Below are 42,456 nucleotides of genomic sequence, written 5' to 3'. Positions count from 1 at the left end.
CATGATCCACCGGATGCTCCGAAGCCTTCACCCGAACCCGTAGGTTTCAAAACACTCTAACTCACTTTTTCCCTTCGGTCCCGTACTCCCACAACTGGCACTCGATCTTCCCGTTGAAGAACGGCGTGCGCTGCTTCACGGGGAGCTTCACCTTGCGGGCCAGCATGTCGTTGCTCGTGAACACGAACAGCCGCCAGCCGGGCCAGTGGTCGCGCATTACTTGCCCGAGCTTCGTGTAGAGCGGAACCCACTCCTTCTCCTCGCCGATGCGCTCGCCGTAGGGCGGGTTGCAGATCACCACGCCGGGGGCGACGCCGGCCGGCGGGCGCGCCTGGCCTGCGTCCTTGCGTTCGAGCTTCAGCAGGTGCGCGACGCCGGCGTTGCGGGCGTTTTGGTTCGCGAGGTCGATCGCGCCCGGGTGAACGTCGGTGCCGATGATCGGGGCGGGGAGATCCTTCTTCACCGCGTCGCGGGCGTCGTCGCGGATGGCGTTCCACAGTACGCGGTCGAACTCCCGCCAGCCCTGGAACCCGAACCACTTCCGCGTCAGGCCCGGGGCGCGGTTCAGCGCCATCCACGCTGCCTCAATGCAGAAGGTCGCCGACCCGCACATCGGGTCCACGAGCGGCGTCTCGGGCGTCCACCCCGCTTGCATCAGCAGGCCCGCGGCGAGCGCCTCGTTCAGCGGCGCGATCGTCTGGACCGGCCGGTACCCGCGCTTGTGGAGCGATCCCCACGAGCTGTCGAGGCTCAGGATCGCGTGGTTCTTGTGGACGTGGAGGTTGAACCCGACCATCGGCTGGTCCGGGTCCACGCTCGGGCGGCGGCCGACCCTCTCGCGGAACTGGTCGCAGATCGCGTCCTTCACCCGGCGTGCGGCGTACTGCGAGTGCGTGATCGCCGAGTCGCGGACGTTGCAGTCGACGGCGAGCGTGTGATCGGGCGTCATGAAGTCCGCCCAGTCGATGGTGCGGACGGCGTCGTAGAGCTCGTCTGTGCTGAACACGTCGGCTTCGAGCATCGGGCGCAGCACGCGAACGGCGGTGCGGAGCCACAGACCGGCGCGGTAGAGCAGGGCGCTGTCGCCGCGGAACTTCACGCCGCCGCGGCCGTGCTCGACGGAGTCGGCCCCCAGCGCCGCCAGCTCGCGGGCGAGGACCGGCTCCAGACCGCGGGCACAGGTGGCGAAGTATCCAGTCATACGAGTGCGGAGTTCGGAGTGTGGAGTGCGGAATCCGGGACACGGGCGGGTACCGGGACGGTCCTGAGTTCGTTCCGCATTCCGCACTCCGCGTTCCGCATTCGGCTCAGTTGAGCGCCACGAAGATGACGGCGGCGACGCTCCCGGCGACGGCGAACACCGACAGGTAGATCAGCATCATCACGAACCAGACCTCGACGCCCTTGCCGAACTTAATGTTCATGAGGCCGGCGTGCAGAGCGGCCGAGATGATGAGGTCGATGGGGAGGAAGAGCAGGGCGACGATAATGTTCGCCTCCCACCGCGGGACGCCGACCGCCTTGCACGACTCGATCACGACCACGTCCATCACCGCCTGCGACGCCGTCTTGCTCACCCAGATGAGGAGCATCACCCCAGCGGCGGTCGCGACCGACGGCCGCTGGAGCCCGCACAGGACACACGCCTGGCGGAACACCGACGTGAACACGAACAACGCCACGGGGACGAGCAGGACGACGAAGAAGCAGCACGCCAGGAGCAGGAGCGGGAACACTTCGCCCTCCGGGCAGTGGGCAGTGGACAGTGGGCAGTGCGAACCTGCCACTCCGGTCCTACCCGCGTCGGTGAGAGCAGTTCGTCACATCCGACCGCTCTGTCTCTTGCCTGGCCACGATCCACCGCCCACTGTCAACTCTCTGCAGGGGCCGGGAACTGCTGGCACAACTCGCGGACGCTGCCGCGGACGCGGTCGAGCAGCTCCTGGTCGCCGTGGCGGGTCAGCACCTGCGTGATCCACTGGGCGATCTGCCGCATCTCGGCCTCCTTCATCCCGCGGGTGGTCAGCGCCGGGGTGCCGATGCGGATGCCGGACGGGTCGAGCGGCTTCCGCGGGTCGAACGGAATCATGTTCTTGTTCACGGTGATCCCGGCCGCGTCGAGCGCGTGCTCGGCCTGCTTGCCGGTCACGCCCTTTGCGGTCACGTCCACGAGCATCAGGTGGTTGTCGGTCCCGCCCGAGACGATAGGGAACCCGGCCCGCTGGAGTTCCTCGGCGAGCACCTGCGCGTTCTTGAGCACCTGTGCGATGTACTGCTTGAACGCGGGCTCGGCGGCCTCGCGGAACGCCACGGCCTTCGCCGCGACGACGTGCATCAGCGGCCCCCCCTGGATGCCGGGGAACACGGCGGAGTTGACCTTATCGCCCCACTCCGGCTTCGAGATGATGAACCCGCTGCGGGGGCCGCGGAGCGTCTTGTGCGTCGTGCTGGTGACGAAGTCGGCGTGCGGCACCGGGTCGGGGTGGAGCTTGGCGGCGACCAGCCCGGCGATGTGGGCCATGTCCACCATCAGCAGCGCGCCGACCGACTTCGCGATCTCGGCGAACTTGCTGAAGTCGAGCGTGCGGGGGTAAGCACTCGCCCCGGCGATGACGAGCTTCGGCTTGTGCTCGCGGGCCTTGGCCGCGAGGTCGTCGAAGTCGATCAGGTGGTCCTCCTTGCGCACGCCGTAGCTGGCGACCTTGAAGTACTTCCCGGAGAAGTTCAGCCGCATCCCATGGGTGAGGTGCCCGCCGTGCGCGAGGTCGAGTCCGAGGATCGTGTCGCCGGGCTGGAGCGCCGCGAGGAACACCGCCATGTTCGCCTGCGCGCCGGAGTGCGGCTGGACGTTCACCGCGTCGGCCCCGAACAGTGACTTCGCGCGCTCGATGGCGAGCTTCTCGGCGACGTCCACGAACTCGCACCCGCCGTAGTACCGCTTGCCCGGGTACCCCTCGGCGTACTTGTTCGTGAGGCACGAGCCCTGCGCCTCCATCACGGCCGGGCTCGTGTAGTTCTCGCTGGCGATCATCTCCAGGCCGAACTGCTGGCGGGTGCGCTCGCCCTGGATCGCGGTGAACAGTTCGGGATCGGCCTTCTGAAGGATGCTCATTCGTGGTGCTCCGCGGCGGGAGAAGCGGCGACGCTCGCCAAACTCATTTTGTAGTGAGCGCGACGCCGTCCGCACCCAGTTTATCCGCCGGCGAAGCGTCCCGGGCACCGGCAAAGCCCCTCCAACCGAACCGTTCGGCCGGTTCGACGTTAACCGACGACCCGGCTGCGGCCGCGACGTACCCAGCGGCTCACGGGGTCAGCTTGCTGGCCGGATCGACTCAATCGACCGCGACCCAGGCGGGGTGGAGCTGGTCGAAGTCCTTGTCGGTGGTCAGCAGGGTGAGCCCGAACACCCGGGCCGTTGCGGCGATCCACAGGTCGTTCTTGCCCATGTTGTGCCCAACCGCGTGCGACGCCGCATCAATCTCGCCGTAGGCGTAGATGAACCGGTTATCGACGGCGTGAACGGTCATCATGCCGACGAGGTTCGACAGCGCATCGCACTTCGCGTGCCCCCAGCTACGCTGCATGGCGATTGAAAGAAGCTCGCCGACGGACACGATGGAGACTTGGAAAACGGGCGGCGGCGGGACCAGCCCGTAAACCACGCCGAGATACCGGCCGAGGTCGTTCTGCCTCAACAGAGAGAGCAAGACGTTGGTGTCAAGAAGGTACGGCGGGCCGGCCCTCAGCGATCATCCCTGAGCAGGGCGTCGAGTTGCTCGTCGCTCTCGTCGCCCGGCCACATGCCGATGGTGGACGCGAACCGTGCGGCTGATTCCGCCGCCTCGGATGTCGAGAGTGGAACGTCGCAAGCCCCGAGGATGAACGGGCCTTGAACGGGCAGGACACCATCGGCGTCGAGCGTCCCATCGGTCGCACCGGTGCCGAGAACGATGACACCGTGGCCGACGAACTTGCCGAGCCGTTGGAGTTGAGACCCCGAAGAGCGGCCGAATGCCTCTGCGCCGTCGGGTAACGCGAGGCTGAAGCGGCCGTCGGCGTGGACGGTCGTGACGGTTCCTTCGACCCGCACCCGGGGGGCGGGGGCCGTTCCAGTCAATGGCGGGTTCGCGGTCATGGTTCACCTCCGGTCCCACCAGTATACCCTACCGGTCACTTCCCCGGGAGCTTGATGACGAGCGCCTCGCCGTCGGGCTTGCCCTTCGCGGGGGCGCAGCCGAGGACGAGCCTGGTGCCGTCGGCGGTGACCGCCAGCGAGCGGATCGCGCCGAGGTCGCGCTCGGCCCCGAACACGCGCTGGCCGGTCGCCACGTTCCACACCGCGAGGTAGCTCCGGCCCCGCGGGGCCGCGCCCGCGGTGACGAGGAACTGGTCCCCCGGCACGAACCGCACCGCCTGCACCCACCCGGGGTGCGACGGGGCCGGCTCGCCGGGGAGCGTCGGCTTCAGGTCCGGGTTCGCGAACTCGCGTACCACCTTGCCGGTCGCCACGTCCCACAACTTCACCGTCCGGTCGCTCGACCCAGAGGCGAGGAACTTGCCGTCCTTCGTCAGCGCGATCGTGAACACCTGGTCGCGGTGGCCGGGCGGGCCGGTGTCCTTGGGTTCTTCCTTCTTCGGCTCGTCCTTCTTGGGCGGGTCTTTCTTCTCGTCCTTCTTCGCGTCCTTGGGTTCGTCCTTCTTCGGCTCAACGGGCTTCGGGTCCGGGGCGGCCTTGAACTCGCGCACGAGGTTCCCGCTCGCCACGTCCCAGAGCTTGATCGACTTGTCGTAGCTCGCGGTGAAGACCTGCTTGAAGTCCGGTGACCACAGCACCGCGTAGATCGGGTGCTGGACCTGTTGCGGCATCGTCACGACGTGCGCGCTGATCGTCTTCAGCGGGGTGTTCTTCGGCAGATCCCAGATGCGGAGGACACCGTCGTGGCAGCCCGTGGCGAGGAGGGTGCCCGTGTCGTCGAACGCGACCGCATCGACGAGCGTCGGGTGGCCGAGGGTCTTCACGGGCAGTTCCGACGCGATGCGGAACCGCCGCACCTGGCTGTCTTCTCCCGCGGTCAGGAGCGCACCATCGGCACTGAACAGCGGCGATGCGACGCCCTTCGGGTGCGGGAACGACTGGAGCGGCCGCCCGAACTCCGGCGGGAGCGGTTGACCCGGCTGGAACGCGACGGTCCACACGGTCGCGGCGTTCTTTTGCGTGCCGGCGAGTTGCGGGGCGGTCGGGTGGAAGGCCAACTCGCTCACGGGTCCGCCGGCCGGGAACGAGCCGACGAGCTTGCCGTCGCCGACCGCGAAGAGCCGCACCGTGCCGTCGGCCCCGGCGACCGCGAGCCGCTGGCCGTCTTTGCTGAACGCGGCCGCGGCCGCGTCGCCGCCGGCCTCGAACGCGCGCTCCTTCTGGCCGTTCCCGGTCTGCCAGCTCACGCACTCCTTGCCCGGCCCGACGGTCACGAGGCGCGTGTTGTCCGGCGACAGCGCGAGCCCCGCGATCGGTCCCGTTGCGGACCACTCGCGCGAAGGAACGACCGGCACCGGCTGCCCCTTCTTGAGCGCGACATCGAGCGCGGCGACGGCGCGGCCCGAGCCGAGGATCGCGACGTTCATCGGAACGACCGGTTGCGGCGGCACGGCCCACGCCTGCACCCGGCCGTCGGCGGTTGCGAGCCAGAGCGTGCCGCTGTTCGCGTTGGCGGCGAACCCGACCAGCTTTCCCGGCGCGAGTCGCACCGCGGTCTGCTTGCCGGCCGCATCCCAGAACCGCACGGTGGTGTCGGCCCCGGCCGTGACCCACGCGCCGCCCGCGAGCGCGAGGTGCGTGACCGCCCCGGTGTGGCCCTTCAACTCGATCGCGCCCTTCTCCTCGCCCGCGAGGAACACCTTCACGAGCCCGTCGGCGCTGGCGACCGCGAACGTCTTACCGTCGGCGGCGAGGACGATCCGCGTCGCCGGCCCCGACGTCGCGATGGTCTTCACGGGGACGCTCACCGGGACGTCCCACACGCGAGCGCTATTGTCGGCGCTACCGGTGGCGAGTTGGTCGCCGCGGGCGTTGAACGCGACCGCGAGTACCTGCCCCTTGTGCCCCTGCTCGCCGCCGTAGGTTCGGAGGGGAGCGCCCGTCGTCGCGTCGAACAGCCGCACCTCGCGGTCGAAGCACGCGGTCGCGATCCGGCTCCCGTCGGGACTGAGTGCCACGGATTCGACGGCGTCGGTGTGCCCCTTCAGCACGGCGAGTGCGGCCGGATCGCCCGGCGGCGCCTGCGTGCCCCCCGCGAGTGAAAAAAGCGCGAAAGTCAGACAGGGGAGAGTGAGAAGGGTGGAATATCTCATTGGGGCTGCGCGTCGTACTCGGGAAGGGGAGGCGGGCAGGATCGTAGTCTCCCGCGCGGGAAACCGTAAATCAACCGGCGATTGGTTCCGGCTCTCCCGCCGGGGGCGGCGAGCGCCCGGCCCCTCGCTGGTGCCACAACGGGCAGGTGACCGTGTTCGAGCTTCGCGACCCCGTCAGTTCCGCGTCCCACCTCGTCACAGCGGTCTGGGCGGTGTTCGCTGGCCTGCTGATGCTCCGGCTCACCCCCAGGGACCGCCGCGCGCCGGTCGCGTTGTTCGCGTTCTCGATGGTGTTCCTCTACACCGCCAGCGGCCTGTTCCACGGCATCCACTTCACGTCGGCCGAACAGCGGCAGTTCTTCCAGCGGCTCGACCACACCGGGATCTACATCCTGATCGCCGGGACGTACACGCCGGTCCTGGCGATCCTGTTGCAAGGGGCGTGGCGGCGGTGGCTGCTCCGTGGCATGTGGCTACTGGCCGGGGTCGGGGTCGCGACGATGTGGCTGCTGCCGAAGCCGCCGCACGCGCTGAACATTGGCATCTACCTCGGCATGGGCTGGATCGGGGTCATCGCCCTGCCGCTGTATTATAAGGCGGTCGGCTGGCGCGCGATGAACTGGGCGCTCCTCGGCGCGATCCTGTACACCGTCGGCACGGTCTGCGAGCTGTGCGAGTGGCCTGTCATCGTCCCCGGGCTGATCGGGCACCACGAGGTGTTCCACTTCTTCGACTCGGCCGCGACCCTCGCGTTCTTCGTGTTCGTGTTCAGGTACGTGATACCGTACCAGCCGCCCGCGGTCCCGACGCCCGGTCAGCACCACGCCGCCGAACGGCCGGCCGGGCGTTCGTCCGGGAACATCCCGACGCCGCGGAGCGGCATCCGGCTCTGATACGCTCCCTGCCGGAACTTCGGACACCACTTCTCGCCACGGGTCCCGGCCCGTGGGCCCGTGTTTCGCACGCCTTTTTGAGTTGACACCGATCCGAGCCGGTGGGAAGATCCGGGGTGTTGGGGCACTCCGACGGAATCCCACCCCGCGCCGGATCACCCGGCTCTCCGCCGGCACCCAACCGCCTACCTCCCACCTGCTCCTGCCCGGTCCCATCATCGAGGGCGAATCATGCTGCGGTTCCTCGGCTCACCTCACCGGTTCTGCGACGGCGCGACCCGCCGCGACTTCCTCCAGATCGGCGCGTTCGGCGCCGGCGTCACGCTCGCCGACATGCTCCACGCCCGCTCCGCCAGCGCCGCCGCCGGCAAGAGGCAGGCGTCGCGGTCGAACAAGGCCGCCATCATGATCTACCTGCCCGGCGGCCCGTCGCACATGGACATGTACGACCTCAAGCCCGAGGCCCCGGTCGAATTCCGCGGCGAGTTCAACCCGATCAAGACCAACGTGGCCGGCGTCGAGATCTGCGAGCACTTCCCGCTGCAAGCCAAGATGTGGGACAAGCTCGCGTGCGTCCGGTCCGTCGTCTCGGTGGACGAGCACAGCGATTCGCTCGTGATGACCGGCTACCCGGACCGGGTGAACCGCACCGCCGACCACCCGTGCTTCGGCTCGGTCGTGTCGAAGGTCCGGGCCGAGAGCAACGGGGCCGTGCCGCCGTTCGTCTCGCTCCGCGGCATGAGCCGCGGCACCGAGCCGGGCTACCTCGGCATCGCGCACCGCCCGTTCACCCCGGGCGGGCAGGGCAACGCGAACCTGCGGCTGGCACAGGGCGTGACCGCCGGCCGCCTCGACGACCGCAAGGGGCTCCTCACCGGCTTCGACGACACGCGCCGCGAGATCGACGCGAGCGGTACAATGGTGGGGATGGACTCGTACACCGAGAAGGCCATCGAGATGGTGACGGCCGGCGTCGTCCGCGACGCGCTCGACATCCGCAAGGAAGACCCGAAGACCCAGGAGCGGTACAAGGGCGTCGAGCAGTTCCTGACGGCCCGCCGGCTGGTCGAGGCCGGGGTCGGGTGCGTGACCCTGAGCATCGGCGGCTGGGACACTCACGGGCAGAACTTTCAGACGCTCAAGAAGCAGCTCCCGAAGGTGGACCAGGGGATCGCGAACTTGGTCCAGGACCTGCACGACCGCGGCATGGCCGACGACGTGGTGACGGTGATGTGGGGCGAGTTCGGCCGCACCCCGAAGATCAACATGAACGCCGGCCGCGACCACTGGAGCCCGGTCATGGGGGCGCTGGTCGCCGGCGGCGGGCTGAAGATGGGCCAGGCCATCGGCGCGAGCACCGCGAAGGGCGAGCGGCCCAAGGACCGGCCGATCACCGTCCCGCAACTGCTCGGCACGATCTACCGACAGCTCGGCATCGACCCGGGCATGACGTTCCCGAACGGCGGCGGCCGGCCGATGTATGTCCTCGACGACCGCGAGCCGGTCAAAGAACTCCTCGGCTGATCCCCTCCGTGCTAGTTTTGGCCGGCCCGGGGGGGTACAACTAACGCCCCGGGCGGCACCCTCGAACCTCCGCGGACCCGCCGGGCTCATCGTCACAGAGACGGAACCATGCTCCTGGCACCCCGCACCCTCGCCGCCGCCCTCTTCGCGTGCCTCGCCCTCGCCACCGCCGGTTGCGGCTCGAATAATTCGGGCAAGATCACTGGGAAATGGAAGCTCGTCTCGGCCCCGGGCCTCAAGGCCGAGGAACTCAAGATGATGGAAGCCCTCAAGGCGTTCCTCTTCTTTGAGTTCAAGGCGGACGGGAACATGGCCGTCGGCGTCGAGTTCGGCGACCCGGCGATGAAGGAAGCGATGGCGAAGGCCAACGACAAGGGCGAGAAGACGGTGATGACCGGCCAGTACAAGTTGCTGAGTGGAGACGATGTCGAGTTCTCGGGCATGAACGACCAGAAGAAGGCCGGCGGACTGTTCGGCACCGGCGACAAGAGCCGGTTGAAGATCAAGATCGACGGCGACAACATGACCATCACCGGATCGGACGGCGTCGGCCAACTGACCCGCGTCAAGTAATTGTGACGTCCCCGCGCGTGCGGTCCCACCCGGGCCGCACGCCACGCTGCACCCGCACGCTGCCCCGCCTGCACACACCTCCCGTCGGAGCTGCCATGACCCGCTTCCTCCTCGCCGCCGCCGTCGCGCTCGCCACGGCCGGCGGCGCGCTCGCCGAGTCCCCCAGGGCCGTGACCGCGATCACCGCGTACCCCACGGCGTTCAAGCTCAAGGGGATGGACGACGCGCCGCAACTGCTCGTCACCGGGAAGACGGCCGACGGCCGCGAGATCGACCTCTCGGCCGCCGCGGCTTACGCGGTGTCCGACCCGAAGGTCGCCCGCGTCGAGCCGACCGGCCGCGTGTTCCCGATCGCCAACGGATCGGCCGAGATCACCGTGACGTTCGAGGGGAAGACGGTCCGCGTGCCGCTGGTGGCCGAGAAGATGGAGGCCCCGCAGCCGCTCAACTTCCCGAACCACGTCGTGCCGATCTTCACCAAGCTCTCGTGCAGCTCGGGCGGGTGCCACGGAAAAATTGCCGGCCAGAACGGGTTCCGGCTGTCGCTCCTCGGGTTCGACCCGGCGTTCGACTACGAGAACCTCCTCAAGGAGGGCCGCGGCCGCCGCGTGTTCCCGGCCGCGCCCGAGAGCAGCCTGCTCCTGACCAAGATGGCCGGCGTCGCGGCCCACGGCGGCGGTAAGAAGACCGAGGTCGGCAGCGAGGAGTACAAGATCGTCCGCCGGTGGATCGCGTCCGGCCTGCCCTACGGGAGCCCGAGCGACCCGACGGTCACGAAGATCAGCGTCGTCCCCGAGAGCCGCGTGGTGGACCGCAAGGGCCGCCAGCAGGTCGCCGTGTACGCTCACTTCTCGGACGGCGCAGTCGAGGACGTCACCCGCCGCGCGCAGTACGAGAGCAACGACACCGACATCGCCAGCGTGAGCGACACGGGCGTCGTCGCGACCCAGTCGATGACCGGCCAGGCCGCGGTGATGGCCCGGTTCAACGGGCACGTCGCCGTGTTCCGCGCGACCGTCCCGCGGCCCGGCGAGGTGGTGAAGTTCAACTTCCCCGAGCAGACCGTGGTGGACAAGGCCACCGCCAACAAGTGGCGCGAGCTGAACATCACGCCGTCGGAACTCTGCACCGACGAGGTGTTCGTCCGCCGCGTGTACCTCGACGTGACCGGCACGCTGCCGACGGCCGCCGAGGTCGCGGCGTTCCTCGCCGACAAGGACGCGAAGAAGCGCGACAAGCTGATCGACGCGCTCCTCGACTCGCCCGAGTACGCCTACTTCTTCGCGAACAAGTGGGCCGACATCCTCCGCGTGAAGCGCCGCAACCTGGCCGACCGGGCCTACGGCACGTTCGCGTTCCACACCTGGATCCGCGAGGCGGTCGCCGCCGACACGCCGTACGACGCCTTCGTCCGCGACATCGTGTGCGCCCTCGGCGATGAGGCGAAGTCGCCCGCGACCGTGTGGTACAAGGAGGTGAAGACCCCCGAGCAGTTCGTGGACGACGTGAGCCAGGTGTTCCTCGGCCAGCGGCTCGCGTGCGCCAACTGCCACCACCACCCCTACGAGAAGTGGAGCCAGGACGACTACTGGGGCGTCGCCGCGTTCTTCGGCCGGGTCGGCACCAAGAGCGTCCCGGTCCCCGGCCGCGTCCAGCAGAACAACCAGAACCAGCGGCAGGTGCTGTTCGTGAAGTCGGCCGGGACCGTGATCAACAAGCGGACCGGGCAGACCGCCCCGATGAAGCCGCTCGACGCCGACCCGACGACCTCCGGCAGCGACGAGGACCCGCGGCAGAAGTTCGCCGACTGGATGACCGGCCCGGCGAACCCGTTCTTCGCGAAGGCGGTCGCGAACCGGTACTGGGCGCACTTCTTCGGCCGCGGGATCGTGGACCCGCTCGACGACATGCGGATCACCAACCCGCCGAGCAACCCCGAACTCCTCGACGCGCTGGCCAAGAACCTGATCGACAACAAGTACAGCCTTAAGGCGCTGGTGAGGACGATCTGCAAGAGCCGCACGTACCAGCTCGCGGCGCTGCCGAACGAGCAGAACGCGGCCGACAAGCAGTCGTTCGCCCGGTACTACCCGAAGCGGCTCCAGGCCGAGGTGCTGTTCGACGCGGTGTGCATGCTGACCGACAGCCCGACCGTGTTCCCGGGCCTGCCGGCGGACAAGTTCGCCCCGAGCCGGGCCATCATGCTCCCGGACGAGTCGTTCGGGTCGTACTTCCTCGACGTGACCGGCCGCCCGCAGCGGATCAGCGCCTGCGAGTGCGAGCGGGTGAACGAGGCGAGCCTCGCGATGACGCTGCACCTGCTCAACAGCCAGGAGGTGCAGGACAAAATCGCCCGCACCGGGGCCCGCGCCGACCAGATCACCAAGGACCCGCGGTCCGACGCCGAGAAGGTGACGGAGCTGTTCCTGGTCGCGCTCGGGACCAAGCCGAGCGAGGAGAAACTGAAGCTCGCGCTCGAACACATCGAGAAGCACCGGGCGGCGAAGACGACCAAGCTCGCCTACGAGAACATCATCTGGGCGCTGCTGAACAGCAAGGGGTTCCTGTTCAACCAGTGAACCCCCGGTACGAGTTGACATTTGCCGGGTGCAGCGCTGCTCTTGTGGCAGCGCCGCACCCGGCAATGGGCTCGCGCCTCATCGGCCGTTCTTCGCTGAGTACACTTGGTTCCCCAGGTCCGTCTGTAAAGCGCTGCACGCGTGCCGGTTCCCGAGCGAGGGGGCAAAAGGGCGCACAGCCATCGCTTTGGCCTGATGAGTTGTCGGACCTGCTGCTAAACAACACCCCGGGCCGGTCCCGGGGTTGTTGCATTTGGGAGTTGCCATGCCGGGTCGCGTTGTGGTGGTGGGCGGGGGCGTCGTCGGGGCGTGTTCGGCGTACTACCTCGCAAAAGCCGGGTTCGGCGTAACGGTCCTCGACCGTGCGAAGTTCGGGGCCGGATGCTCGCACGCCAACTGCGGGTACATTTGCCCGAGCCACGTTCTGCCACTCGCGGTGCCGGGCGCGATCACCTCCACGCTCAAGACGCTGTTCCAGCGGAACTCGCCGCTCAAGGTGCGGCCAGGGGTGGTGCTGGCGAACCTCGGCTGGTTCCTCGGGTTCGCCCGTCGGTGCAACCGCCGCGACATGCTCGCCACCGGCCGCGCGATCCAGGCGCTCCTGAACTCCTCGCGGTCCCTCTTCGACTCGCTGATCCGCGACGAGAAGCTGGAGTGCGAGTACGAGACGAAGGGGCTGCTCTTCGTGTTCCAGACACCGAAGCACTTCGAGCACTATCGGCACACCGACGAGTTGCTCGCCCGCGAGTTCGCGCTGCCGGCCAAGCGGTTCGACTCGGCCGAACTCGCGGCCCTCGAACCTGCCCTCAAACCGGGGCAGGCCGGCGGCTACCTGTACCAGTCCGACGCGCACCTGCGGCCCGACTGGCTCATGTCGGAGTTGCGCCGCGTGCTGACCGGCCTGGGCGTCGAGTTCCGCGAGAACTGCGAGGTCAAGGGCTTCGTGAAGAACGGCCGCGCCGCGACCGCGGTTCGCACGAAGACCGGCGACGTGGAGGCCGATCACGTCGTGGTCGCGACCGGCGCGTGGACCCCGCTCCTGAACACCGAGTTGGGGTGCCGCGTCCCGATCCAGCCGGGGAAGGGGTACTCGCTGACGATGCCGCGGCCGGCGGTGTGCCCGGCGTACCCGCTGATCTTCGAGGAGCACCGCGTCGCGGTCACGCCGTTCGCGTCGGGCTACCGGCTCGGCTCGACGATGGAGTTCGCGGGGTACGACGACACGATGAACCGCTCGCGGCTGTCGATCCTCACCGACGCGGCGAAACACTACCTCCGCGACCCGCTCGCCGAGCCGGTGCAGCAGGAGTGGTGGGGCTGGCGGCCGATGACCTTCGACGGGCTCCCGGTGATCGACCGGAGCCCGAGAATGGGGAACGTACTCATCGCCGCGGGGCACAACATGCTCGGGCTCTCGATGGCCACCGCGACCGGCAAGCTCGTGTCGGAGATGCTCGGCGGTGGGAAGACCCACGTTGACGCGACGCCGTACGGGTTGGGGCGGTTCTGAAAGTTGGGGTGTTCCTCGGGTCCGCGACGAAGAAGAGCCCCGCGGCTCCGACTGGGCGGCGACTCGGCACCGCGCACCGGGCGTTCAGCGCCCGGCGGACCGCCTCCGTCGTCACACGCGGGTTGTCGCCCCCGCGGCCGATCCCTGGGGGCGGACACGAAACCTCGGTACTCGACGGAGGGTCCGATGAGACTCAGCGGAAGCCGCCGGCGACGTGCAGCGTTTCGCCAGTGATCCAACTCGCGTCGTCGGACACGAGGAACGCGACGGCCGGGGCGATGTCGTGCGGCAGACCGGTGCGGCCGAGCGGCGTCTGGCCCTTGATGTCGCGATGGAAGTCGCTGCCGGCGATGCCGGACACGGTCGTCCCCTCGGTCTCCACCAGCCCCGGGTTCACCGCGTTGACGCGGACCCTTTTCGGCCCCAACTCCTTCGCGAGCGACTGCGTGATCGCGTCCACCGCGGCCTTCGTCGCGCTGTACACGGCGGCGTTCGGCGGGGCCGTGGTCGCGACGACCGAGCTGATGTTCACGATGTTCCCACCGGCCACCCCGAACGCCTTCACCGCTTCCTGCGAAGCGAGGATCAGGCCGAGGACGTTGAGGTCGAACTGCTTGTGGAAGTGCTCGCCTGTGACCGCTTCGAGTGGGGCGAACTCGTAGATCCCGGCGTTGTTGACCAGGATGTCGAGCTTGCCGAACGCCTTCACCGCGTCGGCGAACAGCCGCCGCACTTCGGGCTCCTTCGCGAGGTTCGCCTGCACCGCGACCGCTTTACCGCCGCCCCCGGCGATCTCGGACACGACGCGGTCGGCCCCGGCCTTGTCCGAGGCGTAGTTCACCACGACCGCCGCACCGTCGGCCGCGAGTTGCTTGGCAATCGCCGCCCCGATCCCCTTCGACGCGCCCGTGACCACCGCAACTTTACCGATGAGCTTCTTCGACATGACCGGCTCCTTTCAGGGTTTGTGTACCGATGAGTACAATACCCGGGGCGAGTCTCTTTCACGGTGCCGCCGAATTTCTTCGCTCGTTCACGGGAGGGTGTCGCATGCCGGGCGGACGGCCACGCCAGTTCGACGCCGAGAAGGCGCTCGTTCGCGCGATGGAGGTCTTTTGGAGGCGGGGGTACGAAGGGGCGACGGTCCCCGAACTGACGCGGGCGATGGGGATCAACCGCCCCAGCATGTACGCGGCGTTCGGCGACAAGGAGGCGCTGTTCCGCAAGGTGCTCGACCGCTACATCGCGGGGCCGGCGAGCCACCTCGCGGAGGCGCTCGCCGCACCGACGGCGCGTGCGGTCGCGGAGCGGTTGCTGTTCGGGGCCGCGGACCGGCTGACCGATGCGAGCCGGCCGGCCGGGTGCCTGATCGTTCAGGGGGCGCTCGCGTGCGGGGAAGGTGCCGAGCCGGTGCGGCGCGAACTGGCGGCGCACCGCGAGACCGCGGTCCGATTGATTCGTTCGCGGCTGGAACGTGCAACGGAGGCCGGCGACCTGCCCGCCGACGCGGAGTGCGGCGCGCTGGCGCGGTTCCTGGTGACCGTGACGCACGGCATGGCGGTGCAAGCGGCCAGCGGGGCGACGCGGCAGGAGCTGCGGGACGTGGTGCGGGTCGCGCTTCGGGCGTGGCCGGCGTGATGCGTCAGCGGCCGGCACCGAACCACACCACCGGATCGACGCGGTAGTACGCGGCGAGGAGCTGGTACAGCTCCGGGTAGCGGCGGCGGAGCAGGGCCGGGCGGCAGTAAAACGACTCGCTCGCGTTGGCGAAGAACTCGTACTCGTCGTCGGCCGCGTGCGGGGTGAAGAGCGGGTTTCTGAGCCCCGACGCGACGTCCCGGCGGTGCCGCTCGAAGTGGGCGGTGAACGCGGGCCGCCAGCGCGCTTCGAGCGCCGCGTCGCCGAGGTCGGGGCCGTCCACCGTGAGCCACTCGTCGAAGTCGAGTTGGTGGGCGAACTCGTGGATCACGACGTTCTGCCCGCCCGGGGGGTTCCGGCCCTCGGGGAGCACCTCGTCCCACGCGAGCAGGACCGGCCCGCGGTCCACGGCCCGCCCCGCGAGCGGCACCTCGGACAGCCGGTCGTCCTCCCAGCCATCGGCCTGCACCGGGGTACGGAACTCGGTCGGGAAGACGACAATGTCCCGCACGTGCTTGAAGTACCCGTGGTCGCCGCCCAGGAGCAGCAGCGCCGCCTGCACCGCGACGGTGACCTTCATCTCCTCGGTCACGAACAGCCCCTCGCGTCCGTGCCACCGCTTCTCGGCGATGATGACGCGCGCCGCGTCCCGGACGCGGGCCTGCAGCGGCCCGGGGAGCAGTGAGTAGTGGGCGACGTTCCTGGTGAGGTGACCGGTCCACCAGTGAGGGAACGGGTCGGCGAGGAGCTTGCGGCGGCGGCGGGTCCGGAGCCAGGTGAAGAGCATGGGGGTATGATACGCCAGCGGCCGCTTCGGTTGACCGATGCCCGGAACCGCGGCCGGTGCGGAGGGTTGTAACGAGCGTATCGACGGGGCGGGTAGAACAGGGTATTTCGTTAGGTAAGCGGAGCAACCCGCGGGCCGGTGACGGCAGCGGGGCCGCGGGGGGTGCGGATTTCCGGTCGGCGGGGAGGCACGGCGGCCGGGGATGGCGTAGGATGGTAACGGTGGATTCTCTCCCGGGGGTCGTTCGGTGCCGGCATTCGAGCCCGTCCGCTATGCCGCCCTCACCGACGTGGGCGTGAAGCGGAGCCACAACCAGGACGCCTGCGCCGCACAGCCGGCGGTCGACGCCTCCGCGTACGAGGCGAACGGCCACGTGTTCGTTGTCGCGGACGGCATGGGCGGCCACGCGGTCGGCGAGAAGGCCAGCGCCAAGGCGGTCCGCGACATCCCGTTCCTGTACCTGAAGCACGCGAAGAACGGCATCGGCACCGCCCTGCGGCAGGCGTTCGTCGAGACCAACGCGGGCATCCACGCGATCGGCGAAGAGAACCACGAGTTTCGCGGCATGGGGACGACCGGGACGGCCCTCGTCCTGCGGCCCGAGGGCGCGTGGGTCGGGCACGTCGGCGACAGCCGGTGCTACCGCATCCGCGACGGCCAGGCCGAGCAACTCACGTTCGACCACTCCTGGGTCTGGGAGATCGCCAAGCGCCAGGGGATCGACCCGGACGAACTCGGCGACTTCAAGAAGAACGTCATCATCCGCTCGCTCGGCCCGGACGCCGAGGTCGAGGTGGACGTCGAGGGGCCGCATCCGGTCCGGCCGGGCGACACGTTCCTGCTGTGCAGCGACGGACTCACCGGCCCGGTCCACCCGCAGGAGATCGGGGCGGTCGTATCCGCCGTGCCGCTCGACGAGGCCGCGAGACTCCTCGTCCACATGGCGAACCTCCGCGGCGGGCCGGACAACATCACGGTCATGATCGTCCGCGTGCCCGGCGGCCCGGCCAACAAGGCCGCCAAGAAGGCCGGCCCGGGGGCGTTCCGCCGCGCCCTGCGGGCGTGGTCCCGTGCCGTGCCGTGGCCGTTCACCGCGCTGGGGGCCGGGTCCGTCGTCGCGCTGCTGTCGCTGTCGCTGCGGGTGGCCGAGGTGCCGGGGGCGGTCCCGCTGTTCCTCGTCGCCGCGCTCATCATCCTTGCCGGCCTCGTCGGGCTGGTCATCGACGTGAAGAGCGAGCCCGAGGGCGCGACCGCTCCCCGGGACGACGCCGACCGCCCGCTCAACGTTTACAAGAAGCACGACTGCGCGATCACCGAGACCATCGCCGAGCGGTTCGCGAAGATCGAGACGGAACTCGCCGCGGGCATGAAGGCCCACGACATCCCGACCGACTGGAAGGCCTACGACAAGCTCGCGGCCGCCGTGGAGAAGGCCGGCGACCCGCTGACCGCACGGGCGTTCCGGGCGCGGTGCGAGGCGCTCCTGTTCCTCGCCGAGGCGTTCCACAAGTCCCGCCACAAGGCCGAAGCGTTCCGCCCGAACTGGTAGCCCGCCCGACCGCGTTTTTCTGTCACACCCCGCCACCGAACGCGGTACACTGCTCGTATCGGCCCGCGCCCGGCATTGCCTGCGTACCCCACCACCCCATCGGTCGCCGTGCGGCGAGCGTACAATTTCCCGCGGTCATTCGGCAAGACGGCGCTCGGCCCCCGGCGGACAATCAGCCCACGTTCGGTGCCCGGAGCACCGGCCCGCGATGGCCCACCCTCATCACCCTTTCCCCGCGGCCCCATGCGACCCCTCCTGATCTGTGCATGCGTCGTTGCGGCCGCCCCGGCCGTTGGTGGTGCCGCGGAGCCCGCGGCCGCCAGGGTGGACTTCAACCGCGACGTGCGGCCGATTCTGTCGAACAACTGCTTCGCGTGCCACGGCCCCGACGAGAAGACCCGCAAGGGGAAGCTCCGCCTCGACACCCGCGAGGGGGCCGTCGAGGCGTCCGTCGTGCCCGGCAAGCCCGAGGCGAGTGACCTCCTCGCCCGCGTCACCACGAAAGAGGCCGACGAGGTGATGCCGCCGGCGAAGCTCGGCAAGCGGCTCACGCCCCGCGAAGTGGACGTGCTGACGCGGTGGATCAAGGAGGGGGCGACCTACGCCCCGCACTGGGCCTACGTGAAGCCCGTGCGACCCGTCGTTCCGAAGGTCGCCGACCCTAAGTTCGATGTCCGCAATCCGGTCGATGCGTTTCTCGCGTCGCGCCTCGTGGCCGAGAAGTTGACCCAGCAGCCCGAGGCCGACCGGTACGCGCTGGCCCGCCGCGCGGCGCTCGACCTGACCGGCCTGCCGCCGACGCCCGAAGAGGTCGAGGCGTTCGTCAAGGACGCCGCGCCGACTGCTTACGAAACCTTCGTCGATAAGCTCCTCGCGAAGCCGGCCTACGGCGAGCACATGGCCCGCGGGTGGCTCGATCTCGCGAGGTACGCCGACAGCGCCGGGTACGCCGACGACCCGCCCCGCACCATCTGGAAGTACCGCGACTACGTCATCACCAGCTTCAACGCGAACAAGCCGTTCGACACGTTCACGATCGAGCAACTCGCCGGCGACCTGCTCCCGAAGCCGACCACCGAGCAGCTCGTCGCCACCGCGTTCCACCGGAACACGATGACCAACAGCGAGGGGGGCACGAACGACGAGGAGTTCCGCAACGTCGCCGTCGTGGACCGGGTGAACACGACGTACATGGTGTGGATGGGCACCTCGATGGCGTGCGCCCAGTGCCACACGCACAAGTACGACCCGCTCACGCAAAAGGAGTTCTTCGCGTCCTACGCCTTCCTCAACAACACGGCTGACGCCGACCACAAGGACGAGAGCCCGACGCTGCCGTTTTGGGACGGCGACCAGCAGAAGAAGAAGGAGGCGCTCCAGGCGCAGATCGCGGACCTCGAAGGGAAGCTCAAGGGGAAGAAGCCCGACGAGATGAAGCCCGAGCGCGAGAAGCTCGCGGCGCTCAAGAAGGAGGACGCGGCGCTCAAGCCGGCGACGTCCGTGCCGGTCATGACGGAACTGGTCGGCCCGCAGCGCCGCAAGACCCGGCTCCAGTTCCGCGGGAACTTCCTCGACCTGGGCGACGAGGTTGCCGAGGCCGTGCCGGCAGCGCTCCACCAGCTCCCCGCCGACGCGCCGCGGACCCGGCTCGGGTTCGCGAAGTGGCTCGTCAGCCCCGAGAACCCGCTCACCGCCCGCGTGACCGCGAACCGGCTCTGGGAGCAGGTGTTCGGCACCGGGATCGTCCGCACGAGCGAGGAGTTCGGCGCGCAGGGCGAACTCCCGAGCCACCCCGAACTGCTCGAATGGCTGGCGGTCGAGTTGCAGACCGACTGGGACGTGAAGCGGTTCCTGCGGCTCCTCGTCACGTCCGCGGCGTACCGCCAATCGTCGAAGGTCTCGCCGGAACTGTTCGAGCGCGACCCGGACAACCGGCTCCTCGCGCGCGGCCCGCGGGTGCGCCTCTCGGCCGAGATGGTCCGCGACCAGGCGCTCGCGGCCGCGGGGCTGCTGAGCCCGAAGTCGCTCGGGCCGTCGGTGAAGCCGCCGCAGCCGAACCTCGGCCTGAGCGCCGCGTTCGGCGGGTCGATCGACTGGCAGACGAGCACCGGCGAGGACAAGTTCCGCCGCGGCATCTACACGCAGTGGCGGCGGTCGAACCCGTACCCGTCGATGTCGACGTTCGATGCGCCGAACCGCGACACGTGCATCGTCCGCCGCGCCCGCACGAACACCCCGCTGCAGGCGCTGGTGACGATGAACGACCCGGTGTACGTCGAGGCGTCGCAGGGGTTGGCCCGGCGGATGATGGAGAAGGGCGGGGCCGGGACGCACGAGAAGGCGGCGTTCGGCTTCCGGGCCTGCCTCGTGCGCCCGCCGACCGCCGCCGAGGTCGAGCGGCTCGTGAAGCTGTACCGCGAGGCGCAGACGAAGTTCACCGCCGACCCCGCGAAGGCGAAGCTGTTCGCGACCAACCCGCTCGGCCCGCTGCCCAAGGGCGTCGACCCGATCGACGCCGCCGCGTGGACCGTGGTCGCCAACGTGCTCCTGAACCTCGACGAAATGCTGATGAAGCGCTGACACCACACCCCGCACCAGGCCCGCGGGTCGCAGCGACCCGCGGGAGTTGTGAGGAACTCATGCACCCGAAACTCGCACGCCTCCAGTCGGTCACGCGGCGGCACTTCCTCGAGTCGTCGTCGCTGGGGCTCGGCGCGCTGGCGCTGTCGCAGCTCGACGCGGCCCCGGCGGGCGACGCGCCCGGCGCGCCGCGGGCCAAGGACGACCCGCTGTTCCCCCGCAAGCCCCACTTCCCGGGCACCGCCAAGCGGGTCATCTACCTGCACATGTCCGGCGCGCCGCCGCACCTCGACCTGCTCGACTACAAGCCCGAGCTCGTCAAGCACGACGGCGAGGCGTGCCCGGACGAGTACCTCAAGGGCAAGCGGTTCGCGTTCACGTCGGGCGTGCCCAAGCTGCTCGGCACCAAGCAGCCGTTCAAGCAGCGCGGCAAGTCCGGGATCTGGATGTCCGACGCGATCAAGCCGCTGCACGACGTGGCCGACGACGTGACCGTGATCCGGTCGCTGAAGACCGACGAGTTCAACCACGCGCCCGCGGAGCTGCTCCTCTACACCGGGTTCGCCCGCCAGGGCCGGCCGAGCCTCGGCGCGTGGACGTGCTACGGGCTAGGCAGCGAGAGCGCGAACCTGCCCGGGTTCGTGGTGCTGATCTCCAGCGGCGTCCAGCCGAGCGGCGGGCAGGGGTGCTGGGGCAGCGGGTTCCTGCCGTCTGTGTTCCAGGGGGTGCAGTGCCGCAGCAAGGGCGAGCCGGTGCTGTACCTGTCGGACCCGCCGGGGATGGACCGCGACGTGCGGCGGCTCGGGCTCGACGCGATGCGCGACCTGAACGAGTTGCAGGAGAAGGAACTCGGCCACCCCGAGACCCGGACCCGGATCGCGCAGTACGAACTCGCGTTCCGCATGCAGCTCTCGGCGACCGAGGCGATGGACATCACCCGCGAGCCCGCGAAGGTGCTCGACGCCTACGGCGCGAAGCCCGGGGCCGGGTCGTTCGCGAACAACTGCCTCCTGGCCCGCCGGCTCGCCGAGGCCGGGGTGCGGCACATCCAGCTCTTCGACTGGGGCTGGGACTTCCACGGCACCAACCCGAACGAGGACATCCGCGAGGGGCTGACCAAGAAGGCCACCCCGACGGCCCAGGCGGTCGCGGCGCTCATCAAGGACCTGAAGAACCGCGACATGCTCAAGGACACGCTCGTGGTGTGGGGCGGCGAGTTCGGCCGCACCCCGTTCCGCGAGGGCCGCACCGCCGGGAGCCAGGTGCTCGGCCGCGACCACTATCCGGACTGCTTCTCACTGGTGCTCGCCGGCGGCGGGATCAAGGCCGGCCACACCCACGGCGAGAGCGACGACCTCGGCTTCAAGGTCGGCCGCGACCCGGTCCACGTCCACGACCTCCAGGCCACGATCCAGCACTGCCTCGGGTTCGACCACACGAAGCTCACGTACCGGTTCCAGGGCCGCGACTACCGACTCACCGACGTCCACGGCCACGTCGTCAAGGACGTGCTCGCCTGAGCCGCTCCCGCGATCGCGGGGCTCCGCGCGCCCGCGATATCCCTTAACTTGACCTACTCCCTCCTGCGTCCCCACCAGCCACCCGACCCCATGCGAATCACCACCCTCACGCTCCTGGCCGCGGCGCTTGCCGCGGTCGCGCAGGCCCAGGCACCGCTCACCCAGAAGCCGACCGTCGCGCCAGCGGTCGAGCGCGGCGAACCCGGCAAGGAGCCCGCCCCGCCGAAGGACGCGCCCCCGCCGGACGCCTCGAAGCTGTTCGCCGGCGGGCCGGTGCCGCTCTGGATCTGGGGGCCGGACGCGAACAAGAAGTACCTGCTCCGCACGACGTTCGCGGCCGCGGGCGTGAAGCGCGCCGTGCTCCGCGTCACGGCCGACAACCACGTCGCGCTCTCGGTGAACGGCAAGCGGGTCGCCGCCTCGGACGAGTGGAAGGACGCGGCCGAGGCCGACGTGACGAAGCTCCTCAAGCCCGAGGGGAACGAGGTCGTCGCCGAGGTCACCAACGCGGGCGGTGCGGCCGGGCTGGTCTTCAAGCTCGTGCTCGTCCCCGAGAAGGGGGAGCCGACCTACGTGGTCAGCGACGAGAAGTGGACCGCCGACGCGATGGCGAACGCCGCCCCGGAGAAGGTCAAGAAGGTCGCGACCTACGGCGACGCGCCGTGGGGCAAGGTGTTCGAGACGGCGACGGCCGACGTCGGGTCCGGCAAGTCAAAGGTGCCCGCGGGGACGTTCCAGGTGCCGCCGGGGTTCAAGGTCGAGAAGCTGTTCACGGTTCCGAAGGCGGAACTCGGCTCGTGGGTGTGCCTCGCGGCCGACGACAAGGGCCGGCTCATCGCGAGCGACCAGGGCGGGCTCGGGCTCGTTCGCATCACGCCGGGCAAGGTCGGCACCGACGAGGAGACGAAGGTCGAGCGCATCCCGGCGAAGATCACCGGGGCGCAGGGGCTCCTGTTCCACAAGGGCACGCTGTACGTCGTGTGCAACGGCGGGCCGGGGAGCGGGCTGTACCGCGTGACCAGCTCGAAGAACGACGAAGTGTTCGACAAGGTCGAGAAGCTCAAGGCGCTGGCCGGCGGCGGCGAGCACGGCCCGCACGCGGTGCGGCTCGCGCCGGACGGCAAGTCGCTGTACGTGATCTGCGGCAACCACACCCGCCCGCCCGAGGGCTTCGACCGCAGCCGGCTCCCGAAGAACTGGAGCGAGGACCACCTGCTCCCGCGGCAGTGGGACGCGAACGGCCACGCCCGCGGCATCCTCGCCCCGGGCGGGTACGTCGCGAAGACCGACTTCGACGGCAAGGCGTGGGAGATCTTCACCGCCGGGTACCGGAACCCCTACGACTTCGCGTTCAACGCCGACGGCGAGATGTTCGTCTACGACGCCGACATGGAGTGGGACTTCGGCATGCCGTGGTACCGGCCGACGCGGGTGAACCACGCGACCAGCGGCAGCGAACTCGGCTGGCGCAGCGGCACCGGCAAGTGGCCCGCGTACTACGTCGATAGCCTCCCGGCCGCGGTCAACATCGGCCCCGGCTCGCCGGTCGGCGTCGAGTTCGGGTACGGGGCCAAGTTCCCCGCGAAGTACCAGAAGGCGCTGTTCATCTGCGACTGGACCTTCGGCACGATGTACGCGATCCACACCGAGCCGAGCGGCTCGACGTACAAGGCGACGAAGGAGGAGTTCGTCAGCCGCACGCCGCTGCCGCTGACCGACGTGGTCATCGGCCCGACCGACGGCGCGATGTACTTCACCATCGGCGGCCGCGGCGCGCAGAGCGAGCTGTACCGCGTGACCTACACCGGGAAGGACTCGACCGAGAAGGTCGAGTACAAGGACACCGCCGGCGTGCAGGAGCGTGCCGATCGGCACCGGCTGGAGGTCGCTCACACGACGAGCGACTGGTACGAAGGTGGTCGCCCTGACATAAAGGACGCATTGGATCTGCGCCTCACGTCGCCGGACCGATTCATCCGTTACGCTGCTCGTGTCGGTCTGGAACATCAGCCAGTGAAATCGTGGCAGGACAAGATCCTCGACTCGAAACTTGATCGCGTTGTGATTGAAGGCACAGTCGCGCTTGCGCGTCAGGCTGACAAATCGCTTCAGCCCAAGTTGCTTGTCAAGCTCGGCGAACTCGACTTCCTCAAGTACGACGAGGCGATGCAACTCGACCTCCTGCGTGCGTACCAGCTCGTGTTCACCCGGATTGGCGAGCCCGACAAGGACAGCGCCGCGAAGGTGGTCGCCAAGCTCGACCCGCTGTTCCCGGCGCAGTCGGACCTCGTGAACCGCGAACTCGCGCAGGTGCTCATCTTCCTGAAGTCGCCGACCATCGTGGAGAAGGTCGCGAGGCTCCTGCTCGAACCGTCGAAGCCGCCGGCCCCGGACGTGGCCGCCGAACTGCTCGCCCGCAACGGCGGGTACGGCGGCACGGTCGCGAACGTGCAGAAGAACGCCCCGGACCAGCAGAAGATGGCGCTCGCGTTTGCGCTGCGGAACGCCACCGTCGGCTGGAACATGGACCGGTGGAAGGCGTACTTCGGGTTCCTCGCCGAGGCCCGCACCAAGAGCGGCGGCGCGAGCTACCAGGGGTTCATCAACAACATCGAGCGCGAGGCGTTCGCCAGCGCGTCGGACGCCGAGCGGCTCGCGATCGAGGCCGCGGGGCTCAAGAAGCCGTTCAAGCCGAAGGAACTGCCGAAGCCGATCGGCCCCGGCCGCGAGTGGACGACGGCCGACGTGAGCGCCCTGGAGGCGAAGCTCAAGAGCGGCCGGAACTTCAAGAACGGCGAGCGCGCGTTCGCGGCGGCCCGGTGCGTCGTGTGCCACCGCGTGGGCGGCGACGGCGGCGCGACCGGGCCGGACCTGTCGCAGGTCGCCGGCCGGTTCGGGGTGAAGGAACTCGCCGAGGCGCTCGTCGAGCCGAGCAAGGTCGTGTCCGACCAGTACAAGGCGAGCGTCGTCCGCACCGTGGACGACAAGAGCTACGTCGGCAAGGTGGTGAACGATGCCAACGGGAAGTACACGATCGTGACCGACCCGGAGGACTCGACGAAGGTGGTGGAGGTGAAGAAGGAGGACGTCGAGAGCCTGAAGCCGTCGAACGTGTCGCTCATGCCCGAGAAGCTCCTCAACTCGCTCAACGAGGCCGAGGTGCTCGACATGCTCGCGTACATGCTCAGCCGCGGCGACCCGGGCCACCCGATGTTCAGGAAGTGAGTCGCACCGGCCCGGTTGAAGTCGTTCGCTTCACGCGGGCCGCCACGGAGGGCGGCCCCTACAAACCAAAGGCGCAAGTCTCGTAGGGGCCGCCCTCCGTGGCGGCCCGCCAACCACTTCCGGTTGACCACCGCTGCATTGCAATCGGGCAACGTCGTTAACACGCTCACGCGCCCGGCTCGCCGAGCATCTTGCGCACCTTCGCGACCCCAAGTTGCCGCATGGTTGCCATGTTCCGCTTCGGGATCTCGGCGACCCTCGCGGGGTCGTCGTTCACCCGGCTCACGCTCTCCTCGCGGAGCAGGTGCAGCATCGGGTACGGCGTGCGGTTCGTGTAGTTCGTCACGTCGTCCGGCCGTGTGCCGGCGAAGCGATAGAGCGGGTGGAACCCCGCGATCTGGACCACCCCTTCCAGTTCCAGGTCGGCGAGCAGGTCGTCGCACTCGGCGACGAAGTCGTTGTAATCCAGGAACTCGGCGAGCGCCGCCGGGTGGACGAGGAACGCCGTCTCGACATCGGTCGCGGGCACGGCGGCGAGCGCCAGAAGTTCGCGCTCGAGGTCCGCTCGCAGCGATTCGGCGTCGGCGGCCTCGGTGACCGCGTACCGGATCAGCCCGCCATCGAACGGCCGCCGGGCGAACGGGCACAAGTTCAGCCCGATCACCACGTCCGCGATCCAGCGCCGCGTGCGCTCGATGACTGCCTCGTGATCCATACGCCCCCCCGATCATTCACATTACCATAACGCGACGAACTCGCGAGTCGAGATCGCGGCGCACGCCTGGAGAAGTTGCGCCGCCGTGAGGGCGGCGAGCACCCGCGGCCGCTCGGCCAGCGTGCCGGCGACGGGGAACTGAACGAACGCGCCGAGGAAGATCCACAGGCGGATCACCTCGCCGCGGTTCACGCCGAGCGCGTCGAGCACCAGCACCACCGCCAGAACCGAGAGTGGAACGACGCGCTCGGGCACCGGCCGTCGAACCGCGACCGTCGCGACCACGAGGAAGATGGCCGAGGTGCCGACGCCGGTGTTGACGAAAAAGTCGATCAGGTTCTGCACTAGCCACAAGCCGTAGGGCCGCTGGTTGAGTTCGTTGAACTCGCTCGCGTGCCCCACCGCGAATCGTAGCGCCTCGGCGATGTCGTAGCCGAACGCGACGTCCACTAACCACGCACTCGTGACGAACGTCGCGGGGACCACCACGAGCACCACCGCGAGCCCCCGGAGGTTCACATCCTTGCGAGCGCACGCGCGGCGGAGGACGGCGAGGAACACGAGACCGGTCACCAGCGGGACCGGGTCGAACAGCACGAGCCAGTACAGCGACACCCCGACGGCCACGAGCCACGCGGGCCGCCCGGACGCGCAGAACCGCATCAAGAGCCACAGCGGCACCATAATGAACACCGGCGTCACCGTGTTCATGAGCGGTAAGAAGTAAACCTTCGCCGGGAGGAGAAGGTACAGCACGAGAGCCGCGTGCCCCGTTCGCCGCGATCCGTACAGTTCTCGGGCGATCGCGTAAGCGAGAACGCCGCCGAGGTTCGAGACGCACAGGATCAGCAGAGCGGTTGCTCGCGGTGAGTCGGTGACGGCCCGCAGCGCGTGGAAGAACAGCACCTTGCCCGCGAGGTTGGCGCGGACGTGGAACGAGTGCGAGGGTGCGATCGCCCGGTAGTCCCGCAGGAACTCGGCGGGGCCGTGTTGCGCCGCGACCGCGAAGAACCCGTTGGAGCCGTCCGCGACCGCCGTCGCAAGGTCGGTCGAGGCGACCGCCCACAGCGCGAGTTGCGCGCCCAACCCGGTCACGAACCAGAGCGCGATCACGAGCCGCGGGCGGCGGTCGACGCACCGGTGCCCGAGCAGCACGCACGGCACCGCGGCCGCGGCGAGCGCCCACCCGACCGCCCAGGCCGCGGGCCGCACCCCACTGGAGAACCGCGGGTACAGCCAGCCGCCGGCCTCGGAACCGAAGAACCCGTCGTACGGCATGGGCGGTCCGTTCGCGGGTCACTTCTTCGCGGGCGGGGGCGTCCCCTCGGCGTCGTAGTCGCCGAGCCGCCGCACCCAGATGTTGCGGAACCGGACCGGGTTACTGTGGTCCTGGATGTTGATCGTGTACTCGCCGAACTTGTTGCCGAACTCGGCCGCGTGGTGGACGACGATGCCGTTGTGGAGCACCGTGATCCGGCCCGGCCGCGTCACCTTACCGGTCTCGTCGACCTTCGGCAGGTGCGCGACGATGTCGTAGACCTGCCACTCGCCCGGCCTGCGGCTCGCGTTCACCAGCGGCGGGAACCGGCCGTAGAGCGCCCCGGCCTGGCCGTCTGGGTAGGTGTCGTTCTCGAACGAGTCGAGCACCTGCACCTCGCCGAACCCGCCGATGGAGATGCCGCTGTTGCCGCGACCCTGGTCGTTCCCCTTCACCTCTTTCGGGGTGGCCCACTCGACGTGGATCTGGGCGTCGCCGAACTTCTTCCGCGAAGCGATCGCGCCGCCCTTGACCTCCGCGTAGCCGTTCGCGACCTTCCAGTTCGGCTTGGCGTCTTCCGCGTCGGGCTTCTTACCGGAGCGGTGCCACTCGGCCAGGTCCGTGCCGTCGAACAGGATGACCGCGTCGGACGGCGGCCTGCCGGGCTGGTCGAGCGTGCCCGCGGTGCCGGGGTCGATGACCTTGGGCCGGGGCCGGGCGCGGTCGTTGTGCTTCCACTTCACCGACTCCTTGGGGTCCTTCGGCGGCTCCTGGGCGGTGATTGCGAGTGCGACGAGCGGAACGAGAGCGGCGACGGCGGCAGCGGCTCGCATGGCACGGACCTCGGGGAAAGGCGGCGGGGCGGGACTCAGATAGCGTAAGCCAAGTTGTTGCCTGCCGCCACCTCGTGGCGTAACCTCGTGCGTGTCCCCCGCTGCCCGATCCCTCCCGCCCCGAGACACTGCGATGCCCCGAATGAACCGCCGAACCGCGCTGAAGACCGCCGCCGCGACGCTGTCCGTCCCGTTCGTGTGGCGGCACCACGCCCACGCCGCCCCGAGCGAGACCGTGCTGCACGCGAGCTTCGGGGCCGACGGCATGGCAGGGTCCGACATCAACGCGCTCACGGCGAGCAAGAACCTGAAGCTCGTCGCCGTCGCTGAGGTCGATGCGACCCGCCCGAACCTCGCGAAGCTGAAGCAGAAGTACCCGGACCTGCGGGTGTACGCCGACTACCGCGAGCTGCTCGACAAGGAAAAGGAGCTCAACTCGGTCAACGTCTCGACCCCCGACCACATGCACGCGCCGATCGTGATGCGGGCGCTGAACCGCGGGCTCAACGTGTACGGGCAGAAGCCGCTCACGCAGACGATCCACGAGGCCCGGCGGCTCACCGAGGTCGCGGCCGAGAAAAAGGTCGTCACCCAGATGGGCATCCAGATCCACAGCCACCCGGTCCACAAGATGGTCGTGAAGCTGGTGCAGGACGGGGCCATCGGGAAGGTGAAGGAGGTCCACTCGTGGAGCGGCAAGTCGTGGGGCGACACGGCCCCGAAGCCGGACCGCAAGGACCCGGTGCCCGACGGGCTGAACTGGGACCTGTGGCTCGGCGTCGCGGGCGACCGGCCGTTCATCGGCAGCGGGTACTACCACCCGGGCAACTGGCGGAAGCGGCTCGACTTCGGCACCGGCACGTTCGGCGACATGGGGTGCCACATCCTCGACCCGGTGTTCGGCGCGCTCGGCGTCGGGAACCCGCTCACCATCCGCTCGGAACTCCCCGGGCCGAACGACTACAACTGGTCGCTCGACGTGCAGGTGAAGTACGTGTTCCCCGGGACGAAGTTCACCGACGAGACCGTCGCGGTGACGTGGTACAACGGGAAGGTGCGGCCCCCCGAGGAGGTCCAGAAGCTCGTCGACCGCAAGCTCAACGACCAGGGCTCCGTGTACGTCGGCGAGAAGGGGGTGCTGTACTCGCCGTACATAGCGGCCCCCGTGCTGCTCCCGGCCGACAAGTTCACCGACTTCAAGCCGCCCGAGGTGAAGGGCGACGACCACTACCTCCAGTACGTCGAGGCGGTCCGCGGGAACGGGCAGACGTCGGCCCCGTTCAGCTACGCCGGCCCGCTCACGGAGATGGTGCTGCTCGGGTGCCTGGCCACGCGGTTCCCGAAGACCGACCTGAAGTGGGACACGAAGGCGCTGAGGGTCACCAACAACGACGACGCGAACAAGTTCGTGCGGAAGGCCTACCGCAAGGGGTTCGAGGTCGAGGGGCTGTGAGGTTGAAGCGCCGGACCCGCGGGCGGGGGCTCGCGCCCCGCCCGCGGGTTCTTGCGTTGCGTTTCACTTCGCGAACACGGCGAGGTAGAGCGCGGCACCGGCGAAGCCGGACGCGAACATGGCCGCGGCCGTGGCCGCGATCCACAGCCAGGAGCCCCGGCCCCGTCCCGCCCGGGGGGGCGGAACGGGCTCGGCATCGGCCGCGGGCAGGGCGTCGGCGACCGAGTCGTGAACGCTGAGCAGGTGGTCGAACGCGCCGCTCGCGGGGCCGACGACCGGCACCGGGAGGGGGGCGAGCGCCGGGAGCGCGGCGAGTCGGTGCGGCGTGCCCGTTCCGGTGGGTCGCGTGGCGACCCCGGGGCAGGTCGCGAGGAGCGCGGCGAGCACGTCTTGCGGCGTCTGGAACCGGTCCGCGGGCTTCTTCGCCATCAGCCGGCCGATGAGTTCCGACAGACCCGGGGGCGGGGCCGCGCCGCCCGGGAGCACCAGCGGCGGGGGCGGCGCGTACCCGTGACTGTACATCTTCTCGACCGGCGTGCCGTTGAACGGCAACGCACCCGTGAGGAGGAAGTAGAGCGTGCAGCCGAGGCTGTAGAGGTCGGCCCGGATGTCCACCCCGTGCGGGTCCTGCACCTGCTCGGGGGCCATGAAGTCGGGGGTGCCGAGGACCACCCCGTTGCGGGTGAGGGTCGCGCCCCGGTTGGGTGCGAGCGCCGCCTGGTTAAACCCCGAGAGCCCCAGGTCGAGGACCTTGACCGTCGCGGTCCCCGGGTCCCACATCAGGTTCGAAGGCTTGAGGTCGCGGTGAACGAGTCCCTTCTCGTGGACGTGCTGGAGGGCCAGCGTCGTCTGGTACGCGATCATGGCGGCCTCGGGCAGCGACAGCGGCCCGCCCCGGCCCACGACGGTCGCCAGATCGGTCCCGTGGACGAACTCGGTCGCGAGGTACAATTGCTCGTCCACCTCGCCCGCGTCGTAAGCCCGGACGACGTGCGGGTGCTCCAGGCTCGACGTGAGCTGGATCTCGCGGAGGAACCGCTTCACCGTCGTCGCCGACCCGACCTTGTCGGAGCGGATGACCTTGAGCGCCTCGACCCGGCCGATCCGCGGCTGGAGCGCCCGGTACACCACGCCCATCCCGCCCTCGCCGACCTTGTCGAGGAGCACGAACCCGGCGAACACGAGCCGCGACGTCTGGCCGGCCAGCGCGACCTGGGTTTGGAAGTCCGTCAGCCCGCCGCCCCCCCGGAGGATCTCCCCCAACTCCTCGGACGTGGCGCATCCGCCCGCGATCGCGTTCTCGATCTGCTGGACGGCGCGCGCCGACACGATCTTGAGCCGGCGGAGGTCGGCCACGATGGCCGCAGCCTTGGTCTCGGGCGTCTGTACGGGCCTCGGACGCATTCGCAGGGCACTGCTACTCATGACTCACTCTCCCCGGTCAGGGGACCGAACGGCAGGGCGGGTCGAAAGGAGAGGACTTGGTAGATGTATAGTCCAGGTGGCGGGCGTTGCGGGGAAGGTTCGGTGCGGGTGGTGGGAATGTTCCTCGTGACCGAAGTGTACAGCAAATTGCGGCCCGGATCGTGTCACGAGCGCGGAGTTCCGAGGTTCCGCGGGGATCCCCTTCCGCATCAGTTTCCGACTGCTCAAGCAACATGCGAATTGCATACATCACTGCCGGGGCCGCGGGCATGTACTGCGGGAGTTGCATGCGCGACAACACTCTCGTCGCCGCACTCGGCAATGCCGGGCACGAGGCCCTGTTGGTTCCCACGTACACGCCCATCCGAACCGACGAAGAGGACGTGAGTCAGGGCCGCGTCTTCTTCGGCGGCATCAATGTTTACCTCGAACAAAAGTTCTGGCTGTTCCGGCACACGCCCCGGTTCCTCGACCGCCTCTTCAATTTCCGCTGGCTTGTGCGCTGGGTGTCGCGGTTCGCACAGCGGACCAAGTACAGCGAACTCGGCGACCTCACGATTTCGATGCTCCAGGGGACGCACGGCAACCAGCTCAAGGAAGTGACCAAGCTCGCGGACTGGCTCGAAACTGAGGTGCGGCCCGAGGTCGTGGTGCTGACGAACGCGCTGCTGTCGGGCGTCGCTCCGGAGCTGCGCCGCCGGCTCGGAGTGCCCATCGTCGTCACGTTCCAGGGCGACGACATCTTCCTCGACGCGCTGCCGGCCGCGGACCGCGAGCGGTGCTTCGCGCTGATCCGCGAGAACTGCGCCGGCGCGGCCGCGTTCGTCACCACGAGCCGCGCGTACGCCGAGCACATGGCGGGCTACCTCGGCCTGCCGCGGGAGAAGATGCACGCCGTCCACCCCGGGCTGAACCTCAACGGGCACGGCGGACCGCGGCCGGTGACCCGCGACCACCCGCTCACCATCGGCTACTTCGCCCGCATCTGCCCCGAGAAGGGGTTCCACAATCTCGTTGATGCGTACATCCACCTGCGCCGACGACCCGGCTCGCCGCCCACGAGGTTGCGGGCGAGCGGGTGGCTCGGCGAGAACAACCGCGCGTTCTTCGGCGCCCAGGTGAAGAAGCTCGAAGCGGCCGGGTTGCTCGCCGAGTTCGAGTACGTCGAGAGCCCGGGGCACGACGAGAAGGTGAAATTCCTGCGATCGGTCGACGTCTTTTCCGTGCCGACGACGTACCGCGAGCCGAAGGGCCTGTACGTGCTCGAAGCGTGGGCGAACGGCGTTCCCGTCGTGCAACCGTGCCACGGCTCGTTCCCCGAGTTGGTCGAAGCGACCGGCGGCGGCCTCCTCGTCGAGCCCGAGAACCCGGCCGCTCTCGCCGCCGGGTTGCGGCAGATGCTCGACGACCACGAGCTGCGGGACCGGTGCGGGCGGGCCGGTGAGGCCGCGGTCCGCGAGCGGTTCACGGCCGCGACAATGGCCGACGCGACCGCCGCTCTCCTGGACCGGATTGTGAAAGACACCCGCTGATGCTCTGGTTCCTCGCGATCGTTTTACTCCTCGGACTCGCGCTGGCGCTCCAGGCCGGTTTGGTCGCGTTCGCTGGGTACGTCCTTCTCGGCGTGTACCTCGTGTCGCGGTTCATTGCGCGAAGCTGGGTCCGGGACCTCCATGCCGAGCGAGCGTGCGACGCTTCGCCCCGCGAGATCGGCGAGTCTGTCGAGGTGGTTGTCACGCTCACCAACCGCGGCGCGCTGCCGATCCTGTGGGTGCTCGTGGAGGACCTGGTTCCCGACCTGGCGGCGCGCGTGAAGCCGGGGCGACTGTCGGTGAAGGGGAAGCGGCTCCAGGTCGCGAGCCTCGGCCCGCGGCGCACGAAGACGATTAAGTACACTGTCACGTTCCTCACGCGGGGGTACTATCCGCTCGGGCCGGCGCTCCTCGAAACCGGCGACGTGTTCGGCCTGCACCGCCGCCACCGCGTCGTCGGCACCCCGGTGTACGTCATGGTCTACCCGAGGGTCGTTCCCCTGCCGCGGTACGACTTCGCATCGGAGCGGCCGATCGGCGAGGTGCGGCTGCAGAACCGGCTCTTCGAAGACCCGACCCGCACGGCCGGGGTGCGCGAGTACCAACTCGGCGATCCGCTCCAGCGGGTCCACTGGAAGGCGACCGCACGCACGGGGGTGCTGCACTGCCGCGTGTACGAGCCGACCACGCTCGCCGGTGCGACGCTCCTGATCGACTTCCACGCCGACGGCTACCCGAAGCGCAGCGAGCCGCACCGCTCCGACCTCGTCGTGACGACCGCCGCGAGTGTCGCTTACGCCGTCTCCGTGCTGAACCAGCAGGTGGGGCTCGCGAGCAACGGCCGGGACGCGGCCGATCGGATTCGCGAGGAATCGCTAGCTGCCGAGAACGGGGAAGGGTACGAGACGCGCGACGCGGCCCGCGACCGGTTCGAGGTGCGGCACGAGAGCGACCGCCTCCGGCCCGTGGTCGTGCCGACGCGCCGCGGGTTCGACCAGTTCCAGCGCGTCCGCGAGGCGCTCGCCCGGCTCGAACTCACCGACGCCTTCACCTTCCCGCAGCTGGTGCTGAACGTGACGCCGCGACTGCCGCGGGACGCGACGGTGATCGCCGTGCTGCCTCGGGTGCCGGCCGACAGCGCCGCGGCGCTCGGCGCGCTCCGCCGCCAGGGGTTCGCGGTCACGGCGGTCCTCGTCGGCCTCAGCGACTCCGAGCGGCTCGACGCGCACGGCCGGTTGCTCGCCGAGACGGTCCGCGACATCCGCTTCGTGAACACCGAAGAGGAACTCGCCCACCTCGGCGGCAACGCGGCCGCGAGCGTGCCCGTCAGTTACGACGTGAGCGTCGCCATCGACTGATCCGGCCGCGACTCCGTACCCTATCCCGCATGGCAAACCCTCGCGTACTCGCCTTCGCCCAGTTGATGCGCCTTCCGAACGTGTTCACCGCGTTCGCGGACATCGCGCTCGCGACCGCCGCCGGCGTCGCCGTCCTCCCGGTCGTCCCCGCCGGCTTCTGGGCGTCGGTCGTCACGCTCGCACTCACCTCGGGGTGCCTGTACCTCGCGGGCATGGTGTGGAACGACTACTTCGACCGCGCCGAAGACGCGGTCGCGCGGCCGTTCCGACCGATCCCGTCGGGCCGCGTCGCCGTTCGCACCGCGCTGCTGCTCGGGACGGCGCTGTGCGGTCTCGGGCTCGGCTTCGCGGCGCTCGCGGGCGCAACGGGGGAGGGCGGTTGGAGCGGCGGGCCGCTCGCGTACGCGGTCGCCATCGCCGCGGCCGTGCTGATCTACGACGGCGGGATGAAGCGCACAGCGGCCGGGCCGCTCGCGATGGCGAGTTGCCGGTTCCTGAACGTGCTGCTCGGCCTCTCGATGGTCCCTGACGCGGCGCTGGACCTCGAAACGCGGCTCCACCTGGCGGGGGTGGTCGGCGTGTACATCGTCGGGGTGACGTGGTTCGCTCGCACCGAGGAGGGCCGAAGCAGCCCCCGCCACCTGTTCGCCGCCGCGGGCGTCCTCGTGGTGTCGCTGATCCTCGCACTGGCGCTGAAGGCCCGGCTGCCGCTCGACTCGGGAACGGTCGCGTTCCCGTACCTGGTCGTCCTGTTCGGCTTCTACATCGGTCGCCCGGTCGCACGTGCCGTGTCCACGCCGGGGCCGCGGGAGGTGCAGGCGGCGGTGAAGCGGTGCGTGCTCGGGCTCGTCGTTCTCGACGCGGTGCTCGCAACGGCGTTCGTCGGTCTGCCCGGCCTCCTCATCCTTTTGTTGTTGCCCCCGGCGCTCGTCATCGGAAAATGGGTCTACTCCACTTGACCCGGGGCACTCGCCCGAGCCCGCACGACCCGAGAACAACCATGACCGACGACCGTCGCTCGTTCCTGCTCACCGGAGGTGCCGCCGTGGCCGGACTGATGACCCGTGACCTGTCCGCCCAGGACGAACCGGCCGACCCGGTCGCCGCGGCCAAGGAGTTCATCGACGCGCACGAGAAGAAACTTCGGCCCCTTGAAGTGGCCGCGGGGAAGGCGTGGTGGGACGCCAACATCTCGGGCAAGGACGACGACTTTCAGAAGAAGGAAGAGGCGCAGAACAAGATCGACGCGGCGCTTTCCGACCCGAAGCCGTTCGCGGCGCTGAAGGGGCTGAAGAAGGCGCTCGACGCCAAGAAGATCGCCGACCCGCTCCTCGCCCGGCAGGTCGAACTGCTGTACCTCGCGTACCTCGAGAAGCAGGTGCCGCCCGAGTTGCTCAAGAAGATCACCGCAAAGGCGAACACCGTCGAGCAGTCGTTCAACGTGTACCGGGCGAAGGTGGACGGGACCGAGTACCCGGACAGCAAGGTCCGCAGCACGCTCAAGCAGTCGGCCGACTCGGCGCTGCGGAAGAAGGTTTGGGAGGCGAGCAAGGGCGTCGGCGGCGTGGTCGAGGCCGACCTCAAGGAACTCGTCGCGCTCCGCAACGATGCCGCGACCCAGCTCGGGTTCAAGAACTTCCACCAGATGATGCTCACGCTCAACGAGCAGGACGGGGTGGAACTCGTCGCGCTGTTCGACGAGTTGGACGAGCTGACCAAGAAGCCGTTCACCGACGCCAAGGCCGACATCGACGGTCGGCTCGCGAAGAAGCTCGGCGTCGGCGTCGACGAGCTGATGCCGTGGCACTACCACGACCCGTTCTTCCAGGAGTCGCCGGCGGTGTACGACGCGAACCTCGACGCGCCGTTCGCGAAGGCCGACATTCCCAAGGTGTGCGCGGCGTTCTACGCCGGCATCGGGCTGCCGGTGGACCGCGTCATCGCCAAGAGCGACCTGCTCGAAAAGAAGGGTAAGAGCCCGCACGCGTTCTGCACCGACATCGACCGCGAGGGCGACGTCCGGGTGCTGGCGAACATCGTCAACAACGAGTACTGGATGGGCACGATGCTCCACGAGCTGGGGCACTCGGTCTATTCGAGCCTGAACATCCCGGCGAAGCTCCCGTACCTGCTCCGGGCCGAGGCCCACATCCTCGCGACCGAGGGGGTCGCGATGCAGTTCGAGCGGTTCAGCAAGTCGCGGGCGTGGGCCGAGCGGATGGGGCTCAAGGTCGAGAACGCGGAGGCGTTCGACGAGGCGGCCGCGAAGACCCAGCGGAACCAGCTCCTCATCTTCAGCCGCTGGTGCCAGGTGATGCTGCGGTTCGAGAAGGCGATGTACGAGGATCCGAAGCATGACCTGAACAAGCTGTGGTGGGACCTCGTCGAGAAGTACCAGCAGCTCAAGCGGCCGAAGGACCGGAACTTCCCGGACTACGCCGCGAAGATCCACATCTGTAGCGCGCCGGTGTACTACCACAACTACATGATGGGCCAACTCTTCGCGTCGCAGGTCCACCACGCGATCGCCAAGGAAGTGTTCGGGACCGACCCGAAGAAGGTGATCTACGTCGGCGACAAGAAGGTCGGCGAGTTCATGAAGAAGAAGGTGTTCGAGCCCGGCCGCACGCTGTCGTGGAAGGCGCTGGCGAAGTTCGCCACGGACGAGGAACTGAACCCGAAGGCGTTCGCCAAGGACTTCCAGGGCTGAGCCGCGAGCGGCCGCCCCGGGCGCAGCAAAACGGGGCCGGCGCTGAAGCGCCGGCCCCGTTCGGTACTTCACCCGGACCCTGCTCACCCCCACGTCACGAGCCGGGGCTCGAACGAGTGGTGCAGGTTCGCGTGCTTCGGCAGCACGCGGACCGAGAACCCGAACTGGCCGCTCGACCGGCACGGCACGCTGCCCGAGAACGACACCGTCTGCCCGGTCTTCTCGCCGTTGGGCATGAGGGTCGTTGCCCGCGGGTCGGCGATCTCGCTCATCGCGTCGAGCACGCCGTGGCACAGTTGGACCTCGACGTCGTCCGGGGAGAACGACCCGAGGTGGACCCGGACCTTGACCCGGAACTCGGACCCGACCCGGAGCGTCTCGCCGCCGGGGGCCTCGACGCTCTCGACCTTCACCTGGCCCCACGCCCCGTTGACCCGCTTCCGCCACACGGCCAGCTCCTTCGCCGCCTTGAGCTGGTCGGCGCTGAGCCGCATCGCCCGCTGGTGGCTCGGGACGTAGCACCGCTCGGCGTACTCCTCGACCATGCGGTTGGTGTTGAACACCGGCACCAGGCTCATGATGCTCCGCTTCATGCGGCGGATCCACTCGCGGGGCAGGCCGTCGGTCCCGCGGCGGTAGAACATCGGCACCAGGTCCTGCTCGATCAGGTCGAGCAGGGCGCGGCTCTCGACGTCGTCCTGGTACACCGTGTTGTCGCCGTACTCCTCGCCGGCGCCGATGGCCCACCCGTTGTCGCCGTCGTACCCCTCGCACCACCACCCGTCGAGGATGGACAGGTTCAGCCCGCCGTTGCACGGCACCTTCATGCCGCTGGTGCCCGACGCCTCCAGGGGCCGCCGCGGGTTGTTGAGCCACACGTCCACGCCCTGCACGAGGTACCGGGCGACGTTCATGTCGTAGTCTTCGATGAACACGATGTGCTTGCGGAACTCGAGCTTCCGGGCCTGCTGCACGACCCGCTGGATCAGCTCCTTGCCCCCGTTGTCCTTGGGGTGGGCCTTGCCGGCGAAGATGAACTGGACCGGCCGGTCCTTCGCGCCGAGCAGCGAGATGAGCCGCTCCGCGTTGCGGAAGATCAGGTCGCCGCGCTTGTACGTGGCGAACCGCCGGGCGAACCCGATGGTCAGCGCGTCCGGGTCCAGCACCTCCTCGGCGGCCACGACCTCGCTCGGCGGCGCGCCGCGGCGCTTGAGCTGCGAACGGAGCCGGGCGCGGGCGAACGCGACCAGCCGCTCGCGGCCCCGCTCGTGGGTCCGCCACAGCTCGGCGTCCGGGATGTGCTCGACCCGCTTCCAGATCGCGAAGTCGGTCGGCCGCTCCTCCCACTGGATGCCGAGGTAGCGGTCGTAGAGCTGCGCGATCTCGGGGCTGAGCCAGCTCTGCGTGTGGACCCCGTTGGTGATGCTGGTGATCGGCACCTCGCTCGTGGGCAGCTCGGGCCACAGGTCCTTCCACATCTTCCGCGACACGACCCCGTGCAGCTTGCTCACGCCGTTGGAGACGTTTGCCAGGTGCAACGCCAGCACGGTCATCCCGAACGGCTCCTGCTCGTTCGCCGGGTGCTGGCGGCCCAGGTCGGCGAGGCGGGCGCGGTCCACGCCCATCTTCGCCATGTAGTCGCCCAGGTACTGCTCGATCATCTGCATCGGGAACGCGTCGTTCCCGGCGGGGACCGGGGTGTGCGTCGTGAAGCACGTCCCGGCCTTGACCGCCTCGAGCGCCGAGTCGAAGTCGAGCTTCTGCTCGGCCATGAGGGTGCGGATCCGCTCCAGGCCGGTGAACGCGGCGTGGCCCTCGTTCATGTGGCACACGGTCGGGGCCTTGCCGAGCGCCTTGAGGGCGCGGATGCCGCCGATGCCGAGGATGATCTCCTGCTGGATCCGGGTGTGCTGGTCGCCGCCGTAGAGCTGGGCGGTGATCCCGCGGTCCTCGGCCCGGTTCGGCGGGATGTTCGCGTCAAGCAGGTACAGGGGGACCCGGCCGACGTCGATCCGCCAGACCTTGAGGAACACCTCGCGCTCGGGCAGGGTGACGGACACCACGAGCGGCTTGCCGTCGGCCCCCTTCTCCTCGACGAGCGGCAGGCTGAAGAAGTCGTTCTCGGGGTACCGCTCCTGCTGCCACCCCTCTGCGTTGAGGTACTGGCGGAAGTACCCCTCGCGGTACATAAGGCTGATGCCGACCAGCGGCAGGCCCAGGTCGCTGGCGCTCTTGAGGTGGTCGCCGGCCAGGACCCCGAGGCCGCCGGAGTACACCGGAACGCTCTCGTGGATGCCGAACTCGGCCGAGAAGTACCCGATCCGCAGGTCCGACTCGGTGCCGAACGCGGACGTGAACCACGTCGGGGCCTTGAGGTAGTGGTCCAGGGCCGCGACGACCCGGTCCATGTGGGCCAGGAACCCGTCGTCCTCGGCCAGCTCCTCGAACCGGGCCTGGCCCGTTGCCCCCAGCAGGCGGATCGGGCTGTGGTCCAGCGCCTCGAACAGGTCCGGGTTGATGCGGCGGAAGAGTGCGACGGCGTCGGCGTTCCAGCACCACCAGAGGTTGTACGCGAGCGTGTGCAGGGGGCGGAGGCGGTCCGGCAGTTTGGGGAGAACGGCGAACGTGCGGATCGGTCGGACGGGCATGCAGCACCCTCAGCTGAGTCGGACGGGGCTTTGGGAATGGCTGGGAGGGTGTCGGGCGATTACGCGGCCCAACAGCCGGAGTCAAGATAGGGGATTTGTGTGAGGATTCAACGAGTTTAGCTGGCGGGAGTTTGGTCCGGCTCAGCGGCTTGTGTTCCCCCCGGCGGGCACCCGGCCTCGATGTACGACCGGAGGATCATCTGTGCCGCGACCCGGTCCCGCTTCTCCTTGCGCTTCTTGTGCGTCAACTTCGCCCCGAGCAGCGCCCCTTCGGCGAACCACGTCGTGTACCGCTCGTCCCAGAACACAACGGGCAGCCCCGTGAGGCCCGCGAGCCACGCCCCGAACGCCCGTGCGGCCCGCGACGAGTCGCTCTCCTGGCCGTTCGCGTGGATCGGCAACCCGACCACGATCCCGACCGCCCTCTGCTCGGCCGCGACGCGCGCGAGGTGCGGGCCGTCGAGCGCCTCGGACCGACGTGCGTAGGTCTCCAGCGGCGAGGCGATGATGCGGTCCGGGTCAGTTACGGCCAACCCGTGGCGAACGGTCCCGTAGTCGATGCCCAGGAGCGTGCCCTTACTGGGAACCGCCCTGGCTGCGGACAGAGGGGGAGAAGGGGAGAGGGGGAGCGGGGGAGGTAAGGGCTCCCCATTTCCTTGTCTCCCTGTTTCTCCCGTTGCACCACCGGCGTTGTCGGATGGTCCGGTCACAGGAACCGCTCCAATCCCTGCGCCTTGATCCGGTTGATGAGGTCCTTCACGTCGGCCTCGCCCTTGCGGGTGGTCACGAGGGTCGCGTTGCCGCACTGCACGACCACGAGGTTCTCGACCCCGATGGTGCCGATCAGGTGCGACGGGTCCGACACGATCACGCAGTTGCTCGTCCGCACGCCGCAGTGCAGCCCCTGCACGGTGTTGCCGTCGGCGTCCTGCGGGTTGTGCCGCTCCAGGGCCAGCCACGAGCCGACGTCGTCCCACTTGTACGGGGCGTGGATCACGAGCACCTTCCCGTCCTTGGCGGCGTCCTGCATGACGGCGTAGTCGATGCTGATCTTCTCGGCGTTCGCGTACTCGGTGCGGAACACCTCGGGGCCGCAATCGGTGCCCCACGCCGCCACGATCTTCTGGATCGTCGCCACCAGCGCCGGCTTCCGCTTCTCCAACTGGCCCAGGACCGCCGCCGGCTTCCACACGAAGATGCCGCTGTTCCAGAAGTAGTCGCCGCTCGCGAGGAACCCCTCGGCCGCGGAAAGGTCCGGCTTCTCGCGGAACCCGTGCGCCCGCGAGATCGGCACGTTCTGCCGGGTACCGGCCCGCTCGCCGCGGTGGATGTACCCGTACCCGGTCGAGGGGAACGTCGGCTCGATGCCGAACGTCAGCAGCGAGTCCGGGAAGTCGTTGGCGAACTGCTCGGCGGCGTGGGCGGCGCGGCGGAACTCCTGCTCCGGCTCTATAAGGTGATCGGCCGGCATCACCATGATCGTCGCGTCGCGGTCGGAGCGGGCGACGAGCGCCGCCCCCAGCGCGACGCACGGTGCCGTGTCGCGGCCCATCGGCTCGCCGACGACCTGCTCGGCCGGCACCATCCCCTTCAACTGCTCGACCGCCTCGCCGCGGTGCTGCTCGCTGGTGAGCACCCACGTCCGCTCGGCGGGCACCTGGGCGGCGATGCGATCGACGGTCGACTGGAGGAGCGTGCGGTTGCCGCTGAACGTCAGGAACTGCTTCGGGCGGACCGCCCGGGACCGGGGCCAGAACCGGGTGCCGCCGCCGCCGGCCATGATCATCGCGTGGAGCATTTCGACTCTCCCGGGTGCCCGGGTCCGTGTCGGGGAAGGATACGACAAACGGGCGGTTCACCCGCCCTGTGTTGCCCAGATAGCCGGGAACACCGCCCCACGCAAGAGAACTCGACCGGCCTCGTTCGTACCGATACTATCGTGTGCGGGGAAGGGGGGGAGGGGTCTCCGCACTCGTCGTGAACTCTTCGCGAACGCGTTCAACTCCTCGCAACCGTCGCGAACTCTTCGCAACTCGACATTTGCTCCCTGTGAAACCCACACCGAGTCCTCGCAACTCGACACTTTCTCCCGCGGACACTTACCGGCCGGCGGTGGTTCCGTTCGAGTTTAGAACTCCTCCCGCGTCACCGGCACCCGCGTGCCGGTTGGTGGCTTCGTGGGCGGGTTCGAAGCCGCCGCTCCGGCCGCCGGGGAGACGACGTGGCGCAGCCCCCACCCAGCGTCGTCGCGGGCCGGGAAGTCGCTGCGGAAGTGCGTGCCGCGCGACTCCTCGCGCCGCAGGGCGGCGTCGATCATCAGCCGCGCGACCGTGAGCAGGTTCTGAAGTTCCCACCCGGCGCGGGTCTCGAACGACCGCGTCAGGACGTACCGGCACCAGAACTCGACGTCGTGCTGGGCCTCCAGGAGGCGGGCGCGCTCGCGGACGATGCCCATCTTGCGGACCATGAGGCTCCGCAGCGCGGCGGTGATGTCGGCGACGTCGAGGCGGTCGTCGGCCGGGTGCGCGGGAACCGCGAACGCGAGGGGCAGGGCGGTGAGGTCGTGCCCGATCTTCCGCGCTTCGTCTGCCGCGCCGCGAGCGCATGTGGTGCCGTACACGAGCCCCTCGATGAGGCTGTTCGACGCGAGCCGGTTGGCCCCGTGGAGCCCGCTCGACGTGACCTCGCCGGCCGCCCACAGGCCGGGGATGCTCGTGCGGCCCTCCAGGTCGACCGTGACGCCGCCGAGCATGTAGTGCGCGCCGGGCCGGACCGGAATCGGGTCCTTCGTGATGTCGAGAGCGAACCCGCGGCACACGCGGTCGATTCCCGGAAAGCGGCGGTGGACCATCGAGGGGTCGAGGTGCGACAGGTCGAGGTACACGTTCGGGTGCTGGGTCCGTTCCATCGTGCGGAAGATGGCGCGGGCGACCACGTCGCGGGGGGCGAGTTCGTGCCGCGGGTCGTCGGCGAGCATGAACCGGTCGCCGTGGACGTCCCGCAGGTACGCCCCCTCGCCGCGGACCGCCTCGCTGACGAGGTACCGCGCCGAGCCCGCGACGTAGAGGACCGTCGGGTGGAACTGCATGAACTCCATGTCCCGGAGTTCGGCCCCGGCCCGGTACGCGGCGGCCATCCCGTCGCCGGTCGCCACGGGCGGGTTCGTCGTCTCGCGATACACCATGCCGCACCCGCCGGACGCGAGGATCGTCTGCTTGGCCCAGATCAGGAGCCGCCCGGAGCCGTTGCGGGCGACGACGGCCCCGCGGCACCGGCCCCCGTGGGTCAGCAGGTCGACGGTGAACGTGTCGTCCCAGAGGGTGACGTTCGGGGCGGTGCGGGCCGTGGCGATGATGGCCCGCATGACCTCGAACCCGGTCGCGTCGCCCAGCGCGTGGACGATTCGCCGGTGGCTGTGGCCGCCCTCGCGGGTGAGCGCGAGTTCGCCGCCCTCGACGTCGAACTTGGTCCCGCACGCGACGAGCCGCTCGATCTGCTCCGGTGCGCCCTGGATCACGTGCTCGACGACCCGGAGGTCGCACAGGCCGTCGCCGGCGACGAGCGTGTCCTGGATGTGGTTCTCGAACGAGTCCTCGGGCGACCGCACCCCGGCGATCCCGCCCTGGGCGTAGGAGCTGTTGCTCTCGGTGATCCGGTCCTTGGTGACGACGAGGACGCCAAGGTCGGGCGGCACCTCGAGCGCGGCCCGCAGGCCGGCGATTCCCGCCCCGATGACGAGGACGTCGGTGAACCGGTGCAGGCACTGGCCGGATTCGAACGGGACGAGGTAGCGGTTGG

Annotated in this window: 31 protein-coding genes; 15 read left to right on the top strand and 16 right to left on the bottom strand. The window is 69.2% G+C overall.

The features are described from left to right. Positions 1–61: 61 nt before the first annotated feature. The 6 genes from ACTIGN_RS26900 to ACTIGN_RS26875 form a co-directional block, all read right to left on the bottom strand. On the bottom strand, positions 62–1,201 hold the full coding sequence (locus tag ACTIGN_RS26900) for a THUMP domain-containing class I SAM-dependent RNA methyltransferase (protein ID WP_439629686.1): 1,140 nt from the start codon (positions 1,199–1,201) through the stop codon (positions 62–64). Positions 1,202–1,307: 106 nt separating this feature from the next. Then, complete coding sequence (locus ACTIGN_RS26895; RefSeq protein WP_439629684.1) at positions 1,308–1,736, bottom strand: hypothetical protein; 429 nt, start codon at positions 1,734–1,736, stop codon at positions 1,308–1,310. Positions 1,737–1,870: 134 nt separating this feature from the next. Further along, positions 1,871–3,112 (bottom strand): serine hydroxymethyltransferase, encoded by a 1,242-nt coding sequence (gene glyA, locus ACTIGN_RS26890; RefSeq protein WP_439629682.1) that lies wholly within the window; start codon positions 3,110–3,112, stop codon positions 1,871–1,873. A 220-nt stretch (positions 3,113–3,332) separates the two neighbouring features. Further along, positions 3,333–3,746: a type II toxin-antitoxin system VapC family toxin gene (locus ACTIGN_RS26885; protein ID WP_439629688.1), complete on the bottom strand. Its 414-nt coding sequence runs from the start codon at positions 3,744–3,746 to the stop codon at positions 3,333–3,335. Next, positions 3,743–4,135 (bottom strand): hypothetical protein, encoded by a 393-nt coding sequence (locus ACTIGN_RS26880; protein WP_439629680.1) that lies wholly within the window; start codon positions 4,133–4,135, stop codon positions 3,743–3,745. The genes ACTIGN_RS26885 and ACTIGN_RS26880 overlap by 4 nt, the downstream gene beginning before the upstream one ends. Before the next feature lie 35 nt (positions 4,136–4,170). After that, positions 4,171–6,348, bottom strand: a complete 2,178-nt coding sequence (locus ACTIGN_RS26875) for a hypothetical protein (RefSeq protein ID WP_439629678.1) — start codon at positions 6,346–6,348, stop codon at positions 4,171–4,173. A gap of 152 nt (positions 6,349–6,500) precedes the next feature. On the opposite strand from ACTIGN_RS26875, the gene trhA reads away from it, so the two are divergent. The 5 genes from trhA (at position 6,501) to ACTIGN_RS26850 (ending at position 13,427) form a co-directional block, all read left to right on the top strand. Further along, the gene (gene trhA, locus ACTIGN_RS26870) at positions 6,501–7,241 is read left to right on the top strand and encodes a PAQR family membrane homeostasis protein TrhA (RefSeq protein WP_439629676.1); all 741 of its coding nucleotides are present in this window, start codon (positions 6,501–6,503) and stop codon (positions 7,239–7,241) included. Positions 7,242–7,472: 231 nt separating this feature from the next. Next, positions 7,473–8,765, top strand: coding sequence for a DUF1501 domain-containing protein (locus ACTIGN_RS26865; protein ID WP_439629674.1), 1,293 nt, complete (start codon positions 7,473–7,475; stop codon positions 8,763–8,765). 108 nt (positions 8,766–8,873) lie between these two features. After that, the gene (locus tag ACTIGN_RS26860) at positions 8,874–9,338 is read left to right on the top strand and encodes a hypothetical protein (protein ID WP_439629672.1); all 465 of its coding nucleotides are present in this window, start codon (positions 8,874–8,876) and stop codon (positions 9,336–9,338) included. A 95-nt stretch (positions 9,339–9,433) separates the two neighbouring features. Continuing rightward, positions 9,434–11,917, top strand: a complete 2,484-nt coding sequence (locus tag ACTIGN_RS26855) for a DUF1549 domain-containing protein (RefSeq protein WP_439629670.1) — start codon at positions 9,434–9,436, stop codon at positions 11,915–11,917. 265 nt (positions 11,918–12,182) lie between these two features. Continuing rightward, positions 12,183–13,427: an NAD(P)/FAD-dependent oxidoreductase gene (locus ACTIGN_RS26850; RefSeq protein ID WP_439629668.1), complete on the top strand. Its 1,245-nt coding sequence runs from the start codon at positions 12,183–12,185 to the stop codon at positions 13,425–13,427. A 193-nt stretch (positions 13,428–13,620) separates the two neighbouring features. On the opposite strand, the gene ACTIGN_RS26845 is transcribed toward ACTIGN_RS26850, so the two are convergent. Next, the gene (locus ACTIGN_RS26845; RefSeq protein WP_439629666.1) at positions 13,621–14,373 is read right to left on the bottom strand and encodes an SDR family NAD(P)-dependent oxidoreductase; all 753 of its coding nucleotides are present in this window, start codon (positions 14,371–14,373) and stop codon (positions 13,621–13,623) included. 104 nt (positions 14,374–14,477) lie between these two features. Here ACTIGN_RS26845 and ACTIGN_RS26840 point away from each other — a divergent pair, with 104 nt between their 5' ends. Next, positions 14,478–15,065: a TetR/AcrR family transcriptional regulator gene (locus ACTIGN_RS26840; RefSeq protein WP_439629664.1), complete on the top strand. Its 588-nt coding sequence runs from the start codon at positions 14,478–14,480 to the stop codon at positions 15,063–15,065. Between the two features lie 4 nt (positions 15,066–15,069). Here the strand turns inward: ACTIGN_RS26840 and ACTIGN_RS26835 are convergent, their stop codons facing one another. Continuing rightward, positions 15,070–15,852 carry a zinc-dependent peptidase gene (locus ACTIGN_RS26835; protein ID WP_439629662.1) on the bottom strand — a complete coding sequence of 261 codons (783 nt, stop codon included), beginning with the start codon at positions 15,850–15,852 and terminating at the stop codon, positions 15,070–15,072. A 247-nt stretch (positions 15,853–16,099) separates the two neighbouring features. On the opposite strand from ACTIGN_RS26835, the gene ACTIGN_RS26830 reads away from it, so the two are divergent. The 4 genes from ACTIGN_RS26830 to ACTIGN_RS26815 all read left to right on the top strand — a co-directional run bounded on the left by ACTIGN_RS26830 (position 16,100) and on the right by ACTIGN_RS26815 (position 24,726). Further along, on the top strand, positions 16,100–17,401 hold the full coding sequence (locus ACTIGN_RS26830) for a PP2C family protein-serine/threonine phosphatase (RefSeq protein WP_439629660.1): 1,302 nt from the start codon (positions 16,100–16,102) through the stop codon (positions 17,399–17,401). A gap of 243 nt (positions 17,402–17,644) precedes the next feature. Next, positions 17,645–19,981 (top strand): PSD1 and planctomycete cytochrome C domain-containing protein, encoded by a 2,337-nt coding sequence (locus ACTIGN_RS26825; RefSeq protein ID WP_439629658.1) that lies wholly within the window; start codon positions 17,645–17,647, stop codon positions 19,979–19,981. 59 nt (positions 19,982–20,040) lie between these two features. After that, a complete protein-coding gene (locus tag ACTIGN_RS26820; protein ID WP_439629657.1) occupies positions 20,041–21,501 on the top strand; it encodes a DUF1501 domain-containing protein in 1,461 nt (486 codons plus the stop codon). 90 nt (positions 21,502–21,591) lie between these two features. Continuing rightward, positions 21,592–24,726 carry a c-type cytochrome gene (locus tag ACTIGN_RS26815; RefSeq protein WP_439629655.1) on the top strand — a complete coding sequence of 1,045 codons (3,135 nt, stop codon included), beginning with the start codon at positions 21,592–21,594 and terminating at the stop codon, positions 24,724–24,726. A gap of 166 nt (positions 24,727–24,892) precedes the next feature. On the opposite strand, the gene ACTIGN_RS26810 is transcribed toward ACTIGN_RS26815, so the two are convergent. From ACTIGN_RS26810 to ACTIGN_RS26800, 3 genes are read right to left on the bottom strand one after another with little or no spacing between them, the layout of a single operon-like run. Next, a complete protein-coding gene (locus ACTIGN_RS26810) occupies positions 24,893–25,441 on the bottom strand; it encodes a DUF1415 domain-containing protein (protein ID WP_439629653.1) in 549 nt (182 codons plus the stop codon). 21 nt (positions 25,442–25,462) lie between these two features. Beyond that, the gene (locus tag ACTIGN_RS26805; RefSeq protein ID WP_439629651.1) at positions 25,463–26,719 is read right to left on the bottom strand and encodes a hypothetical protein; all 1,257 of its coding nucleotides are present in this window, start codon (positions 26,717–26,719) and stop codon (positions 25,463–25,465) included. Positions 26,720–26,737: 18 nt separating this feature from the next. Continuing rightward, the gene (locus ACTIGN_RS26800; RefSeq protein WP_439629649.1) at positions 26,738–27,532 is read right to left on the bottom strand and encodes a 3-keto-disaccharide hydrolase; all 795 of its coding nucleotides are present in this window, start codon (positions 27,530–27,532) and stop codon (positions 26,738–26,740) included. A 142-nt stretch (positions 27,533–27,674) separates the two neighbouring features. On the opposite strand from ACTIGN_RS26800, the gene ACTIGN_RS26795 reads away from it, so the two are divergent. Next, positions 27,675–28,985, top strand: coding sequence for a Gfo/Idh/MocA family protein (locus ACTIGN_RS26795; protein ID WP_439629647.1), 1,311 nt, complete (start codon positions 27,675–27,677; stop codon positions 28,983–28,985). Positions 28,986–29,048: 63 nt separating this feature from the next. On the opposite strand, the gene ACTIGN_RS26790 is transcribed toward ACTIGN_RS26795, so the two are convergent. Next, positions 29,049–30,410, bottom strand: coding sequence for a serine/threonine-protein kinase (locus tag ACTIGN_RS26790; protein WP_439629645.1), 1,362 nt, complete (start codon positions 30,408–30,410; stop codon positions 29,049–29,051). 287 nt (positions 30,411–30,697) lie between these two features. On the opposite strand from ACTIGN_RS26790, the gene ACTIGN_RS26785 reads away from it, so the two are divergent. From ACTIGN_RS26785 to ACTIGN_RS26770, 4 genes are read left to right on the top strand one after another with little or no spacing between them, the layout of a single operon-like run. Continuing rightward, positions 30,698–31,942, top strand: coding sequence for a glycosyltransferase family 4 protein (locus ACTIGN_RS26785; protein ID WP_439629643.1), 1,245 nt, complete (start codon positions 30,698–30,700; stop codon positions 31,940–31,942). Then, on the top strand, positions 31,942–33,300 hold the full coding sequence (locus ACTIGN_RS26780; protein WP_439629641.1) for a DUF58 domain-containing protein: 1,359 nt from the start codon (positions 31,942–31,944) through the stop codon (positions 33,298–33,300). The genes ACTIGN_RS26785 and ACTIGN_RS26780 overlap by 1 nt, the downstream gene beginning before the upstream one ends. Before the next feature lie 29 nt (positions 33,301–33,329). Beyond that, on the top strand, positions 33,330–34,259 hold the full coding sequence (locus tag ACTIGN_RS26775) for a UbiA family prenyltransferase (RefSeq protein ID WP_439629639.1): 930 nt from the start codon (positions 33,330–33,332) through the stop codon (positions 34,257–34,259). A 41-nt stretch (positions 34,260–34,300) separates the two neighbouring features. After that, entirely contained in the window at positions 34,301–36,010 is a 1,710-nt protein-coding gene (locus ACTIGN_RS26770; RefSeq protein WP_439629637.1) for a M2 family metallopeptidase, read from the top strand. Between the two features lie 83 nt (positions 36,011–36,093). On the opposite strand, the gene glgP is transcribed toward ACTIGN_RS26770, so the two are convergent. The 4 genes from glgP to nadB form a co-directional block, all read right to left on the bottom strand. After that, a complete protein-coding gene (gene glgP / locus ACTIGN_RS26765) occupies positions 36,094–38,658 on the bottom strand; it encodes an alpha-glucan family phosphorylase (protein WP_439629635.1) in 2,565 nt (854 codons plus the stop codon). 116 nt (positions 38,659–38,774) lie between these two features. Further along, positions 38,775–39,368 carry a Holliday junction resolvase RuvX gene (gene ruvX / locus ACTIGN_RS26760; protein WP_439629633.1) on the bottom strand — a complete coding sequence of 198 codons (594 nt, stop codon included), beginning with the start codon at positions 39,366–39,368 and terminating at the stop codon, positions 38,775–38,777. Then, positions 39,365–40,456: a mannose-1-phosphate guanylyltransferase gene (locus ACTIGN_RS26755; RefSeq protein WP_439629631.1), complete on the bottom strand. Its 1,092-nt coding sequence runs from the start codon at positions 40,454–40,456 to the stop codon at positions 39,365–39,367. Before ACTIGN_RS26755 ends, ruvX begins: the two co-directional genes overlap by 4 nt. A gap of 330 nt (positions 40,457–40,786) precedes the next feature. Beyond that, positions 40,787–42,456, bottom strand: a 1,670-nt coding sequence (nadB, locus tag ACTIGN_RS26750) for an L-aspartate oxidase (RefSeq protein ID WP_439629629.1), incomplete at its 5' end; no start/stop codon positions are given.

This window comes from Gemmata sp. (assembly GCF_051859125.1).
In the GTDB taxonomy this organism is placed as follows: domain Bacteria; phylum Planctomycetota; class Planctomycetia; order Gemmatales; family Gemmataceae; genus Gemmata.
The sequence above is the reverse complement of the archived record's forward strand: the minus strand, read 5'-3'. Positions and strand labels throughout refer to the sequence as shown.

Coding starts and splice junctions, on each gene's coding strand:
- ACTIGN_RS26770 (WP_439629637.1), top strand. CDS start 34,301: ATGACCGACGACCGTCGCTCGTTCCTGCTCACCGGAGGTGCCGCCGTG.
- ACTIGN_RS26795 (WP_439629647.1), top strand. CDS start 27,675: ATGAACCGCCGAACCGCGCTGAAGACCGCCGCCGCGACGCTGTCCGTC.
- ACTIGN_RS26880 (WP_439629680.1), bottom strand. CDS start 4,135: ATGACCGCGAACCCGCCATTGACTGGAACGGCCCCCGCCCCCCGGGTG.
- ACTIGN_RS26820 (WP_439629657.1), top strand. CDS start 20,041: ATGCACCCGAAACTCGCACGCCTCCAGTCGGTCACGCGGCGGCACTTC.
- ACTIGN_RS26840 (WP_439629664.1), top strand. CDS start 14,478: ATGCCGGGCGGACGGCCACGCCAGTTCGACGCCGAGAAGGCGCTCGTT.
- ACTIGN_RS26850 (WP_439629668.1), top strand. CDS start 12,183: ATGCCGGGTCGCGTTGTGGTGGTGGGCGGGGGCGTCGTCGGGGCGTGT.
- ACTIGN_RS26800 (WP_439629649.1), bottom strand. CDS start 27,532: ATGCGAGCCGCTGCCGCCGTCGCCGCTCTCGTTCCGCTCGTCGCACTC.
- ACTIGN_RS26780 (WP_439629641.1), top strand. CDS start 31,942: ATGCTCTGGTTCCTCGCGATCGTTTTACTCCTCGGACTCGCGCTGGCG.
- ACTIGN_RS26845 (WP_439629666.1), bottom strand. CDS start 14,373: ATGTCGAAGAAGCTCATCGGTAAAGTTGCGGTGGTCACGGGCGCGTCG.
- ACTIGN_RS26815 (WP_439629655.1), top strand. CDS start 21,592: ATGCGAATCACCACCCTCACGCTCCTGGCCGCGGCGCTTGCCGCGGTC.
- ACTIGN_RS26825 (WP_439629658.1), top strand. CDS start 17,645: ATGCGACCCCTCCTGATCTGTGCATGCGTCGTTGCGGCCGCCCCGGCC.
- glyA (WP_439629682.1), bottom strand. CDS start 3,112: ATGAGCATCCTTCAGAAGGCCGATCCCGAACTGTTCACCGCGATCCAG.
- ACTIGN_RS26835 (WP_439629662.1), bottom strand. CDS start 15,852: ATGCTCTTCACCTGGCTCCGGACCCGCCGCCGCCGCAAGCTCCTCGCC.
- ACTIGN_RS26855 (WP_439629670.1), top strand. CDS start 9,434: ATGACCCGCTTCCTCCTCGCCGCCGCCGTCGCGCTCGCCACGGCCGGC.
- ACTIGN_RS26860 (WP_439629672.1), top strand. CDS start 8,874: ATGCTCCTGGCACCCCGCACCCTCGCCGCCGCCCTCTTCGCGTGCCTC.
- ACTIGN_RS26755 (WP_439629631.1), bottom strand. CDS start 40,456: ATGCTCCACGCGATGATCATGGCCGGCGGCGGCGGCACCCGGTTCTGG.
- glgP (WP_439629635.1), bottom strand. CDS start 38,658: ATGCCCGTCCGACCGATCCGCACGTTCGCCGTTCTCCCCAAACTGCCG.
- ACTIGN_RS26900 (WP_439629686.1), bottom strand. CDS start 1,201: ATGACTGGATACTTCGCCACCTGTGCCCGCGGTCTGGAGCCGGTCCTC.
- ACTIGN_RS26805 (WP_439629651.1), bottom strand. CDS start 26,719: ATGCCGTACGACGGGTTCTTCGGTTCCGAGGCCGGCGGCTGGCTGTAC.
- ACTIGN_RS26775 (WP_439629639.1), top strand. CDS start 33,330: ATGGCAAACCCTCGCGTACTCGCCTTCGCCCAGTTGATGCGCCTTCCG.
- ACTIGN_RS26790 (WP_439629645.1), bottom strand. CDS start 30,410: ATGAGTAGCAGTGCCCTGCGAATGCGTCCGAGGCCCGTACAGACGCCC.
- ACTIGN_RS26810 (WP_439629653.1), bottom strand. CDS start 25,441: ATGGATCACGAGGCAGTCATCGAGCGCACGCGGCGCTGGATCGCGGAC.
- ACTIGN_RS26785 (WP_439629643.1), top strand. CDS start 30,698: ATGCGCGACAACACTCTCGTCGCCGCACTCGGCAATGCCGGGCACGAG.
- ACTIGN_RS26875 (WP_439629678.1), bottom strand. CDS start 6,348: ATGAGATATTCCACCCTTCTCACTCTCCCCTGTCTGACTTTCGCGCTT.
- ACTIGN_RS26865 (WP_439629674.1), top strand. CDS start 7,473: ATGCTGCGGTTCCTCGGCTCACCTCACCGGTTCTGCGACGGCGCGACC.